Here is a 54,011-nt window from a genome sequence, read left to right as displayed (position 1 = left end):
GATCATGCGGGTGATCGACGACCAGGGCGGCGATCAGGAAGCCTGGGACGAGGATGAGGACGGCGAAGATGCGGATGGGTTCGAACTGACCCCGACCAGTGAACCGGTGTCGCGGCAGCGCGCGGCCTCGGGCAAGCGACGCGCCGCGCGCAGACCGGACGGGCCGGTGCAGGTGCTGTCCTACCGCCACGGCGAGACGCGGGTGAACAACCCCGAGGTGGGCATGGTCCATGCCGGCACCGATCCGGATGGCGACAAGACGCTCTGGGCCTATGACCCGCATCTGGACCCGGTGCTGAATTTCGACTCCGCGCGGGCGGGGATCGAACGGCTGATCGACGATGCGCTGGCCTCGGGCGATGCGGAGCAGATGAAGGATGCGCTGCAAGAGCTGAAGCGACTGCAGGCGCCCTATCTGAACTGGACGGGCAAGGCCGAGCGGACGACCGTCGAGGTCGATACCGTCTCGCTGCATGTCCATGAACGGGTGGACCCGGCGACGATCCTCGCCAATGCTGCGAAGCGGCTGAATGGCAAAGACGCCGCAACTCAGTGGCGGCAGCCGGACCTGTTCGCGGCGCCGTTCGAGAACCTGCCGCTGCGCCAGGCGCTGGATTTCTATCACCACGAAAAAGGCTGGTCGAACCGGCTGGTGGCGGGCGACAGCCTGCTGGTGATGAACTCGCTGCTGACCAAGGAGAGCATGGGCGGCAAGGTCCAGATGATCTACATCGACCCGCCCTACGGCATCAAATACGGGTCGAACTTCCAGCCCTTCACCAACAAGCGCGACGTGAAGGACCGGTCAGACGCCGACTTGACCCAGGAACCCGAGATGATCAAGGCGTTCCGGGACACTTGGGAACTCGGCATCCACTCCTACCTCACCTATCTGCGCGACCGGCTGATGCTGGCGCGGGAATTGCTAACCGAGAGCGGGTCGGTGTTCGTGCAGATTTCGGATGAGAATTTGCACCTTGTACGAGACATTCTTGATGAGATTTTCGGCAAGGCGAACTTTTGCGGGCTCATTTCCTACAGAACCACTGGCGGACAGTCTGCCGCCCTATTGTCAGGGTCTGTGGATTTCTTGCTTTGGTATGGGAGGGACAAAAAGAAGGTTCGCGAAAAATTCAAGCAGCCACGCGAACCCAAGCCCATTGGTTTCGACGGAAAGAGCCAGTATACCCTTGTTGAAGCCCGCAATGGAACTGAGCCTGTTCGCTCAATGACCACCGATGAGAGCAGCGATTTAGAGACCTTGAGCGTTTCGCATCGCGTACTGTCCCACGACACGCTTTACTCCCAGGGCGCCCCCTCTGATCCTGAGGAACGCAAGTTTTCGTGGCGGGGCATTCAATTCGAGTGCCCAGGAAACAACCATTGGAAGCCGGGCACTAAAGGACCCGGTATGGATCGTTTGTCGAAATCCAACCGGATGCTCCTGATCGGCAACACTTTGCGCTACCGGCGCTACTTTGAGGATTACCCAGTCAAGGAGTTGGACAACGTTTGGAATGATACGGCAATCAGCGGATTTGGCCGGAAGAAAGAATATGTCGTCGAAACTCTCGAACGAGTCATCGAACGCTGCCTCCAGATGACCACCGATCCCGGCGATCTGGTGCTCGATCCCACCTGCGGCTCCGGCACCACCGCCTTCGTTGCCGAGAAATGGGGGCGGCGCTGGATCACCTGCGACACGTCCCGCGTGGCGATCACGCTGGCCAAGCAGCGGCTGATGACCGCCGGTTTCGACTACTACGCGCTCCGCTATCCGCATGAGGGGCTGGGCGGCGGCTTCGACTATGAAACCGTCCCGCACATCACGCTGAAAAGCATCGCCAACAACCCCGACATCGACACGATTTACGACGAGGATCACCCAAAGATCACGGCGGCGCTGGCCGATCTGAATGCCGCGCTGGCCGCCAATCCGCCGAAACCGCTCAAGCCCACCCAGGGCGTGCGCAAGGGCAAGCCGGTGGATTTCGCCAAGGGCGACACGCTGCACGAATGGGAGGTTCCCCTCGACTGGCCGGACGACTGGCCCGAGGCCGCCCGCGCGTCGTTCGACGCCTTCCACGCCGCCCGGCAGGCGATGCAGCGCCGGATGGACCAGTCTATCGCCGACCATGCAGAACAGGAGACGCTCTACGACAAGCCGCGCGTCGACAAATCCAAGCTGCGCATCTGCGGGCCCTTCTCGGTCGAGGCGGTTCCGGCGCCGACCGTCCTGTCGCTGGACGACAGCATGCCCCCGCAAGAGGCCGACGAGACCGTCGCCCGCTCCGGCGAGACCTCTCGCCAGGCGCTGTGGCGCGACGAACTCTTGAAGACCGGCGTGCGCGGCAAGGGCGGCGCCGTGCTGCGCTTTGCCGAATTCGAGACGCTGCCGGGGCTGAAGCACATCCATGCCAGCGGATCGCTAGCCGAGACGGGCGAGCGCGTTGTCGTCAGCTTCGGCCCAGAGCACGCGGCGCTGGAGCAGCGGCAGGTGGAACTGGCCCTGACCGAGGCCGAGACCCTGCGCCCGTCGCCGAAATTCATCCTGTTCTGCGCCTTCACCTTCGACCCGGAGGCCGCGAAGGACATCGACGAGGTGAACTGGCCGGGCGTGACGTTGCTCAAGGCGCAGATGAACACCGACCTCTTGACCGAGGATCTGAAAAAGAAGCGCACCTCGAACCAGTCCTTCTGGCTGATGGGCCAGCCGGACGTGGAGCTGCGCAAGCGCAAGGACGGGCTTTGGGAGGTCGAGGTGAACGGCTTCGACTATTTCGACCCGAAGGCGGGCGACCTTGTCTCAGGTGGCAAGAAGCAGATCGCGATGTGGTCGCTGGACGTGGATTACGACAACCGCTCGCTGATGCCGCACCAGGTGTTCTTCCCGATGGCGGATGCGAAGGACGGCTGGAACCGCCTGCGCAAGACCGTCCGCGCGGAGCTGGACGAGGATCTGTTGGAACAGTTCCACGGCACCGTCTCGCTGCCCTTTGAGGCGGGCGAGAACCGCCGGATCGCGGTCAAGATCGTGGACGACCGCGGGATCGAGTCGCTCAAGATCATGTCGCTGGAGGGATAAGCCCATGTCCCTCATCATCAATTCGCCCTTCGTCTGCCCAGGCCAGCATTGGGTCGAGGCCAAGGGCGGCAAGCTGGAGATCAAGTCTGAACGGCGGCCGGCGAGCTACGAGGTCTTTGACGCGCGCAACAACACCAAGCGCACCGAGGTGCTGGATCTGGTGAACACGATCCGCACCCGAGTGGATCAGTGGCGCGAAGACGGCTGGCCCGGCGTGACCATCGTCACCCGCAAGCTGTTGGAGCACTGGCACGACCGCGAGGCGCGGCAGCATCCGTTCTACTTCTGCCAGCTCGAGGCCATCGAGACGCTGATCTGGTGGGTCGAGGGGGCCGAGGCCTACAAGCAGGGCATCGCGATCCCCGGCGATGGCGGGGTGTGGGAGCGTCTTTGCAACAAGATGGCGACGGGCGCAGGCAAGACCACGGTGATGGCGATGATCATCACCTGGCAGGTGCTGAACGCGCTGACCTATCCGAAGCGAAACAAGGATTTCAGCCGGGCCGTGTTCATCGTGGCCCCTGGCCTGACCGTGAAGGAACGGCTGCAGGTGCTGCTGCCCAGCGAGGGCAGCTATTACGACGAGTTCAACCTTTGCCCGTCCGAGGCGCTCCGCCAGAAGCTGAACCAGGCCGAGGTGCTGATCGAGAACTGGCACACGCTGATGCCGCTGAAGGAAGCGAAGCGATCCGTGATAAAGAAAGGGCGCGAGTCCGACGAGGCCTTCACGCGGCGGGTGCTGGGCAAGCTGGCGGCGCACAAGAACATCATCGTCATCAACGACGAGGCGCATCACGCCTATCGCAAGCCGCCCGAGGTGAAGATCAGCAAGAAGCATGCCGAGGAGCATGGCATCGACCTTGACGAGGCGACGCGCTGGATCGAAGGCCTGGACCGCATCCACAAGACCCGGCGCATCCAGCGCTGTTTCGACCTGTCAGCCACGCCTTTCGCGCCGACTGGCAAGAAGAGCACCGATACGGCGCTGTTCGACTGGATCATCTCGGATTTCGGCCTGAACGACGCGATCGAGGCGGGGCTAGTGAAGACGCCGCGCGTCGTTGTCCGCGACGATGCGGTTCCGGACGCCAAGACGCTGCGTTCGAAGCTCTACCACATCTACCGCGACCCGACTGTTTCCGAAGACCTGAACCGCAAGGCCGAACCGCATGAGGCGCTGCCGAAGCTGGTCCAAGACGCCTATACGCTGCTCGGCGCCGACTGGCGGGAAACCCGGGCGCAATGGCAGGAGGCCGGGCATCATTCGCCGCCGGTCATGCTGACGGTCTGCAATCGCACTGAAACCGCAGCCCGCATCGAGACCTATTTCAACAAGGGCGATGCGCATTGGCCCGAATTGCACGCACCGACCCGAACGCTCCGTGTCGACTCCAAGGTGCTGGAGAAGGCAGAGATCGGCGAGACCTCGACCTCCGACAAGGATTACGAGGCACGGCTGAAGGCAATCATCGACGCTGCGACCATCCCCGAGACCCGCCGCCAGCAATTCCGCTCGCTGAAGAAAGAAGAACTGCTGCGTGAGATCGTGGACAACGTCGGGAAGCGGGGAGCGGCCGGACAGGATCTACAGAACGTCATATCGGTTGCGATGCTGTCGGAGGGATGGGACGCCAAAAACGTCACGCATATCATGGGTCTCCGGGCGTTCACCTCCCAGCTGCTCTGCGAACAGGTCGTCGGGCGCGGATTGCGTCGGGTGTCCTATGACACGGACGAGAATGGTCTGTTCCTGCCCGAATACGTCAATGTCTTCGGTGTGCCGCTTTCCATTTCGGAAACAGGCGAAGGCGGGGAGGCTCCGCCGCCTCCGAAGCCGACCACCCAGATCGAAGTCGTGCCCGAGCGGGCTCATCTGGAACTTCGCTGGCCGAACGTGCTGCGGGTTGAAACGGTCGTGAGACCGCAGCTGGCCATGGACTGGGGCAAGGTAACGCCGCTCGCGCTCGATCCCGCCAGCACGCCAATCAGCGCGGAATTGGCTCCTGCGCTCGGCGGCGCGACGGATATGGGCAAGGTGACAGCCATCGACCTCGAGAAGCTGCCGGACGGCTTCCGTCTGCAACGTCTCGTCTTTCAGGCAGCACGGAAGGCCTTCGCCGAACTCAGCCACGGTTTTTCGGGTAGCCACGAGTATCTCGCGGCGCAGCTGGTCAGGATCGTCGAGGCGTTCCTCAGCTCCGACCGCCTCGACATCCCGTCGCTGTTCCACTCCGACCCACTTCGGCGGCGGATTCTGATCGCGCTCAACATCGACCTTGTCGTTCAGCATGTGCTGAGCAATGTGACCGAGCAGAACACGGAGCGCCTGACGCCGGTGTTCGACGAGGAAAACCCGATCGGCGCCACCGGCCAGATGCGGACCTGGTACACCACCAAGCCCTGCTTTCCGACCACCAAGTCGCATATCAGCCATCTCGTCGGGGATTCATCCTGGGAGGGACATGCCGCCAACATCTTCGAGAAGCGCGAAGACGTCATCGCCCATGCCAAGAACGATCATCTCGGCTTCCAGATCTATTACATGTGGGCCGGTTCACGACGCCGTTATGTTCCAGATTTCCTCGTTCGCCTTGCCTGCGGCACCATTCTGGCGCTTGAGATCAAGGGCAGCGACAGCCCCCAGAACAAGGCCAAGCGGGACGCGTTGAACGAGTGGGTGAAGGCGGTCAACGCGGCGGGCGGCTTCGGCCACTGGGCATGGGATGTCGCGTTCAACCCGGCGGAAATTCAGGACATAATCTCGAAACACGCAGCTGCGGACGAACTCGTGACTTAGCTCTGAGCGATGACCAAGTGCGAAAGCCTGCTGCCTGCCTTAGCCCACCGTTCGGAAAGCATTGCCGGAGGCATTGCGCGACGTCCGCCGGAAGTTTGGAATACGAAAACGTGAGCAAGCAGGAGCGTATGTCTGAGGAGATCAGAAGAATGCACGATAAAGGTTACGAGGCACTCAACGATGTGCCAGTCCAAATGGTGAATAGCTATACGCGCCTTTGGCAACTTGAGACTTGGCTGCGTACCATGGTTTATTTCGAGCTCGCGCCCTGCTCGGCGACGACGGGGCGCGAGACCTAAACGCAAACTCCTGCTCGTTCCAGGCGGATAAATCGCTGACACATATGCCAAGGCCCGAGATGAATGCGCTGAGCTATGCACAGCTGTCTAAGCTGCTCATGCGGATCGATAAACACTGGAACTGCTTCGCTAGCTATTTTCCGCCCAAGGCCCTCTGGAAGCAAAGCTGCACGAGATTTGCCAGATCCGACACCGGGCCGCCCATTTCCAGGTCGGCCATGCAAACGATCTGTCTCGCCTGACGCAGTTCCTGCGAGAAGTGGACAAGGGCTTCTGGCGCTTCTGCACCAGCTATAACGATAGTGCGCCGATCCTGCCCAATGTAGCGACCCGGTTACAAATCAGTTCCTCCCGCTTGATCCGCTCCCTTGGGTTGAAGTTGAGGCCAGAAAATGGGCGCTCATCGGCGCACCCGACAAATCGCTGCCGGTTGGCTTGACCGTTCGCGCTCAGCGTCGTCCGTGGATCGTTAACCCGTTCGAGGCCGGCAGGGTCGGCGGTCTCTATGATCTGCATGTCTTTGCGCAGAACTGGCGATCGTTCGACCTGTGGCGTTTTCTCGAAAGGACGCATTCTAGTCATCAGGGGCTGGGTTATCTGCGCCTAGACAGCGAAGGGGCTTCGGTGCGTCCTGACAGGCCCAGCAGTGCTCGGGGCAACAGCAGTGATCGAGCTGGTCCAGTATCTTTATGGCGCCGCGATCGACTCGCTTTGCCTCGATCGCGCCGGAGATATCGAAGCTATAAACGCACTTGCCAATGCTTGGCCCGAATATGTCATCGGATCGAAAAATCCGCTGACCTTCCTCGATCCTCTTTCAACGCCTGAGTGAAAAGCCGGAAATCGCTGCCACGACCGGACGCTATTTGGCCCGATCTGCGGGTCCCAGAAGCCCGACGTGTGTCGACCTCGAATGTCAGCTTGTTCAGGTTGCTGCGGCAGACGTGCCGCAGCGCCGCAAGTCAGCTTTCCGCCCGCTATGTAGGTCACGCCGGGTCCGGCGGCGTGATCCCCGCAGAATGTCCGCTTCCATGTCTTGGCAAGAGCGCGATCGCACGCGCAGTGAAGTTCGGCTAACCGCCCCATAGAGCCGCTCTCACCTTTGGGCCTCCGAATTTTATGCCTAACGCCGCGCAAATTGCCGCAAAGGCGGGAGGCGCTATGATAATTGAGGCCTCGGCCCCTCCTGCCTTTTCTTGTGATCTGGAAAACTGGATTAACAAGACACAGTTGCTCGTGAGCGCAAGTGTGCGTTGCACGATCGCTGTTTACGCAGAGCTAATAGGTGGTACACATGGGTACACTTGACATGAGATAAAATGATTTATAATTAATAACTTATGGATCAAATCAATAAATCCCTCCTCCGCTACCAGATTTCCTGAGATTTTGGTTAGATTCTGTTTGGACCTCGGTTCCTCAGTTTTGCTAGTCGCTTGCTAAATGCGCGACAAGGATTTTGACGTACTCATCTTTTTAATTAAGGTATCAAAAGGATGAGCACATATATTGTCGCTGGTCATTCTGTACTCAGCTACAGTAAAAATTTTGCCTGACTATTCATCGGTCACGCGCAAAGATATCAGGTGATACGCCCCTTTAACTTCGCCCCCTGCATCTGCGTATTCCATGTATCCGCTAGCTGCATTTGAGCGCCTTGAAGGTCCGCCCCCTGCATCTGCGCTTCCCAAAGTATCGTGCCTTGCAAACAAGTTTGTTGCAGTGCTGCACCTTTTAGAGAGGCCTGCCTGGCTACAGCCCCTTGCAACTGCGCATTTTGAAGAAGGGCCCCTTGCAACTGAGTGTTCCGTAGGAGAGCCCCTTGCATGCACGCCCCCCTAAAATCGCAACCACGTAGATCAAACTTTTCGAGTTGAGCTGCCTGAAGATTGGTTTCACGGAGGTCGATACGATAGCCAGTATACGCTCCGAAGCGATCAAGGTAGGGCTTAATTTTTTCACTGTAGTTATCTTCTTGCTGTGAAGATCTAATATCCCCCGGTTCGGGAAATTCCTCAGCGAAAGGCCAGTCAATATCTAGATTTTCCCTATGGAAGTTTGCTTCTATTGTCTGTTGCTCCTGCGTGCGGCGACCAATCACTTTTAGCGCGCCGTGAATATCTGCACGCGTTGGCGGAAGCGTTCCAATCCAATCTCGAAGCATATTGCGGTAGTTTTTTGATCGAGACTGATGGTTGGAGGTGTCATTTCTCGCTTCAAACGCGTTTAGCGCACGCGCTTCGCTTGCGGGCGCATTTTCGCGGACATATGCGCAGAGTATCTCCATGATTTGAATGTGAACGTCGAGATTCTTCTGAGCAAGTCGCTCAAGCGCGAGAATCGCTCCGATGCGCACCTCAAGATTAGGCCGGGTTTCGGTGTAAACTTTCGCTCTGCGCACATAGCTATATTCCTTTTGGCTCCCCAGCGCGGTGACGGCCTCGTTGATCCTTGTCGTTAGCAGGTCCTCCTCCTGCGCTGTCGTCTGACGGTGCATATCTCGAGCTCGCAGAAGCGAGAAAGGTAGTGCGATTACTGCCGCCAAAGTTGCCGTTATCGCGGCCACTGAAAGTAGACCGAAACGGGCTTTTACGAGGTTTTCGTCAGTAATCGGGAATGCGCTGAAGACCACCCGACCGATTGTCAGCATGAGGCCGCAAAGCAGGAACAGAGCGACACCCGCCCAAATGATCGCGACGCCATAGAACAGCCAAGGATGCATATTTTCTGCGCCTAAAATACCCTTTAACTCTGCCAATTGTTTTCGCGGATAGAGGATCAGCAGTGGAAGGATGATGCAAAACAGGGTCATCATCACGCCGAGGGTCAGCGCAGCTCCTATCTCTATGGAAATATTCTCTGGAAGAGTCGAAAGCATCACCAAGCACCGCTTTGATATTTAAAATATATCTATTCATAAGCCACATTCCCCTCAAATCTAAACCCCTTCTTCACCCGCCCTCTCCGCGCCCCCCAATCCCACCCATGCCCCTTCCCCCGCCGCGCGAGATCGTCTAACGCTGCGATATGCTTGAAGTCGCACCGGAAATTTTTGCCTTGCTCATCGCGGCCGCGTTTGCGGCGGGGGTGATTGACGCCATTGCGGGTGGGGGCGGGCTGATCACCGTGCCGGTGCTGCTCATCGCGGGCGCGCCGCCGGCGACCGCGCTCGCGACCAACAAACTGCAAGCGGTGTTTGGCTCGGGCGGCGCGGCCTATGCTTACGCGCGCGGCGGGCATGTGGATTTATGGGCGCAGCGTTATGACGCGCTGCTCGCGGCGTTCGGCGCGGCCATCGGGGCGGGGCTGGCGCTCACGCTCTCGCCGGATCTTTTGATGAAGGTGCTGCCCGTGCTGCTCATTGCCGTGGCGCTCTATTTCGGGCTCAAACCCAGCATTGGCGCAGTGGAGGCGGAGCCGCGGTTTCCGCCATGGCTCTTTACCGCGCTGATCCCGCCGGTGATTGGCTTTTACGATGGGATTTTGGGGCCGGGGACCGGGTCGTTCTTCATGCTCGCCTTTGTCGCGCTTGGCGGCTACGGGATTTTGCGCGCGACGGCGCATACCAAGCTTTTGAATTTCGCGTCGAATTTCGGGGCGCTGGTGATTTTCGTGATCTTCGGCACGCCGTGGTGGATCACGGGGCTCGCCATGGGCGCGGCGCAGTGGATCGGGGCGCAGGTGGGGGCGCGGCTCGCGATGCGGGTTGGCGGGCGGATCATTCGCCCGCTGCTGGTCGTCACCTCGCTGGCGCTGGCGCTGAAACTGCTTCTCTAAGCTGCGCGGCGATCAGGGCGGGGATTTGCGGGGCGAGGCCGATGGCGGGCAGGACCGGGCCGTTGAAGCCGCCCTGTTCGAGCAGTTCCGGCACATCTTCCAGCATATGCCCGCCTTCAAACGCAAAGAGCGGCAGGCAGAGGCGCGGGCGGCCCGCCGTTGCCCGGGCGGCGGCGTCGAGAAACGGCTCTTCCTCGATAAAGCCGAGCGACATCTCCGCAAAATGCGTGTGGGTGCGGATCTGTGCCATCGCGTCCTCCGCTGCTTTGCGGGCCGCATCGCCGGAGCCGGAGCCATGGGCGGCGAGCAGAAGATGCGTTTCGCGTTCCTTCAGGCCCGCGGCAATCGCGCCGTCCTTGGCAAAGCGGGCGGCATAGGCCAGCACATCGGGGCGCATCCCGAGGGGCGGCAGGATCTCTGCATCGGAGCCTGCCGCATCGCGCCGTTTGGGCAGAACGCGCTTGGTGAAATAGCCATCGGCCATGAAGCAGGGATAGATATGCGTGACGCCTTCAAGCCGCGCTTCAAAGACGCCTTCCGCCGCGAGGGTCGCGCCGCGCAGCTCCAGCTCCGGCGCTTCGGCGGCGACGGCGGCGCGGAGTGTTTCGAGGCGGGTTTCCCCCTCATCCGGGGCCGAAGGCTGGCCATGGGCAACGAGCAAAATTGTCATCTTGTTAAGCTAGTCTGCGCGAGGATCATTTCAACGGCGAAACGCTGCGGGCCGGATCGCCCGAAATTGGGAACGAAATTCCGGACGGGTTGCGCTACCATATATTGACAGCATTCGGTAAAGAGCGTCTAAATGATGTGGTCTTGGTGCCCGCGCGGAGCGTGGGTGAAAATGGGAAGCCGGTGGGAATCCGGCGCTGCCCCCGCAACTGTGAGCGATGAGCCGAGGCCCGATAAGCCACTGATGCGCAAGCATCGGGAAGGGGGGCCAGGGCGTTGAGGCGCGAGTCAGGAGACCTGCCAGGGCGTGTTGAAAACCGGACGGAGGGTCCAAGAGATGGCGTATCCCCGCAGCGTGACTGCGCCGATTCGTGTCTGCCCCGGACCGCCCAGAAGTGAGAGTGAAAAGGAGTGGCCATGACCATCACCGTGTATTCCAAGCCTGCCTGCGTGCAGTGCACCGCGACGACCCGCGCGCTGACCGCCAAGGGCGTGGCCTTTGATGTGGTCGATCTGACCGAAGATGCGGATGCGATGGAGCGGGTGACGGCGCTTGGCTATCGGCAGGCGCCGGTGGTGATGGCGGGCGACGATCACTGGGCGGGCTTCCGTCCCGACAAAATCTCCGCACTCGCGTCGTAAAATGTCCGGGCTCGTCTATTTCTCGTCCCGTTCGGGAAACACGGCGCGCTTCGTGGACCGGCTCGGCCTTCCGGCAAGCCGCATCCCGATCGCGCCAGACGCGCCCATGCCACAACCGCGCGCGCCCTTTATCCTCATCACGCCGAGCTATTCGGACGGGGCAGGGCGCGGCGCGGTCCATAAACAGGTGATCCGGTTTTTGAATGACCCGGACACCCGCCACCATCTCCGCGGCGTCATCGGCGCGGGCAATCGCAATTTTGGGGCAATGTTCGCTTTGGCGGCGGATGTGGTGGCGCGCAAATGCGGCGTCCCCGTTCTCTACCGCTTCGAGCTGGCTGGAACACAGACGGATATCGCCCGCGTCAGTGAAGGACTGGACAGATTTTGGAACAGAGAGTTCTCGACCGCGATCTGAATGATGCCGCGCCCGCCAAGGGTGTACCGACAGAATGGCAGGGCATGGATTATCACGCGCTCAACGCCATGCTGAACCTCTATGACGAGGCCGGCAATATTCGCTTCGATGCGGATAAGATGGCCGCGCGGCAATATTTCCTTCAGCATGTGAACCAGAACACCGTGTTCTTCCATTCGCTGGAGGAAAAGCTGCGTTATCTGGTGGAGGAGGGCTATTACGAGGAGCCGGTCCTCAAGCAGTATAGCGAGGCGTTCATCGCGCAGATCTGGGACGCGGCCTACAAGGTGAAATTCCGCTTCCCGACGTTCTTGGGCGCGTTCAAATATTACACCAGCTACACGCTGAAGACCCGCGACGGGCATCGCTATATCGAGCGGTTCGAGGACCGTGTGGTGATGGTTGCCCTCACGCTCGCGCGCGGCGACGAGACGCTGGCGATGCAGCTTATGCGCGAGATGCTGGCGGGCCGGTTCCAGCCCGCAACGCCGACCTTTCTCAACGCGGGCAAGGCGCAGCGCGGCGAGCTGATCTCCTGTTTCCTGCTGCGGCTGGAGGACAATATGGAGAGCATCGGGCGCGGGATAAACTCGGCTCTGCAACTCTCCAAACGGGGCGGGGGCGTGGCGCTGCTCCTCTCCAACATCCGCGAACATGGCGCGCCGATCAAAGGCATCGAGGGGCAATCCTCGGGCATTATCCCGGTGATGAAACTCCTGGAGGACAGCTTCTCCTACGCCAACCAGCTTGGCGCGCGGCAAGGGGCGGGGGCGGTTTATCTGAGCGCCCACCACCCCGACATCCTGCGCTTCCTCGACACCAAGCGCGAGAATGCCGACGAGAAAATCCGTATCAAGACCCTCAGCCTAGGCGTGGTGATCCCGGACATCACCTTCGATCTGGCGAAGAAAAACGAGGATATGTATCTCTTCTCCCCGCATGATGTGGAGAAGGTCTACGGCGTCGCTTTCTCGGAAATCTCCGTGACCGAAAAATATCACGAGATGGTGGACAACCCGAAGATCCGCAAAAAGAAGATCAATGCGCGGCAGTTCTTCCAGACCATCGCGGAAATCCAGTTCGAGAGCGGCTATCCCTACATCATGTTTGAGGACACGGTGAACCGGGCGAACCCCGTTGAGGGGCGGATCAACATGTCCAACCTCTGTTCTGAGATATTGCAGGTCAACGAGGCGTCGAGCTTCAATGACGATCTGAGCTACGCCACCATGGGCACAGATATTTCCTGCAATCTCGGCTCGCTCAACATCGCCAAATCCATGGATGGCGGCGATCTGGGTCAGACGGTGGAGACCGCGATCCGGGCGCTCAACGCGGTGTCGGAAATGTCGGCGATCGACTCAGTGCCCTCCATTCGGCGCGGCAATGATGAGAGCCATGCGATCGGCCTCGGCCAGATGAATTTGCATGGGTTCCTGGCCCGCGAGCGCATCCATTACGGCTCCCGCGAGGGCGTGGATTTCACGAATATCTATTTCGCCACGGTGCTGTATCACTGCCTGCGCGCCTCGAACGCGCTGGCCAAGGAGCGGGGCCGCAGCTTCAAGGGCTTCGAAAAATCCCGCTACGCCGATGGCGCGTTCTTCGACAAATATATCGAGAAGGACTGGCTCCCGGAGACAGACACGGTCCGCGACCTCTTCGCCCGCTTCAACATCCCCGTGCCGACCCGCGAAGAGTGGGGCGCGCTGAAAGAGGCGGTGATGAAAGACGGGCTCTACAACCGCAACCTTCAGGCCGTCCCGCCGACCGGCTCGATCAGCTATATCAACAATTCGACCAGCTCGATCCACCCGATCACCTCGAAGATCGAGATCCGCAAGGAAGGCAAGATCGGCCGCGTTTACTACCCGGCGGCCTATATGACCAACGACAATCTGGAGTACTACCGCGACGCGTACGAGATCGGCCCCGAGGCGATCATCGACACCTATGCCGCCGCGACCCAGCATGTCGATCAGGGCCTCTCGCTGACGCTGTTTTTCAAGGACACAGCGACCACGCGGGACATCAACCGCGCCCAGATCTATGCGTGGAAAAAGGGCATCAAAACAATCTATTACATCCGCCTGCGTCAGATGGCCCTTGAGGGGACCGAGGTGCAGGGCTGCGTTTCCTGCACGTTGTGAGGGCTCCCATGAAAGACGTTATCGACACACAGCGCCCGGTCCCGCGCGCGGTCAACTGGAACCGGTTGCAGGACGACAAGGATCTGGAAATCTGGAACCGGCTGACGGTGAATTTCTGGCTGCCGGAGAAGGTGCCGCTCTCCAATGACATCCAAAGCTGGTCGCAACTGACCGAGGAAGAGCAGCGCCTGACGATCCGGGTGTTCACCGGCCTGACCTTGCTCGACACGATCCAGAACACGGTCGGCGCGCCGGCGCTCATGCCCGACGCGGTCACGCCCCATGAGGAGGCGGTGCTGACCAATATCGCATTCATGGAAGCGGTCCACGCGCGCAGCTATTCCTCGATTTTCTCGACCCTCTGCTCGACCGCCGAGGTGGATGAGGCCTTCCGCTGGTCGGAGGAAAACGCGCAATTGCAGCAAAAGTCGCGCCTGATCCTCGATGAATATGACACGGCGGGCAATCCGCTGAAAAAGAAGATCGCCAGCGTGTTTCTGGAGAGTTTCCTTTTCTATTCCGGCTTCTACCTACCGATGCACTGGTCGAGCCGGGCACGGCTCACCAACACCGCCGACCTCATCCGCCTCATCATTCGCGACGAGGCGGTGCATGGGTATTATATCGGCTACAAATTCCAGCGCGCCTTCGAGCGCCTGCCTGCCGCCGAGCAGGACGACCTCAAAACCTTCGCCTTCTCGCTGATCTACGAGCTTTACGAGATCGAGAGCAAATATACCGAGACGCTTTACGATCCGCTGGGCCTCACCGAAGACGTGAAAGCGTTCCTGCATTACAACGCGAACAAAGCGCTGCAAAACCTGGGGTTCGAAGCGCTTTTCCCCGATGAGCTCTGCAAGGTGAACCCGGCGATCATGGCCGCGCTCTCGCCCAATGCGGATGAAAACCACGACTTTTTCTCCGGCTCGGGCTCGTCCTATGTCATCGGCAAAGCGGTCGCGACCGAGGATGAGGATTGGGATTTTTGAGGGGCCAGTAGATGCCACTCCGGCGCGCCCTTTATCGACGGAATCCGTGCTGCGCGGGAGAAGATCGTCGTGCGGTCGGCCGAGGACCTTCAGAATTTCCTCCGCAAACGCGGGTTGTCAAAGGCGGCGACTACGCGGATCTTCGACACAGTGCTGGCCGAGGAGGGCCACCCGCCAGAGAGCGTCTTCGATTTCGTGCACGGGATCACGGGGGTCGCGCGCTCGAAGCCCTATAAAGATGCGCGGTTGGTGATGGAGGGAACCGCGAATGTGTTGTCACATGCCTCAGCCTAGTGCAGACTGGTCATCGATACGATTGAAAGGGCTATTCAATGACCCGATGGCTATGCGTTATTCTTTGTAGTTTGCCGTCCCTCGCTTGGTGTCAGGCACTTCCGGAAAGCGCACAGACACTTCTGCGCACAATGGTAGCCAGCGACGACCAAGAGTTCTTGAGGATGTTTAACACTCCGGGTTCGGGATATATTCATTCAGCAATTTCTGGTGAATGCGACCTGCCCAACGACGATGCTGTCCTTTGTGGAATGTACGCCGAGCAGGCGGCGGCACAAATCCCGGCTGAGGTTCGTTCGGCAGTGCGACAGGGGGCGGACTACAAAGTATTCGCGTTAGAAGAGTGCGGGGTTAAGTTGCGTCCTTACGGCATTCCAAGCTACGCGAATTTAACAATGGAGAATTTCCGGCCATTAGACGAATCTCTTCTACGCGCAGAGATAGTTTATCTTCGGCTTGAATTTGCGCTTGCAGAAGAGGGATTGCGACTTTCTGGGAACTTTAATTCCGACCTATATGACGATAGGCAACTTTTGTCCCTTAATCAGTCGCTCTTTTCAACGCGCAGATCTCCGATCCTTATTGCTGTGAACTTCTATGAGGGGTGTGGTGCGGGAGCGAACTTTGTTCGTCTTCTTTCGGCGCAGACACTGGATAGCCTCAGCGCAATACCCGCCTTTTACTATGATCTATGCGTTATCGAAGGTGTTTTTCCATGGGACATGAGTTCTTGCCCCGGAGTTGTGCCCAATCCGCAAGTTCTGTCTTCCGGTGTCTGGCGATACCGTGCATCGCTTTCTGGATGTGCAATTGAAGGTTCGTTTGACACGGAGTTCTTGGATGTTAATCAAAGTACATCTGATGCAGAGTTTAATATTCCAACTCCAAGCTGCTGAGTGATGAAATGAAGTTCACGGAAGTCTTAGAAAATTACCGCCAAACTCTCGCTTGGGCTGTAGGTGGATCTGCAATTATTCCACTCCTCAGCCAGTTCTCCGGCCTAGCACCAAACTCTGGAATTGGCATCGTGCTGTTGAGTGGCCTCTATACTCTAGCGCTTGTGGCTTTGGCATTTCAGTTAAATTCAACGGTGAGCAAAAAGAAGCTTTCTCGCACCATGGTTATTTCGCTAATCGCCGCCACGCTCATCTTAATCATATACTTAATTATCAAGCCGACGTTTACCTATGAGATCCCCAATGATCCTGATAGAACGGTTGTAACCCTCGGATGCGGCTGGTCCGATGAAAGTTTGAAACTCATTGCAGCCAATCCCACAAGGTATCTTGCAAGCGCCGAAGATAGTTGCCCAGGGCAGTATCGTGAGCTGCTAAGGTCTGCAAACTACGAGGCCAAGGTAGTCTACCGTGGGTCGACCGTGTCAATCGTGCAAACGGGAATTATAGCTCTATGGATAGGATTCTTCTCCGCATATTCGTTTTTCCTTGGGTCATTCATCTCCCGTCAAACGGTTCTAAATCGAAACAACCATACTTGAATTGGCAAAATTCAAGAGAGTGAGAGGGCTGCCGGTTATCCCGTAACGGTTTTGAACGCTGGGAGCGAGGCTCTCGGCAGCACCGTCGCGGCGGTGCCAAAGGCGATGCGCTCGGTCGTGGCGGCCATCGCGCCGAGCATGGTGAACGGGTCCGGATGGCCGATGGTTTCGGGATACCACGGCCCGCTCAACGGCACATCGCGCACCCAGATCGCGTCGAAACCAAGCTGATCGGCCAGCGCCGCATGAGCCAGCTGCGTCCGAAAATCCACAGTCTCGTCAGCATGTTGCCGCATCGGCAGCACGATCCCGACGGACATCTGCCCGTCCTGATACAGCCGGTCTCGCAGGGGGAGAGGGGTCTCGGCCATGGCGGCCTCCTTTCATGGGTCAGAGGGAGATAAGCGCCGCGTCACGACGTTCAACCCGCCCTTGATCGCCCCGTCGCGCATCCCTACATGCGCCGTCCACTCAGAAGGAGTCAGACACATGACCCAATCCGATCTTTTCGAACCCTATTCGCTTGGCCCGATCACGCTCAAAAACCGCGTCGTGATGGCCCCGCTGACCCGCAACCGTGCGGCGGACGGCCTTGTTCCCGGCCCTCACGCGGCGGAATATTACGCGCAGCGCGCCTCTGCCGGGCTCATCATCGCCGAAGCCACGCAGGTCTCCGCGCAAGCGCAGGGCTATCAGGACACGCCGGGCATCTACACCGACGCGCAGATCGCAGGCTGGCGCGAAGTGACCGACGCGGTCCACGCCAAGGGCGGCAAGATGTTCGTGCAGATCTGGCATACGGGGCGGATCTCGCATGTTTCGGTCCAGCCGAATGGCGACGCGCCCGTTGCGCCGTCGGCCATCCGCGCCGAGGCAAAGACCTTTGTGAATGGCGGTTTCGAGGATACATCCACGCCGCGCGCACTGGAGCTGGACGAAATCCCCGGCATCATCGCGGATTTCCGCCACGCTGCCGCTTGCGCGATGAAAGCGGGCTTTGACGGGGTCGAGATCCACGGCGCGAATGGCTATCTGCTCGACCAGTTTTCCAAGGATGGGGCGAACCAGCGGGACGACGCTTATGGCGGCTCCATCGAGAACCGCGCGCGTCTGCTGATCGAAGTTGTCGAAGCGGTGGCCGAGGAAATCGGCGCGGAGCGCACAGGCGTCCGCATCTCGCCCGTCACCCCCGCCAATGGGATCAGCGACAGCAATCCGCAGCCGCTCTTCGAGCATATCGTGGCGGAGCTCGACAAGATCGGCCCGGTCTATCTGCATGTGATCGAAGGGGCGACCGGCGGGCCGCGCGATGTGGCGCCGTTTGATTATGACGCTCTCAAGGCCCTCTATAGCGGCACCTATATCGCCAATAACGGCTATGACCGCGAGCTGGCGGAAAAGATGCTGGCAGAGGGCGCGGATCTGATCGCCTTCGGTCACCACTTCATCGCGAACCCCGATTTGGTTGCGCGTCTGGAAACCGGCGCCGCGCTCGCCGAGCCGGATCGCGACACGATGTATGGCGGCGGCGCGGAGGGTTATATCGACTATCCGACCCTGCGCGAGACCGAGGACGCCTGAGCGCGCCCTTTTCGCCTTCGCGTAATCACGCTATAGCACCGGCGCGGGCCATTAGGTCCGCGCCGTTTTTGCAATTAACCCCAGCTTGCCACCGCAATGGATCACAAAGCCCCCGCCACACGCTTCAGCGTCGCCCCGATGATGGATTGGACCGACCGGCATTGCCGCGTCTTTCACCGCCAGTTCACCCGGCACGCGCTGCTCTATACCGAGATGGTCACTGCGCCCGCGCTGATCCATGGCGACCGGGACCGGCTGCTCGCGGGAGACCCGGTGGAGGCCTCTTGCGCGCTGCAATTGGGCGGCTCGGTTCCGGCGGAGCTTGCCGAGGCCGTGAAGATCGCCGCGCCGCGTGGGTATGATGAGATCAATCTCAATGTCGGCTGCCCGTCGGACCGGGTGCAGTCGGGCTGTTTCGGGGCGGTTTTGATGAAGTCGCCCGCGCTCGTGGCCGATTGCGTCAAGGCCATGCAGGACGCCGCGCCGGGCGGCCCCGAGATCACGGTGAAATGCCGTATCGGTGTCGATGAGCAGGACCCCGAGGAGGCGCTGCCGACCTTCCTTGACGCCATGCAGAATGCGGGCGTGCGCCGGGTCACGGTCCATGCGCGCAAGGCGTGGCTGGAGGGCCTCTCGCCCAAGGACAACCGCACCATTCCGCCACTCGATTATCCGCTGGTCCATGCGATGAAACGGCGGTTTGACTTGCAGATTTTCCTCAATGGCGGGCTGACCTCGCCAGAGCATGGGCTGGAGGAAATGGGCGATCTCGACGGTGTGATGCTGGGCCGCGCGGCCTATCACGAACCGGCCGGTCTTGGCCGGGTGGACCGGCTCTATTTCGGCGCCGCGCGCGATGTCACCGGCGAAGAGGCCGTGCGCGCGATGCTCCCCTATATCGAGGCGGAGCTGACCAAGGGCGAGCGCCTCAACCGCATCACCCGCCACATGCTCGGCGCGTTTCAGGGACGACCCGGCGCGCGCGGCTGGCGACGGATGCTCTCCGAAGGCGCGCATCAGGACGGGGCGGGGCCGGATCTGGTCGAGGCCGCGCTGGCACGGGTCACGGACCTCGCCGCCTGAGCCTTTTCTTGAAATACGGTTAAACATTCTTAACTTTCTCGAAACTGTTCGGAAGAAAGTGAAGACATGACCATGAATAGCACCGCCCTCATCACCGGCGCATCGAGCGGCATTGGCCGCGAGCTGGCGCGCATCCATGCGAAAAAAGGCGGTGATGTGGTCGCGATTGCGTCACGCCAACCGGGGTTGGATGCGCTCAAGGAGGAGCTTGAAGCGGCGCATGGCATTTCTGTTCATGTCATCGCGAAGGACCTGTCGAAACCCGGCGCGGGCGCGGAAATTTACGACGAGGTGAAAGCCGCTGGGATCGAGATTTCGACGCTTATCAACAATGCCGGTTTCGGCGGGCAGGGCGCATTTCACGAGCGGGAGTGGGAGCGCGACCGGGCGATGATCAATGTCAACATCATGGCACTGACCGAACTGACGCGGCTGTTTTTGCCGGATCTGATCGCGCGCGGGTCGGGGCGGATTTTGAACGTCTCCTCCACCGCGGGCGAAATGCCGGGGCCGCTTCAGGCGGTTTATTACGCGACCAAGGCCTATGTGACCTCCTTCAGCAACGCCATCGCGGAGGAGTTGAAAGACACCGGCGTGACCGTCACTGCGCTTTTGCCGGGCGCGACCGAAACCGGGTTCTCCAACGCTTCGGGGCTCGACAAAACCGATCTTTTCGCCAAGACCGCGTCCGCCGAAGATGTGGCCAAGGCGGGCTATGAGGCGATGGAGGCGGGCAAGCTCGACGTGGTCGCCGGTGTGAGCACGATGCAGCGCGCCATGATCGCGCTCGCGCCGCTGCTGCCCAAGCGGATGCTGATGCAGCAGGTCGCGAAATTGCAGGAGACCAAGGCGTAACGCCGGTCCTTGCATACTCGCGCGCGCCGTGATCTGACTGTCGGCGACTGAGGCCGGAGCGCATCCATGGATTTTCTGCTACTTACCCTGTTTCTCGCCGCCATCGGGGCCTTTGCGGGCGTGATTGCGGGGCTGCTCGGGGTGGGGGGCGGTATCGTGCTGGTGCCGGCCTTTTATTATGCGTTTCAGATCCTTGGCTATGAGAGCGCGCAGCTGATGCAGATCTGCGTGGCGACCTCGCTCGCAACCATCGTCGTGACCTCGCTGCGCTCGCTCGGCGCCCACAACAAAAAGGGCGCGGTGGAATGGCCGATCCTGAAGCTCTGGGCGCCGTTTATCGCGGTTGGTGCGCTGGTCGGCGTGGTGGTGGCTTCTGGGCTGAAATCCCGCGAATTGATGATCATTTTCGGGGTGATCGGCTTTGCGGTCGGCGTCTGGATGGCGATTGGCAAGCGGCCCGCGGCAGCGTCGGATGACATGCCGACGGGCGGCAAACGCGCGGTGATCGGCACCGGGATCGGGTTTTTCTCGACCTTGATGGGGATCGGGGGTGGCAGTTTCGGGGTGCCGCTGATGGTGCTCTATGGCCGCCCGATCCACCGCGCCGTGGCGACCGCTGCGGGCTTCGGCGCGCTGATCGCGGTGCCGTCCGTGGCCGGGTTTCTGCTGGCGGGTCAGGGCATTACGGGCAAGCCGCCTTATACGATTGGCTATGTGAACCTGCCCGCCTTTGCCATTGTGGTGTGCATGACCATGCTGACCGCGCCTTACGGTGCGGCGCTCGCGCATCGGCTCGATCCGGTGCGGCTCAAGCGTGTGTTCGCCTATTTCGTGATGCTGATGGCGCTGAACATGCTGCGAAAAGCGCTGTTCTAGACGGCGCGCGGCTCAAGGCCGAAGGGCCTCTCGCCGCCCGCAAGCGGCGTCGCCGCTCTTCTCAGCCGCGCCGTTTGTCCGCGAGCCGCGCCCGCCCGCTGCGACGCGGGGGTGTGTTGGTTTTGGCGCGCTCGGGCAGCAGGGCCATGACCTCTTTGCGCTCCTCCTCGCTCATCCGGCTCCACGCCCCGATCTCATTGATGGTGCGGTGACAGCCGAGGCAAAGCCGCGTCTCGCGGTTGATCTGGCAGATGCCGATGCAGGGGGAGGTGAGGGTCGGGATACTCATCGCAGGTTCCGCAGCCGGTCGAGAGCGCCCTGAAGGATGTAACTCGCCGCCACATGGTCGATCACCTGGGCGCGTTTGGCGCGGGACATGTCGGCCTCCAAGAGCGCGCGTTCAGCGGCGACGGTGGAGAGGCGCTCGTCCCAATAGGCGATCGGCAGGTCGGTCAGCCCGGTGAGATTGCGGGCAAAGGCGCGGGTGGACTGGCAGCGCGGCCCTTCGGAGCCGTCCATATTGCGCGGCAGGCCGAGGATGATTCCGGCAATTTCGCGGTCTGTGATGATCTCCAGCAGGCGCGTCGCATCGGCGGTGAATTTCTTACGCTTGATGGTCTCGACGCCGCTGGCGACACTCAGGAGCCGGTCCGACACCGCCACGCCGATGGTTTTGGTGCCCAGATCGAGCCCGGCGAGGGCGCGATGCGCGGGCAGGGCGGCGGCGAAGTCGGCGATATCCTCATGGATCATGGCAGGCTCTCCGCGGCGGCGCGAATGTCGGCGAGCGCATCGGGCGCGTCCGCAAAGCGGGTTTCGGCCTCTTCGGCAATTGCGCGGGCGCGGTCCGTCTCGCCAAGTACGCCGAGCGAGCGGATCAGCCGTGCCCAGTCCTCCGGGCTGCCGCCTTCGGTGGCGAGCCGCGATTCCAGACCCTCAACCATGGAGCGGATGAAGGCATCTCGATCCTCGGGGGCCATGTCTTCGGCGGCGTCAATATCGGCGGCGCTCGGCCCGCGCGCTTCATTGCGGAGCGGGGCAAGCTGCGCCATCTGCGCCTCGATTGCGCCAACCCAAGGGGCCTCGGCGGGGCTGTCCGCGAGCAAATCCTCCCACACCGCGATGCCGCCCTCTTGGTCGCCATCCTGCAAGAGCGCCTGCCCGAGATAATAGCGGGCGCGCGGCTCGGCCGGGTCGAGATCGAGCGCGATTTGCAACTCGTCGCGGGCCTCGGGCGAGAGATAGCCGCCCGCCGCGAAGAACATATATTCGACGAGATCCACCCGGTCGGCGAGGGCCGCATCCTCGGACGCCACGACATTTTGCTGCGCTTCACGAGCCCGGACAAAATCGCCCAGCCGGGCGCTGCTGCGAGCAAGGAGCCGCCATCCGGTGGGATCATCGCGGGTCTCCAGCGCGGTTTCGAGTTCCGCGACCAGCCCTTCGAGATCGGGGTTCTCCGGGAAATCGAGATCGGGCGCGTTGGCCTCGGCTTCCGCTTGGGTCGGCATGGCGGCGCGGGCCGCGTCGGCGGCGGCGCGGCGCTCGGCCATGGGGTGGTCGCGATAGCCGGGCGCGCCGATGGTCCAGTAAAGCGCGCCGCCACCTGCGAGCAGAGCCAGAAGCACCGCAAGACTGGCATAACGCGCAGCGCGTGACGGAGACGCGGCGGGCTCTTCCCTGTTCCGGCGGCGCGCCTCACGGGACAGATGCGCCGAGTCCTGCGCCACATCCACAAGCTCTGCCTGCGCTGCGGCGGCGCGCTGCGGCGCAGCATCGCGCAGAATTGCACGGCCCGCGAGCAGAAGCGCGACCAGCGTGACCGCGAGGGTCAGAAGGATCAGAAGAATGGTCATCAAAGCCTTTCGACACAGGGGGCAACGGGGCACATCCCTTTGCCGTGACATAGCCCTGCGCGCCTCGAATGTCCATGCGCGGGCGTCGCGTCACACGTGCTTTCAGCTTGACGGAGGGGACGCGCTTTCACATTCTTTCCCCAGTTCAATTAGGGAGAGTATCAATGAAAACGCTACTGACCACCGCTGCGCTTCTCGCCAGCACGGCCATCGCGGCACAGGCGCAGGACCTGCGGATCTGTGTGGAGGGCGCCTATCCTCCGTTTTCGGAAACCTCGGCAGATGGCTCGATCACGGGCTTTGATGTCGATATCGCCAATGCGCTTTGCGACGAGATGGGCACCGAGTGTTCCATGGTGAAAGTGGATTGGGACGGCATCATTCCGGCGCTTCTGGAGCGCAAATGTGACGCCATCGTTGCCTCCATGTCGATCACCGAAGAGCGCAAGCAGGTGATTGATTTCACGAATAAATATTACGAGACTCCGACCCAGTTCGCCGCCGCTGCGGACAGCGATGTGGACTTTGCGGGCGATCTTTCGGGCGTGACCGTGGGCGTGCAGCGCGGCACCATTGCGCATGACGCTATGGAAGGTCTGCACCCCAATGCCGAGCTGGCGCTTTACGCGACGCAAGACGAGGCGGTTCTGGACCTCGTGGCGGGCCGCGTCGATGCGGTTTATGCAGACGCGCTGACCCTCTCGCAAGGCTTCCTTGAGACCGACAATGGCGAAGGCTATGAGTTCAAGGGCGAGCCGGAAAGCACCGTGGAGATCCACGGCGAAGGCATCGGAATCGGCATCCGTCAGGGTGAAGATGACCTGAAAAGCAATCTGAATGACGCAATTGCGACCATTCGTGAAAGCGGGCGCTACAGCGAGATCGCCGGGAATTACTTCGAGGTCGATATTTACGGCGAAGATCCGAACCCGAATGCGGCCTCCCCGGAGACCGAGGGTGAAGTGGATACCACCGACAACGCCGAGATGGACGAAAGCGCTGCCGAGACGCTCGCTGAAGAAGCAGATGACGCAGCAGGCGGCGATGACGCGATGACCGACGATGCGGCCACCGAGGAGGGTGCGACCGATGACGCGGCGACGGATGAGGGCGCAACGGATGACGCGGCCTCGGACGACGCAGCTTCGGACGCCTCCAGCGACGACAGCGCTTCGGACGACAGCGCGTCGAGCGATGCGGGCTCGGATGCTGGCTCTGATGCCGGGTCCGATTCCTCCTCCGACTCCAGCGACAGCGGGTCCGACTCCGGCTCCGATGACAGCGGCTCGGACAGCGACTCCTCGGATGGCGGTTCGGACAGCTCGGACAGCGACAGCAGCGACTCGCCGAGCTGATCCCTTCTGACCCGTGCGGCAGGCGCATCGCTCGCGCCTGCCGACAACCAAAGGACGCCGCATGACTGTGCAGGTTCAGGGCCTTCATCACATCACCCTCAACGGTGCCGACCGGCAAACCTCCGTTGATTTCTGGGAAGGTTTGCTGGGGATGCGCCTTCTCTTCGAGCAGCCCAATCTTGACGATTTCAAAACCAATCACCTCTATTTCGACACGGGCGACGGTACGACGATTACCGTCTTTACCGAAGAGGGCCGGGCGGTGCCGAAAAACCAGCAGCGGCAGCCCGTTGGCGGCTTACATCACATCGCGCTGATGGTGAGCCAGGCGACGATCCGCGTCGCGGCGGAGCGGCTGACCGAGGCGGGCTATGAGAACACCGGCATCGTCGATCGCGGCTTTATGGATAGCCTCTATTTTCGCGACCCGCTTGGTCTTTTGTTGGAACTCGCGAGCTATAAATTCGACCCGCCACAAGGCACGACCCATGCGCAAGTGTTGGCGAAAGCCTATGAGATCCGCAAGGCGCGCGGCGCGGACGCAACCGAGACGCAGGATGTGGCCGACGCCCTCCGCGCCCTCGCGGCGGAGGCGCGTTAAGTGGACAGCCTCATTGCCTATTCCGAACTTCTGATGCGCGGCGCGGTCGTCACCGTGGCCCTTGCGCTCGCCTCCCTCGCGCTTGCGACCTTTCTCGGCGCGCTCTCGGCGGCGGCGGTGATTGGCGGCGGCCCGATCTTGCGCGGCCTCTCGCTGATCTACACCACCTTTATTCGCGGCATCCCGGACCTCGTGATGATGCTGCTCCTCTATTTCGGCGGCCAGCGCCTGTTGAACGACATCGGCACCCGGCTCGGCTGGGATTATGTGGACCTTTCGCCTTTCCTCGCCGGGATGCTCGCCATCGGGCTGATCTTCGGCGCATACCTCTCGGAAACCTTCCGGGGCGCTTATCAAACCGTCCCGCGCGGGCAGGGAGAGGCGGCGCGCGCGCTCGGCCTGCGCCCGCTCCCGACGCTCTGGAACGTCACCCTGCCGCAACTCCTGCGCTTCGCCCTGCCGGGCTATGCGAATGTCTGGCAGGTGCTGGTGAAATCAACCGCCGTCGTCTCCGTGATCGGCCTCAACGACCTCGTGAAACTCGCCGGGGACGCGGGCAAAACGACGCGCGAGCCCTTCACCTTCTACCTCTTCGTCTTCGTCTTTTATCTTTTCCTGACATGGGTGTCGCAGATCATCTTCGACCGTCTGGAACGCAAATATGCGAAGGGGATCGTCGATGCGCACTGAACTGATCTGGGAAAACTGGCAACTCTTCGCGGACGGGATGTGGATGACGGTCCAACTCGTCGCCCTCGCGCTCATGATCGGCTTTTGCATCGCGCTGCCCTTCGGCATCATCCGCGCCCGCCGGGTGCCGGTGCTCAGCCAGATCGTTAAAGCCTATGTCTATGTCTTCCGGGGCACGCCGCTGCTCGTGCAACTCTTCCTGATCTATTACGGCCTCGCGCAATTCGAGGTGATCCGGGACAGCTTCCTCTGGACCTTCCTGCGCTCGCCCTGGTGGTGCGCGCTGATCGCCTTTGCCCTCAATTCCGGCGCTTACGGGACCGAAATCATCCGCGGCGCGGTCGAGCAGATCCCGAAAGGCGAGGGCGAGGCGGCCAAGGCACTTGGCCTGTCGAATCTGCAAGCCCTGCGACTCGTCATCATCCCCTCGGCGCTCCGCCGGGCGCTCCCACAATATGGTAACGAGTTCGTGTTTATGCTGCATGGCTCTGTCGTCGCGTCCATCATCACCATTCAGGACATTCTCGGCGCGGGCCGCACCCTCAACGCCAAATTTTATACGGCTTATGAGGGGCTTATCGCGGCGGCGGCGCTTTATATGATCCTGACCTTCATCATCATCGGCGCGTTTCGCCTGCTGGAGCGGCGCTATCTGAAACATCTGGCCTTCCGGTGAGCCATAACGCCCGCGCATAGCGGGTTTTGCCTTTTTTGCGGTGCAAAAACTCGGTGAGGGCGCGTATCTATCTCCCCGAACACGAACTTGATCATTGCTAGAGGCAAACGAAATGACCCGTACTTACCTGACCAACCGCGAACGCGAAGACATCCTGAACCGCGCCCACGCCATGCGCAGCGCGTTCATCGCTGAACACATGAGCAACTTCCGTGCCCGCATCGCACGCCTGTTCCATGTTGGCGCACACGCCTGATCTTTCAAAAAGATCGTTTGAAAAAGGGTCGCCCCGAGGGCGGCCCTTTTCTCTTTTCCGCCGCCAAGCTATGAGAGCGCATGACAGATCACCCCATCATCCGCCTGCGCCCGAAGGCGCGTTTTCGCCGCTATGACAGCCCTTGGGCTTTTGTGGATCAGATCGTTCTCGACCGCCGCAGCAAGGCGCTCGCCCCCGGCACGGTGGTCAGCCTGCAAGACAGCGAGCGGCGCGATCTGGCGGTGGCGACCGTTAATCCCGCCTCGAAAATCGCGATCCGGGTGCTGGACTGGGATCCCGAAGCCGTCATTGATCGCGGCTGGCTTGAGGCGCGGCTTTTGCACGCGCTGGCGCTGCGCGAGCGGCTTTTCAAGGCTCCGTTTTACCGTCTCATCCACGCCGAGGGCGACGGGCTGCCCGGCGTGATCATCGACCGGTTTGGCGACGTCGCGGTGATCCAGCCCAATGCCGCTTGGGCCGAGGCGATGTGGCACGATCTCACGGCGGCGCTGACGGCCGTCACCGGCGTCACAACCATCGTGAAAAATGCCTCGGGCCGTGCCCGTGCGCTCGAAGGTCTGGACGAGGACAGCGCCGTCACCCATGGCGCGGTCAGCGAGCTGATCCCGGTTCCGATGAATGGCGCGACTTATATGGCGGACCTTCTGGGCGGGCAGAAAACCGGGCTTTTCTACGATCAGCGCCCCAATCACGCCTTCGCCGCGCGGCTCGCAAAGGGCGGCGATATGCTGGATGTGTTTTCCCATGTCGGCGGGTTTTCCCTCGCCGCGCTGGCGGGCGGCGCGGCCTCGGCGCTGGCGGTCGATGGCTCGGCGGCGGCGCTGGAACTGGCCGAAAAAGGCGCGGAGGCCAGCGGTGTTTCCGAGCGGTTCCACACCCGCCAAGGCGATGCGTTCGCCGTGATGGCGGCGCTTGAGGAGGAAGGCGCGCGTTTCGATGTGGTCGTCTGCGATCCGCCCGCTTTCGCCCCGCACAAGGGCGCGCTGGAGGCGGGGCTCAGGGCTTACGAAAAGGTCGCCAAAGCCGGGGCGGCGCTGACCAAGCCGGGCGGCTATCTCGTCCTTTGCTCCTGCTCCCACGCCGCCGATCTCGACAAATTCCGCACCGCAAGCTTGCGCGGTGTCGGGCGCGCCCGCCGCGCCGCGCAACTCATCGCGACCGGGGCCGCCGGGCCGGATCATCCGGTGCATAGCGCCCTCGCGGAAACCTCTTATCTCAAAGCCATTTTCCTGCGGCTCGACTGATGCGGCTCCTGCTCGACGCCTGCGTCCTCTACCCCAATATCATGCGCGAAACCTTGCTTGGCGCAGCGAAAGCGGGCGCGTTCACCCCGCTCTGGTCGGGCCGGATTTTGGAGGAATGGGCGCGGGCGGCGGCGCGGCTTGGCCCTGAAGGCGAGGTGATTGCGCGCGGCGAGATCGCGGCGCTGAAAGCGGCATGGCCAGCGGCGGAGGCCCCCGTGCCGCCCCATGACGATCTGGTCCTGCCCGACCCCAACGACGCCCATGTCCTCGCCGCCGCCATCGGTGCGCAGGCGGCGGGCATCGTGACCCTGAACCTCTCGGATTTCCCGACACGGGTTCTGGCGCGCCACGACGTACTGCGCTTCCATCCCGACGCGTTTCTGGCCGATTGGGCAGGCGAGTCGCCGGATGCCGCGTGCGCGCTCGCAGCGCGGATTCTGGCCGATGTGGAGCGGTTTTCCGGCGAGGCGTGGACGCAGCGCCGTCTTTTCAAAAAAGCGCGCCTGCCCCGTTTCGCCAAAGCGGTGGCCGGATAGCGCGCCTTTCGGGGCCAGACAGCCCCTCAAGACCCGCCGCCTGAAGGCGTGGCGCCGCTGCATTTTGAGGAAACATCGCACTGCGCCGGGAAGGTGCGCGTTCATCTTTCGGCCGCGCCCGACCCGGCGCTTGGTTACCGGAGCGCCGCCTCAAAGGCGGAGCGGATATCCTGCGGATCATGCTCCCGCGCCAGCGCCTGCAAGCCGAAACGGATATGCGCCATGTTCTTGTAATAATTGATGAAAGCGTAGTTGATTGTCGCCCCGGCCACACCGCCAAGGATCGGCACCGTCTGCGCGCCGAGTTTCTGGCCCATGGTCAGCGCGAAACGCGGCGCGACCTTCTGGATGATCTCACGCAGCGCCGTGCCGTGGATCGCGAAACGCGAGGTCAGGAAGGACGTGTCCACCCCGTCATCGCCGGTGCCGGGACCGCCCGCGCCGAGAACCTTGAGACATTCCTTGCGCACGGCCTCGTCATTCGGGTCAAACCCATGATCCGCCGCAACCCGCTGAATCGCCCGCAAAATCAGCGTGGTCGTGACCGGAAGTTCCGCCGCAACCGCCGAGAGGCCCGCCGCGCCGCCTACGCCGCCCGTCATCACAACGGCGGCCTCATGGGAGTATTTCCCGAGGTCCGGCGCCCGCCCGCCAACGCGGCTCGCGGCGTTATAGGCGGTCTCCAGCGCGGTGGCGGTGATCCCCTCCATCTGGCGCTGCACCGGGCCGGGCAGGGCGGTGAGAACATTCTCGAGCTGCCCGCCCATGGCGTTAATCGCCCGCATCATCAGCGTGTTGGCGTTTTTCGCACGTTTCGCCAGCGCGCGGATCTCGTCGCGATCGGCGCTGGTCAGCGGGCGGAACTCTGTCTTGGCCTTGCTCATGGGATAAAAGATAGCGCGGGCGCGGCGCATCGCAAGGTGAGACGCGCGGCTGCACGAGAATGCGCGCGAAATTGTGATGGGAAAGCAAAAGCCTAGAGCGCGCGGTTAAAGCGCCAATTTCTTACCGCGCCAGCGCTTTGGTCGCCTCTTCCAGCCCCTGAAGCGTCATCGGATACATCCGCTCTTCGAAAATCTGGCGGATCATGCCGATGCTCTCGGTATAGCCCCAATGTGCCTCCGGCACGGGGTTGATCCACACCGAATCCGGCCAGTGCTCGCGCAGGCGCTGGAGCCAGACCTGCCCGGCCTCAGCGTTCACATATTCATTCGCGCCGCCCGGCACCGCGATCTCCCACGGGCTCATCGACGCGTCGCCGACAAAGATCGCCTTATAGTCCCCGCCGAAGCGGTGCAGCACGTCCCATGTCATCGTCACCTCGTTGAAACGGCGGCGATTGTCCTTCCACAAACCCTCGTAAATGCAGTTGTGGAAATAGAAATATTCGAGATGCTTGAACTCGGCCTTGGCGGCGGAGAAGAGCTCCTCCACCATGCGGATATGCGGGTCCATCGAGCCGCCGACATCAAGGAAAAGCAACACTTTCACCGCATTGCGCCGCTCGGGACGGGTGACGACATCGAGATAGCCGTGATGGGCGGTGGAGTGGATCGTGCCGTCGAGGTCCAGCTCCTCCGCCGCGCCGTCCCGCGCCCATTTGCGCAGGCGTTTCAGCGCGACCTTGATGTTGCGGGTGCCGATCTCGATGGAATCGTCGAGATTGCGAAATTCTCGTTTATCCCACACTTTCGCGGCGCGCTGATGGCGGCTCTTGTCCTGCCCGATCCGCACGCCCGCAGGGTTGGAACCGTAAGCGCCAAAAGGCGAGGTGCCGCCCGTGCCGATCCATTTATTGCCGCCCTGATGGCGGTCCTTCTGCTCGGCCAGACGCTCGGCCAGCTTTTTCATCAGCTCGTCGAGACTGCCCGCGCCCTCCATCTCCGCCATTTCTTCGGGGGTCAGGTGCTTTTCGGCAAGCTTGCGCAGCCAGTCTTCGGGAATGTCCGTCGCGGCCACCACATCGGCGAGGCTCATCCCCTCCATGCCCTTGAAAACCTGACCGAAAACGCGGTCAAATTTGTCGAGGTTACGCTCATCCTTCACCAACGACGCGCGGGCGAGATAGTAGAATTCCGTCACATCCATATCCGCCAGCCCCGCGTCGAGCGCACCTAGCAGGGTCAGATATTCGCGGATGCTGACCGGGATTTTGGCGGCGCGGCAGGCTTCGAAGAGACGGACGAGCATCAGCGCCTCACAAGAGCCGGATGATGAGGGTCAGAACATAGAAAAGCAGCGCAAAAGCAATGGCATGGGCGGCGGCATATTGCGCCTTGTCCGCCTTGTCGCCGCCGCGTTTGCCCGCGCGATACCAGCCGAATGCTGCGGCGGCGAGGACCACAAGAAGGAAGATCATCGCTGCGCCTCCCGGCGGCGGGCCATGAAGGCGAGCCGTTCAAACAGATGCACATCCTGCTCGTTTTTCAGCAGCGCGCCATGGAGTTTCGGCAGCGCGTTTTTCCCGTCACCCTTGAGGTCTTCCGCGTCGAGATCCTCGGTAAGCAGCAGTTTCAGCCAGTCCAGCATTTCCGATGTGGAGGGTTTTTTCTTCAAACCCGGCGTCTCGCGCACGGCGAAAAACTGCTCCATCGCGGTGCTGAGCAGGCGTTTCTTGATGCCGGGATAATGCACCTCGACAATCTCGGCGAGGGTCTCGGTGTCCGGGAAGCTGATGTAATGAAAGAAACAACGGCGCAGAAACGCATCCGGCAGGTCTTTCTCGTTGTTCGAGGTGATGATGACGATGGGCCGCTGCTTGGCGCGGATCGTCTCGCCAGTCTCGTAAACGTGAAATTCCATCTTATCGAGTTCTTGAAGCAAATCATTGGGAAACTCGATATCCGCCTTGTCGATCTCGTCGATGAGCAGCACGACGCGCCCGTCCGACTCGAACGCCTGCCAGAGCTTGCCCTTGCGAATATAGTTGGAAATCTCATGCACGCGCTCATCGCCAAGCTGGCTGTCCCGCAACCGGCTCACCGCGTCATATTCATAAAGGCCCTGCTGCGCCTTAGTCGTTGATTTTATGTTCCATTCGATCATTGGCAGATCGAGCGCCGCGGCCACCTGACGCGCCAGTTCCGTCTTGCCGGTGCCGGGCTCGCCTTTGACCAGCAGCGGACGGCCCAAGGTGATCGCGGCATTGACGGCGACAGAGAGGTCGTCGCTCGCGACATAATCTTTCGTGCCAGTGAATTTCATGGATATCCTCACATGCAGGCAATGGAATTTGGCGTGACCCTAATTCACGGCGATTTTTAACGCAATCCAGCCGCCACGTCTCGACATTAGCGCGGAAAGGGCCTATTGGAGCGCCAGAATGTTGAACTCTATTTTGTTCAACACGCTGAGGAGGGGGCATGGGAGACGCACTTATGAAGTCCGAGCAGATTCTCGACAGCGATTATCGTCCGGCAGAAGACGAGCCGTTCATGAATGAGCGGCAGCTCGAATATTTCCGCCAGAAATTACTGGCGTGGAAAGCGGAAATTCTCAATGAGAGCCGCGAGACTATTGAAGACATGAAAAGCCAGACGCGGAATATTCCCGATCTCGCCGACCGCGCGAGCGAGGAGACCGACCGTGCGCTGGAACTTCGGACCCGCGACCGCGAGCGCAAGCTGGTCTCGAAGATCGACTCGGCGCTGCGCCGGATCGAGACGGGCGAATATGGCTATTGCGAAGTGACGGGCGATCCGATTTCGCTGAAACGCCTCGATGCGCGCCCGATTGCGACGATGAGCCTTGAGGCGCAGGAGCGTCACGAGCGCAAGGAACGGGTGCACCGCGACCGTTAATGGCGCGTCCGCCCGTGAAGATCATTGGTGCCGGTATTGGCGGCACCGCAGCCGCGCTGACGCTTGCCCGGCGCGGCTTTTCTGTTTCCGTGCATGAGCGCCGCCCGGCACTCGCGACCGAAGGGGCGGGGTTCCAGATCGGCCCGAACGGGGTGAAGGTTCTGCGCGCGCTTGGCGTCGATGCGGAGCCGCTCGGGCATTTGCCGCGCGAGGTGCAGCTTCGGCGGATGGCCAGCGGGCGCTTGCTCGCGACCGTTCCGATGGGGCAGACGGCGGAGGCCCGATGGCGCGCGCCGATGCAGCAAATCCGGCGGCAGGTTTTGCTGGAAGCGCTTTATCGCGCGGCGCAGGATGCGGGCGCGATGTTTGAGTTTGGCGCGCAGGATGCGCAGCCCGAAGGTCTCACCATCGCCGCCGACGGGATGCGCTCTGCGACCCGCGAACGGCTCTTCGATGCAGGCGCGCCCGACTATTCCGGCTATGCGGCATGGCGCGGCGTGGTGCGAGGCGTGGATGTCCCGCCTGCAGCGCAGATTTTCATGGGGCCGGAGCGTCATTTGGTCTGCTATCCGCTTGGCGGAGGCGAGGTGAATTTCGTCGCCATTGAGCGCCGCGCCAAGCCCGTTGCGGAAGATTGGGACCATAGCGGCGCGCAGGCCGACATGCTGGCCCGCTTCGCGCCGCTCGCGCCCGCCGCCCGCGCGGTTCTGGAAGCGTGCGATGCGCCGAAACTCTGGGGCCTCTATGTCCACCCGCCCATGAAAACATGGGTGTCTGGCGAAACCGCGCTTCTCGGCGATGCGGCGCATCCCATGCTGCCCTTCATGGCGCAGGGCGCGACCATGGCGCTGGAGGATGCGTGGGTGCTGGCCGCGTGCCTCGCCGCGTCGCCCGATGCGGCGGGTCTCAGCGCCTATGAGGCCGCTCGCAAACCGCGCTGCACCCGGATGCAAAACACCTCGGCGGGCAATAGCGGGATTTACCATCGCAGCGGGCTGATCGGGGCGGCACTTCATGCCGGGATGTGGGGTGTCGGGAAGCTGCTCCCGAGCGTTTATCTCAGCAAATTCGACTGGATTTACGGCGCGGATGTGACCGCCAGCTCCGCAATCTCCTCGACACGCTGACTCATCGCCAGCGCCTTGTCGCGGATCTCCGCCAGCGGCACCCAACGGGCATCGAGCGCATCATCGGCGGCGACGGGCGTGCCGTCCTCATAGCGGCACAGCACGGCGGTCAGCAGGTAATGATGGGTGAGCGCGCCGTTTGCATCCCACCCAATCTCGTCGATATTGTCGAGATATTTCAGTGCGGTGGCCCGCACGCCGGTTTCTTCGGCACATTCCCGCGCGGCGGCGTCCAGCGCCGTTTCCCCCGGCTCGACATGCCCGCCGGGAAAGCCCCAGAGCCCCGCATCGGGCGGGTTCTTGCGCCGCACGAGCAGCACATCCTGATCCCGCAAAACCACGGCGAGCGCGGCGAGACGGGGGGTCATTCCGAAAGCTCGATCCAGACCGGAACGTGATCGGACGGCTTGTCCCGCCCGCGCATCTCTTTCTCGATGGTGCAGGAGGCGAGACGGTCCGCGGCTTGGGGCGAGAGGAGGAAATGGTCGATCCGGATCCCGTCATTATTGCGCCACGCGCCGCCCTGAAAATCCCAGAAGGAATAGGCGACGGTGCCGGGATTCCACATGCGGAAGGCTTCGGTGAAGCCAAGGTTCACGATCCGCTGATAGGCCGCGCGGCTCTCGGGCCGAAACAGCGCATCCTCGCGCCAGTTCTCGGGATGCGCCGCGTCCATCGCCTGCGGGATAATGTTGTAATCCCCGGTCATTACGAGCGGTTCCTCAAGCGCCAGAAGCGCCTCTGCCCGCGCTTCCATCCGCTTCATCCACGCCAGTTTGTAGTCGTATTTCGGCCCCGGCACCGGGTTGCCATTGGGCAGATAAAGCCCGCAAATGCGCACGCCCTCGACCGTCGCTTCGATCCAGCGGGCCTGCTCGTCCTCGTCGTCACCCGGCAGGCCGCGCGTCACGTCCTCCATCGGCGCTTTCGACAGGATCGCGACCCCGTTGAAGCTTTTCTGACCGTGGGTGGCGACGTTATAGCCAAGCTCCTCGATCTCCATGACAGGGAAACCCTCATCGACGGTCTTGATCTCCTGCAAGACGGCCACATCGGGTTTGGCGGTGCGGAGCCAGTCCAGCACCAGCGGCAGACGGGCTTTGATCCCGTTGATATTCCAGGTCGCGATTTTCATGGGCGCGACGGTAGTGCGCCGCCCGCGCGCCCGCAAGTTCTAGATGCGGTTCACATCGAGAAGGAGGTGCCGCAGCCGCAGGAACTCGTGGCATTAGGGTTGTCGATAATGAAGCGCGCGCCGATCAGCTCTTCTGTGAAGTCGATCACCGCGCCGGTCAGGAAGGGCATCGACACATCGTCGATCAGCACTTTGCGGCCATCTTTCTCGAACACCGTGTCGCCATCTTCGGGCGCGTCGGTCAGCGAGATGTCATATTGAAAGCCCGAACAGCCGCCGCCCTCAACCGCGACACGCAAACACTGGTCCGTGCCGGCGCTGTCATTGATGCGGCCAAGCTGCGCATAGGCGCGGTCGGTGACTTTGGGAGGCAGGTTGAGGTCCATATTTCTTTACCCGGATTGATCCGTTAGGGTGCCTCTCAAATGTAGAGGGCAAAGCCCCACATTCCAAGAGGTAGAGATGTTAACAAACTACGCGAGCCACCCGGGTGAGAGCCGGGGACGGCTTTTTGAGGAGGAGGGGTCCGCGCATCGCTCCCCGTTTCAGCGCGACCGGGACCGGATCATCCATTCCTCGGCCTTTCGGCGGCTCAAGCATAAGACGCAGGTGTTTGTGGAGCATGAGGGCGATTATTTCCGCACCCGGCTCACCCATTCCATCGAGGTGGCGCAAGTGGCGCGGACCATGGCCGGGGCGCTTGGCTTCAACACCGAGCTGACCGAAGCGGTGGCGCTGGCGCATGATCTCGGCCACACGCCCTTCGGCCACACGGGCGAGGATGCGCTGGACGCGAAAATGGCGCCCTATGGCGGATTTGACCACAATGCGCAGGCACTCAAGATCGTGACTCAAATCGAGTGCCGCTATGCCGCGTTCGACGGGCTGAACCTGACATGGGAGACGCTGGAGGGGATCGCCAAGCATAACGGCCCGGTCACCGCCCCGCATTTCGCGCTGGCCGATTACTGCGCGCGGCATGATCTGGAGCTCGCCACCCATGCGAGCGGTGAGGCGCAGGTGGCGGCGCTGTCGGACGATATTGCTTATAACAATCATGACCTTGAGGACGGTCTGCGGGCCGGGCTCTTCACGGTGGAGGATCTTAAAGACCTGCCGCTGGTCGCCCGCGCCTTTGCCAAAGTGGATGAAAAATACCCCGGTCTCGACCGCAAGCGCCGCCGTCATGAGGCGCTGCGGCGGGTGTTTGGGGTGATGGTCGAGGATGTGCTGGAGGCGAGCCGCGCGGAGATCGCCGCGCTCGATCCGCAAAGCGTGGACGATATTCGCGCGGCGGATCGGCAGATCATCCGCTTCTCGCCCGAGATGTGGGAGGAGATGAAAGCGATCCGCGCCTTTCTTTACGAGCGCATGTATCGCCACTGGACCGTGCGACGGATGCGGCGGCGGGCGGCGGCGATTGTCGAGGATCTGTTTGATATCTTCCGCGAAGACCCGATGCTGCTCCCCGCCGAATGGTCGCGCGGGCTGCCCGAGGATGAGACCGGGCAGGCGCGGCTCATTTCAGACTATATCGCCGGGATGACGGACCGCTATGCGCTCTCGGAACATGCCAAGCTGACCGACGCCACCTTGCGGATTTGAGGGCCGCGCGGTAATCGGTTCGGCAACACGAAGGATATGACGATGAACCTGTTTTCCGACATACGCGCCGTGGTGATTTCGGCGCTGGACGCAATGACCGCCGAGGGCGCGCTGCCCGCGGGGCTCGATTTTGGCAATGTCACGGTTGAGCCGCCGCGCGATGCGGCGCATGGCGATATGGCGACCAATGCGGCGATGGTGCTGGCCAAACCCGCAGGCGCGAAGCCGCGCGATATTGCGGAAAATCTGGTTGGCAAGCTGACCGAGGATGCACGCATCGCCTCCGCCGAAGTGGCCGGGCCGGGCTTCATCAATCTGCGTCTGGCGGAAGGCGTTTGGCAAGGGCTGCTCCCGGCGATCCTGAAGGCAGGCGAGGATTTCGGCCATTCCAAAATGGGGCAGGGCGAGAAGGTGAATGTGGAATTCGTCTCCGCCAACCCGACCGGCCCGCTCCATGTCGGCCATCTGCGCGGCGCGGTCTTTGGCGATGCGCTGGCGAGCCTTCTGGGGGCTGCGGGCTATGACGTGACCCGCGAATATTACATCAATGATGGCGGCGGGCAGGTCGATGTCCTCGCCCGTTCGGTTTATCTGCGCTATCTCGAAGCGCATGGTCAGGAGGTCGCTTTCCCCGATGGCACCTATCCCGGCGATTATCTGATCCCGGTCGGCCGCGCGCTCAAGGACAAGGTCGGCGATGCCTATGTCGGCAAGCCGGAAGAGGACTGGCTGGCCGAGGTGCGGGTTTTTGCGACCGACGCGATGATGGATCTCATCCGGTCGGACCTCAAAGGTCTGGGCATCGAGATGGATGTGTTCTCGTCCGAAAAAGCGCTCTACGGCACCGGCAAGATCGAAGGCGCGTTGAAAAAGCTGGACGATGCCGGGCTGATCTATGAGGGCAAGCTGGACCCGCCCAAGGGCAAGCTGCCGGAGGATTGGGAAGCGCGGGAGCAGACGCTGTTCCGCTCCACCGAATATGGCGATGACAGCGACCGCCCGGTGAAGAAATCCGACGGAAGCTGGACCTATTTCGCCCCGGATATTGCCTATCACTACGACAAGATCGAGCGCGGCTTCGGCCAGCTCATCGACGTTCTCGGCGCGGATCACGGCGGCTATGTGAAGCGGATGAACGCGGCCGTCACGGCGCTCTCCGATGGCAAAGTCCCCTTCGACGCGCGCCTCTGCCAGATCGTGCGGCTCTTCAAAAACGGCGAAGAATTCAAAATGTCGAAGCGCGCGGGCAATTTCGTGCTGGTCAGCGATGTCATCGACGAGGTGGGCCGGGACATCGCCCGTTTCGTCATGCTGACCCGCAAGAACGATGCGCCGCTCGATTTCGATTTCGACAAGGTGCGCGAGCAGTCCAAGGACAATATGGTCTGGTATGTGCAATATACCTATGCGCGGATCATGTCGGTGCTGACCAAGGGCGGCCAGCCGAGCGATGCCGAGATGGCGGCGGCGGATCTCTCCAGCCTCAATCATCCGGCGCAGATCGCGCTTATCCGCAAGCTGGCGGAATGGCCGCGTCTCGTTGAAGCGGCGGCCCAGCATCACGAGCCGCACCGCATCGCGTTCTACCTCAATGAGCTCGCCGCGGAGTTCCATTCCTTCTACAATTTAGGCAATTCTGAGCCCGCTTTGCGCTTTGTCGATGAGGGTGACCAAAAGGCAACGCTGACAAAATTGGCACTCGCCCGTGCAGTTTCCGTTGTTATTTCTGCCGGATTGGGTATCTTGGGGATTGAGCCGATGGACGAGATGCGGTGAGGGGCCGTCCCCAAATCGACATCACCATATAAAAATCGCCGTCGGATCGAGCAGTAAATAAGCGTGGAGAACCGCGCGTTAGTAAGGCAGGCGTTATGACGGACATCTATTTCGAAGAGGGTCGTTCCCAGAACGATTCCGGTGAGGCTGGCGAGACTCTCGCGGTTGGTGCGGTGAAATGGCTTGGCGCTGTTTCGGCCATTGCGCTGGTCGTCGGGGTCGCGGTGTGGACCTATAAACTCGGTGCGCGGGACGGCTCTGAAGTGCCGATCATCCGCGCCATGGACGTGCCGGCGCGCGCCAAACCCGAGGATGTGCAAGGGACCGATTTCCCGAATCAGAACCTCGCCGTCAATGACGTGATGTCGGACGCGGAGACCTCGCAACTGCCCGAAACCATTGAGCTTGCCCCGAGTGTCGAGTCGCTGAGCGCCGAGGACCTGCCCCTTGGTGAACTCGCTGGCGCGGACAGTCTCGAAAGCCTGATCCCCGAGGAAAACGCGGCGGATGATCTTGTGTTGGCCGAAGCCGATCTCGCGGAAGAAGAGATGGTGGAGCGTGTGGATGATGCGGAGATTGCCTACCGTCCGCGTCCGCGCCCGGCCAATCTCAACCGTGCGGCGATCCTGGAAGCGCGCGGTGTGACCGAGACGGCGCCCGCTGCCGCGCCGGCGATTGCCTCGACCGATAGCAACCCGCAAGTGACGTCCGCCGAGCGCCCCGAAGAGGTGACGCTGGCCAGCGCCGAAGCGCCGCAGCCCCAACCGGAACCGGCCGTGGCGACCAAGACGAATACCGACTTCCTCGCCCCCGAGGATGCGACCGCCGGAAGCTGGCTCGTGCAGCTTGGCGCCTTCGACAGCCGCGAGATTGCCGAGTCCGAATGGGGCCGGATCGCGGGCAAGAATGGCGATCTTCTGGGCGGCAAATCGCCGATGATCCAGCGGATCGAAAGCGGCGGGCGCGTGTTCTACCGTCTGCGCGCGGTTGGCTTCCAGTCGGCGTCTGCGGCGAAACAGGATTGCTCGGCGCTGAGCGCCCGCGGTCAGGCCTGTATTCCCTATAACGTGAAATAATGGCCGAGCGCGCCTGTATATTCGGGCCCGCCGGTCTGGAACTGGGCGCGCGCGAGCGTGCCTTTTTCGACGAGGCGGACCCTTGGGGCTTCATCCTTTTCGCGCGCAATCTTGAAGATCCCGAGCAGATTCGCCGCCTGACCGGCGATCTGCGTGACGCCGTGGGCCGCGATGCGCCCATCCTGATCGACCAGGAGGGCGGACGGGTCCAGCGGCTCCGCGCGCCGCATTGGCGCGAATGGCTTCCGGCCCGCGATCAATGTGCGCTGTTTGCTGATCCGGCGATCCGGGCGGAATCCATGCGCCTGCGCTCGCAGCTCATCGGCGCGGAACTTCTCGACCTCGGCATTGACGTGAACTGCGCGCCCGTCCTCGACGTGGCGACGGATGTGACGCACTCGGTCCTCGCCAATCGCTGCTATGGCGAGACGGCGGAGGATGTGGCCCGCATTGGCCGCGCCGTCGCCGATGGTCTCTTGGACGTGGGCGTGCTGCCGGTGATGAAACATATGCCGGGGCAGGGCCGTGCGATTTCTGACAGTCACAAGGAACTGCCGCGCGTCTCCGCCGAGCGCGACCGGCTCGATGCCCGCGATTTTGCCCCCTTCCGCGAGCTGGCCGATCTGCCCATGGGGATGACCTCCCACATCGTTCTGACCGCCGTGGACGCCGAGCGCCCGGCCACCCAGTCGAGCGACGTGGTGGAGCTGATCCGCGACGAAATTGGCTTCGACGGGCTACTCATGACCGACGATCTCTCCATGCACGCCCTCTCCGGGGCCTTTGGTGAACGTGTGCGAAAGTCCCTCGCGGCGGGCTGTGATATGATCCTGCATTGCAATGGCGACCCGCAGGAGATGGCCGAGGTGGCCGCCGCCGCGCCGGAATTGCGTGGTCAGGCCGCCCGCCGGGCGAAAGACGCATTGGCGGCGAAAGCGCCGAAAGAGGTCGATCTGGGCTATGCGAACAGTCGCCTGAACGAGATTTTGCGCGTCTAACAGGACGGACCGCCAAAAGCCGTCGCATTCGCGCAGATATTGTGTTAGCACTGGAGGCGATCACAACATGCGCGGTAGCGAAACGAGATGAACATACAGACGGGCGATATCGAAGAGCGGATCAGCGCGGAGACGCTGGTGCTCGATATTGCGGGGTTCGAGGGGCCGCTCGACCTGCTGCTGGTGCTTGCGCGCGGGCAGAAGGTGGATCTGATGAAGGTCTCGATCCTAGAGCTGTCCGAAGCGTATCTGAGCTTCATCGAAACCGTCCGCCGCCTGCGCATCGAACTTGCCGCCGATTATCTGGTGATGGCCGCCTGGCTCGCCTTCCTCAAATCGCGCCTGCTGCTGCCCCCCGATCCCGAGGAAGAGGGGCCGAGCGCGGATGAACTTGCGGATCACCTCGCCTTCCAGCTTCAGCGCCTTGAAGGGATGCGCGATGCGGCGGCGCGGCTCATGGGCCGCGATCTTCTGGGCCGGGACGTGTTCGCGCGCGGTGAGGAGTTGGACGAGCGCCCCATCACCCGCACGATCTGGACCGCCAATATCATGGACCTAATGCAGGCCTATGCCCGCACCCGAACCCGCGACGATTTTACCCCGCTCCATTATGAGCGCCGCAATATCTTCACCATGGAGCAGGCGCTGGAGCGGATGCGCGGGCTGATTGGTGCGCGCGAAAGCTGGACCGAACTCTCCGCCTTCCTGCCCGAAGGATGGGCCACGCCGAAAGAACGCCGCTCCGCCGTCGCCGCGAGTTTCGCCGCCGCGTTGGAACTGGTGAAATCCGGCCGCGCGGACATCCAGCAAGCGGACACTTATGCGCCGCTCATGCTCCGGGCCGCGCAGTAATGGCCGTTCTCGAATTTTCCGATCAGATGCGCATGGTCGAGGCGATCCTCTTCGCCTCCGCCCAGCCTCTGACGGTGCGCGAAATTGAATCGCGGATGCCAGATGGGGCCGATGCCGCCGAAGCGGTGAAGCGTCTCTTTCCGGTCTATGAGGGCAGGGGCGTCCATCTCGTGCGCATCGGCGATCGCTACGCGTTCCGCACCGCCCCCGATCTTGGCCCGCTGATGAGCCCCGAGCGGGTGGAGGAGAAAAAACTCTCCCGCGCCGCCATCGAGACGCTCGCCATCATCGCCTATAACCACCCCGTCACCCGCGCCGATATCGAGGAAATTCGCGGCGTCTCCGTCTCGCGCGGCACGCTGGATTTGCTGATCGAAATGGGCTGGGTGCGCATCGGGCGGCGCAAAATGACACCGGGGCGGCCCGTCACCTATCTTGTCACCGACGCTTTCCTTGACCATTTTAGCCTAGAGAGCACCAAGGATTTGCCCGGTCTGGACGAGTTGAAGGCCGCCGGGCTTCTCGATAACCGTCCGATGCCGGGGGCGCTCCAGATGCGCGAAGCCGATGATGAGGATGACGCGCCGGAGATGCCGCCCGAGGATCAGGGCGATATGTTTGCGTAAGGACACGCCATGAGCATGATGCGGTATGTGACCCGGCTTTTGCTGAACAAGGGTATGAATTACGGGATCAACAAGGGGTCCGACTATCTCGCGCGGCGCGGGAAGGTGGCGGAAACGCCGGAAGAGCGGGCGGCGCAGAACCGTGCGGCCAAGACCAACCGGAAGATGGCGCAGCGTTTGCGCCGGGCGATCAACCTCGGGCGGCGGCTCTAGCCCATCCGGAACTGTTTGGCGAGCTTCAGCCCCTGCCCCTGATAATTTGATTTGAGATCCGCGCCATAGAGATGCTCCGGCGCGGCGGCCATGCGCTCATAAAGGAGCCGGCCGACGATCTGCCCATGGGTCAGCGCAAAGGGCGCTTCGTGGCAGCGGACTTCGAGAACGCCGCGCGCACCCGACCCGCCCGCCGCCGCATGGCCGAAACCGGGATCGAAGAACCCGGCGTAATGGACCCGAAACTCGCCCACCATGGCGAGATAGGGGGCCATTTCGGCGGCAAAGCCGGGCGGGACATGCACTGCCTCGCGGCTCGCCAGAATATAGAACGCGCCGGGATCGAGGATGATCTCGCCATCTTTCGCGCGGACCTCTTCCCAGAAATCGGCGGGGTCATAGCCGCCGATTTTATCGAGGTCGATGACGCCGGTATGGGGCTTCGCGCGGTAGCCGACCACATCGCCGAGGGTCAGATCGACGGAGAACCCCAGCCCGTCATCAATATGCGCATCGCCATTGACGAGGGTTTCCGCACTATGCAGATCGCGAAGCGCCGCGTCGTCGAGCCGCGCTTGCCCGCGCCGGAAACGGATCTGGTTCAGCCGCATGCCGGGCCGCAGCAGCACCGAGAAACTGCGCGGGCTGATCTCCGCATAAAGCGGGCCGGTATAGCCGGCGGGCACCGTGTCGAACTCGCCCGCGCGGTCGGCAATCAGGCGGGTGAAAAGATCGAGCCGCCCCGTGCTGGATTTGGCGTTGGCGAGCCCCTCCACATCGCCGGGCAGCGCCAGCGACTCCATGAGCGGGACGAGATAGACGCAGCCCTTTTCGAGAACCGCGCCCCCTTCGAGCGAAAATCGGTGCATCTCATAGCGGGGCAGGCGGCCTTCGACAGTGTCATCGCCGGGCAGGAACGAGGCCCGCAAACGATACGCCACCGTGCCAAGGCGCAGATCAAGGCTCGCGGGCTGGACCAGCGCCGGACCCTCCGTCGCCGCGCCGGTCGCAATCTCGCCGCGCTCCATCATCGCCGCGATCTCGTGATCGGGCAGCACGCCCTCGGCTTTGCTCATTCTCGTCCCCCCTCTATCGCGCCGATAAAACGCAAGTTTTCCGCGCAATACAAGGCAAACAAAAACGCCAGCCCAAAGGCCGGCGTTTTGATGGTCGGGCTAGCGAGATTCGAACTCACGACCTTTCGTCCCCCAGACGAACGCGCTACCAGGCTGCGCTATAGCCCGTGACGCCGCTTTATAGAGACATCCGCGCGCGCTGCAAGACCGGATTTCGCCGCTCAGCTTTTCGAAGCGGCGGCGGCCATACGGTCGCGCAGCGCCCCAAGGCGGCCGGCGAGGTTTTGCAACTCGCCCGCAGGCTTGGCTTTCTCCTCCGGCTCAAAGAGCGGCAGGTCCAGCGCTTTGGCCTCCGGCTTCGGCTTCGGCTTGACCGCGACCTCGGAGATATCCGTGCGGCGCGGACTGTCCGTCGTGTCGTAAAATTCCTCTTCCGGCGCGGTCTCGACGCGGGCAATCCCGGCGATTTCCTCCGGCAGATTGCCGAGGCCCGCCACGCGGCGCACACCCTCGCTGCGGATGCGGCGTTTCGCATCGGCGATGGTCAGCCCTTCCTCATGCAGAAGATGGCGGATGCCAGAGAGCAGCGCGATGTCATCGGGCCGGTAATAGCGGCGATTGCCGCCCCGTTTCACCGGCTTGATCTGCGTGAACTGCGATTCCCAGTAACGAAGCGTATGCGCGGGAATGCCCATCAGAGTCGACACTTCGCTGATGGTGCGAAAGGCTTCGGCAGATTTTCTCGACATATTAGCTGCGGTTTCCGGCGGCAACGCGGTCCTTCAGGAAAGAGGACGGGCGGAAACTCAGCACCCGGCGCGGCGAGATGGGTACTTCCTCACCGGTTTTCGGGTTGCGTCCCACACGCGCATTTTTATGGCGCACGGAAAAACTGCCAAAGGACGAAATTTTCACCTGCTCCCCACGAACCAGCGAGTCGGACAGATGCGTGAGCACATCCTCCACCAGATTCGCAGATTCGCTGCGGGAAAGCCCAATTTCGCGCACGATGGCATCGCTTAAATCATTTCGGGTCAGCGTCTTGTCACTCATTCTTCATCCCCCCCGGACAGCGGAAAGCTTAGGCGTTTCTGCTTTTCTGAGTCAACAATATTACAAAAAGGTTAAATCAAGCGCCAATTTGCAACCTTGTTTACTTCTACCAGCGTAGTGCAGCCGCCCCCCAAGCCAGTCCCCCGCCGATGGCTTCCATTAATAGTAAATCCCCCGCCTTCACGCGCCCTTCGCGACACGCGACAGACAGGGCCAACGGGATCGAGGCCGCTGAAGTGTTGCCGTGATCCTGAACGGTTAATACCACCTTTTCCATAGGAATACCAATTTTTTGGGCGGTACTCTTAATAATGCGGGAATTGGCCTGATGGGGGATCACGAGGTCCACATCTTCGGCCGTCAGATCGCAAGCCTCCAGCACCTTTTCCCCCGCTTCGGCAAGCTTGGAAACGGCATGGCGGAACACCTCTTTGCCCAGCATTTTGAGAACGCCGGTGCTTTGCGTCGAGGAGACGCCCCCATCGACGAACAAGATATTGTTATAGCTGCCATCCGAGTAGAGCGCGGTGCCGAGAACGCCGCGATCGGTGTTCTCGCCGGGCTGGTCCTCGGCTTCGAGAATCAGCGCGCCCGCGCCGTCGCCGAAGAGAACGCAGGTGGAGCGGTCGTTCCAGTCCATGATGCGGGAGAAGGTTTCCGCGCCGATCACCATCACGCGCTTCGCCTGGCCCGCGAAGATCATCGCGTTGGCGGTGGAGAGGGCGTAGATGAACCCGGCGCAAACCGCCTGCACATCGAAGGCGAACCCCTTCGCGCCAATCGCCGCCTGAACGCGGGTCGCGGTGGAGGGGAAGGTCTGGTCCGGGGTCGCGGTGGCGAGGATGATCGCGTCGATCTCGCTGCCGCTGATCCCGGCATTCGCAAGTGCATCATTGGCTGCAGCAATCGCGAGGTCTGACGTGAGCTGGCCCTCGGCGGCGAAATGGCGGCGCTCGATCCCGCTGCGCGAGCGGATCCACTCGTCGGAGGTCTCCAGCCAGCTTTCAAATTCGGAGTTTTCGACAACACGTTCAGGAAGATAATGGCCTGTGCCGATGGGGACTGAACGCAGCGTCATTTTATCACTCTTTTTGTTGCGTTCCGCTAATTTGGCCAATCTCAGCGCCAGATGCAACCCGCGCCGCGAGGCGTTCGTTGAACCCGCTTTTGGCGAGGTGGAATGCAAATTTGATGGCCGCGGACACGCCTGTCGCGTCGGCGCCGCCATGGGATTTCACCACCGCGCCATTCAGCCCGAGGAACACACCGCCGTTTTTGCGGCGCGGGTCGATCCGTTTGGCGAGGCGGCGGAGCGATGTCGCGGCAAACACCGCACCGATTTGGCTGAAGATCGTGTGTTTGAACGATTCGCGCAGCAATTCGCCAATCAGCGAGGCCGTGCCTTCGCCGGTCTTGAGGGCGATATTGCCGGAAAACCCGTCGGTGACGATCACATCGGCGCGGTCGCCGGGGATGTCGCCGCCTTCCACATAGCCGACGAAATCGAAATCATGCTCCGGCGCGGCGCGGGTGATGAGGTCATGCGCCTCATGCAGCTCGGCGCGGCCCTTATGCTCTTCGGTGCCGACATTGAGAAGGCCGATGCGGGGGCGGGTGATGTCGAGACCGTTGCGCGCATAGGACGCGCCCATCACCGCATATTGCAGCAGGTCCGGGCCGTCGGCGCGAATATCGGCGCCCACATCGAGCATCACATTGAAGCCCTGCTCCGAGCGGCTCGGCCAGAGAATCGCAATCGCCGGGCGGTTGATGCCGGGCAGGCGGCGCAGGCGCAGCGTGGCGGAGGCCATCAGCGCGCCGGTGTTGCCGAGCGACACCGCAATCGCCGCTTCGCCATGTTTCACCGAATCAAGCGCGCCCCACATGGAGGAGCCTTTCCCGGTCCGCATGGCGCGGCTCGGCTTGTCGGTCATGTCGATGGTTTTTTCGGCGTGGCGGATTTCCACGCGGTCCCGCAAATGCTTTTTCTTCGCCACCAGCGGGCCGAGAACCGCCTCATCCCCGTGGACGATGAAGGCCAGTTCCGGGTTCTTCTTGGCGGACATATCCATGCCCGACACGACCACGGCCGGCCCTTTGTCGCCGCCCATGGCATCAATAGAAATGACCACCCGCTCTGGGGCGCCCGGTTGGGAGTCCTTAGGGGTGGTCATCATTCTCGACCAATCATTTCAGCAGCTTACGCCGCGTCTTCGTCGATTTCGATCTCGTCTGCGACGGAAACGACTTCACGATCCGCATAGTGGCCGCAGGCGCCGCAAACGTGGTGCGGGCGCTTCAGCTCACCGCAGTTCGGGCATTCATTCGGGTTCGCCGCGACCAGCGAATCATGCGACCGGCGCATACCGCGCTTGGAGCGCGTGATTTTGCTCTTGGGGACAGCCATGTCTCAACCTCAGTTCTGGATGGCCACAATCAAGGGCCGGTTCACCATTACCAAAACACGCGGGCCTTCCCGCAACACATCTCGGAAACAGTCTTGAAAACGAAGTGCGGAAAATAGCAGCATCGCCTGAATGTTCAAGTGAAAAGACGGCGGTTTCGCGCCCTTTTTTCACCCCTTCTGCATCTTGTCGCGCAAGGCTTTCAGCCCCGCAAAGGGTTTCACATCCTCATCGGTCATCGGCTCTGTGCCTTCTGCGGCAAATTGCTGCGCCGTCTCGGGGGCATCGTCCTTGCGCGGATAGGCGGGCAGGGCGAGGGCGAGTTCCTCCTGAACGGCCAGCCCCACATCAATCACCGCGCCAAGCGCCTCGACCTCCTCGCCATGCGTGTCCTCCAGCGCCTCCATCTCCGCATCCTCGTCGAGATCGGCGACGTAAAGCCGGTGCAGATCCGTATCGATCCGGGTTTTCACCGGCTCCAGCGTCACGACGCAGCGTTGCGTGACCGTCGCGCCGAGCTTGCCCGTCAGCCGCCAGTCGCGCTTGCCGACCGGCGCAAGCTTGCCCTCGAAGCGCAGCTTCTCGACCTTCAGAATATCAAGCAGCCGGGCCAAAACCTCCAATTGCCCCTTCTCGGGGGCGAGCGAAACCGGATAGCTTTGCGACGGGCTCAGATCCGCGGTGCGCATCGGATGGGACAGGTCGGGAAGGGCAGCGTCTGACATGGTGACTCCATCGGATTCTTGAACTTGCGCGCGTCTCGGTATAGCTGACACCCTGAGTTTGGATTTTCAAGCGAGGTCGAACAATGGCGTCTTATGGCAAAAAAGCGGGGCTTGGCCTGCTCGTGGCTGGAATGATTGCCTGTTCGCCGACCTATGATGTCCACGGATATGTGCCCTCCGAAGAGGATCTGGCGCAGATTTCCTACGGCCAGACAGACCGGATGAGCGCCGAGGCGATTCTCGGCGTGCCTGCCGCGCAGGGCCTTCTTGACGGCAATGAGTGGATCTATCTGCGCAAGCGCGTCCGCAATTTCACCTGGAACGCGCCCGAAGAGGTGGACCGCGAAGTGATGGTCGTGACCTTCAATGAAAACAACACGGTGGCGGACATCACCCGCTATGGCCTCCGCGATGGCCGCGTGATCGACCTGACCCGTGATGTCACCGTCACCAGTGGCCGCTCGCTCAATGTGCTGACGCAGCTTCTGGGCAGCATCGGCAATCTCAATGCGGGCGATTTCCTCGGCGGCGACGACTAACCGCCGCCGCGCGCGGCGTGGTTAGCCCTCGTTTTTCGCGTCGAAATTCAGCGCAACCCCATTCATGCAATAGCGCAGCCCCGTGGGCTGCGGGCCGTCGGGAAAGACATGGCCCAGATGCGCATCGCAGCGCGCGCAGGTGATTTCCGTGCGCCGCATGAAAAGCTTGCGGTCCTCATGCTCTTCCACCGCGTCTTTCGAAATCGGCGCGTAAAAACTCGGCCAGCCGGTCCCGCTGTCGAATTTCGTGTCCGCATCGAAAAGCGGCGCACCGCAGCAGACGCATTCAAACACCCCGGCGGATTTGGGGAAATTGTCATGGGTGAAGGCGCGCTCCGTGCCGCCCTTGCGGGTCACCTTATAGGCCAGATCGCTCAACTCCTGCCGCCATTCAGCATCGGATTTGGTGATTTTGTCGCTCATATCGTCCTCCGGGTTTGCGCCCGCTCCGGTGACATCTTCCGCAAAGGAATATGAAACTGTCACAGGCGCGTCATGGTTTCTTGAAATTTATGCGCTTATCTTGGTCATGCAAGGGACTTGGCCGCGGCGAGGAGAGCGAGCGATGCAAAAGCTGGCAGAGAGTTTCGGGCGGTATCACCTGCGCCAGGCGCAGCGCGCGGAGGATCTTATCGCCTGTCAGGCCCTGCGCGGGCGGGCCTTTCGGGGCGGCGCGCTCGACGCCGATGATTTCGATTCCCTTTGCGATCACATCATGGTGGAGACGGGGGAGGGCCAGCTTGTCGCCTGTTTCCGGATGCTCCCCTTCAGCAGCGGCGCGGAGATCGGCAAAAGCTATTCGGCCCGCTATTATGAGCTGTCCGCGCTCCATGGCTACACCCAGCCGATGGTCGAGATGGGCCGCTTCTGCGTCGATCCCGACTGGCGCGACCCGGACATTCTGCGCGCCGCATGGGCCGGAATGACCCGCTATGTCGATCAAAATGGCGTGCGTATGCTCTTTGGCTGCGCGTCCTTTCACGGCACCGATGAGCAGGATTATCTCGACGCCTTTGCTCTGTTGCGCGCCCGCCATCTTGGCCCGAAACGCTGGCTCCCGCGCGTGAAAGCACCGCGCGTCTTTCGCTTCGCCAAGGTGCTGGCCCGGATGCGCCCAGACCTCAAACGCGCGCAAAAACACATGCCGCCCTTGCTCCGCAGCTATCTGGTGATGGGCGGATGGGTCTCGGATCACGCGGTGATCGACCATGATCTCGGCACGCTCCATGTCTTCACCGGCCTTGAGATCGACCGCATCCCGCCCGCCCGCGCGCGGCTCATGCGGCAAAGCGCGGTCTGACGCCGGACGTCGCCGCCACCCGCGCACGCACCCTTGGCAAGCGCCGCCCGATTGGTCATGGTGCGAGGCTGAATTCACTGCCAGACCCCGGAGTGCGGATGCGCCTGATTATTGCCTTTGTCCCGATTGCTTTTCTGACCGCCTGCGCGGCGAGCGGGCCGGTGACGCCGACCGACGATCCCTTGCGCATGAGCGGCACGCAGCTCATGGCCGCGCATAATCGCGGGCAGGGCGGCGCGGTCTATGGCGGGGGCATCGGCGGCGAGGCGGGCGAGTCGAGTGATCCTTATGGCGGCCTCGCGCCGAGCTATGGCGGCAGCCCGATTGACTTTGGCACGGCGCAGGCGACCCCGATGCCGCTCGATGCCGCCGCTGGCGCGCCCGCAGGCGACAAGGCGGCGCAGAAACAGGCGGGCGGCGGCGCGGCATCCTCCGGCGGCAGCGCTGGGCAGGCGGGCAAAACCACCGCCAGCCTCGGCTCGCTCTCTCAGCCGCAAATGAGTCTGGAAACCGGCCTCGTCAGCCGCCAGACTCAAGGCACCGTCACCAATCTCGGCAACAACCGCAGCGCGACGCTGACCCTGATCCCAAGCGGAAAAGGCGCGTCCAGCGGCTCGCAACTCTCCATGGATGCGATGACGGCGCTTGGCGCGGACATCACGGAAATTCTCGACCTCGACGTGAAGCCGAATTAAGAAGAGATTAAGCTAACTCGGCGCAATGCAACGCCTTTTCGCCATGGCAGGAGTTACAGATGGAACCGGCACTTCTTTTCGCAATCATCGGCGTGCTCGGCGTCGGCTCGCAATGGCTGGCGTGGCGGTTGCAGCTTCCGGCCATCGTGCTGATGCTCGCCGCCGGTCTCATCGCGGGGCCGATCACCGGGCTCATCAACCCGGCGGAAGATTTTGGCGAATTGTTCCGGCCCATCGTCTCCGTCGCCGTGGCGGTGATCCTCTTTGAGGGCGGGCTGACGCTCCATTTCCACGAGCTTCGCGAAAGCTCCAAGGCGGTGCGGCGGCTCGTCTATATCGGCGCGCCGCTCGGCTGGGCACTCTCGACGCTGGCCTGCCACTACGCGGCGGGCCTGTCGTGGGAAAGCTCGCTGGTCCTCGGCGGCATCCTCATCGTGACAGGCCCGACCGTGATCACCCCGATGCTCCGTCAGGCGCGGCTGGCGCAAAAACCCGCCTCGGTGCTGAAATGGGAAGCCATCATCAACGATCCCATCGGCGCGCTCGCCGCCGTGCTGGCGTTTGAACTCTTCTCCGCCTTCTACGGCGCAGGCACGCTTGGCGGCGCGCTTGGCCATCTCGCTTACGGCATCTCTTGGGCGGTGATCCTAGGCTATGCGGCGGGCTGGTTCCTCGCCCGCGTGTTCATCCGCGGCTATGTGCCGGAATATATGAAAGTGCCGGTTCTCTTTGCCGTGCTGCTCGCCGTCTATGCCGTGACCGATGTGGTCCTCCACGAATCCGGCCTGCTCGCCGTGACCGTGATGGGCGTCTATATGGCCAACGCCAATATGCCGTCGCTGGAGGAACTGAAACGCTTCAAGGAGCATGTGACGATCCTGCTGGTCTCCGGCGTCTTCATCCTGCTCGCCTCCGATATCAGCTTCGACATGATCGCCTCACTCGACATGCGGGCGCTTCTGTTCGTCCTCGCCATCGTGTTCGTGGCCCGCCCGATCACCGTGCTGGTCTCGCTTATGGGCACGTCGCTGACATGGCAGGAACGCGCCATGGTCGCCTGGATCGGCCCGCGCGGTGTGGTCGCCGTGGCGGTCTCCGGCCTCTTCGGCGCGCGGCTGGTGGAACTTGGGGTCGAGGACGGGGCTATGTTGCCCGCGCTCGCCTTTGTCCTCGTCGCCGCCACCGTCGTCCTGCACGGCTTCTCCATGGGCCCGCTCGCCCGCATCCTCGGGCTGACGTCGCGCGAAGTGCCGGGGGTGATGTTCGTCGGCGGCTCCCGCTGGGTCACGGCGCTGGCGCAAACGCTGATGGCGGCCAAAGTCCCGGTCCTCATCGCGGACCGTAACTATTTCCGCTTGCGCAGCGCGCGGCAGGAAGGTGTCGCCAATTTCCACGGCGAGATCCTGTCCGAACGGGCCGAGCATCATATCGAGTTCAACCGCTATGGCACGCTCATCACCGCCACCGACAATGACGCCTATAACGCCCTGATCTGCACCGATTTCGCGCCGGAATTTGGCCGCAATGAAGTGTTCCAGATCGGCCGTCACGAGCGCCGGGAAGGGGGCCGCGATCTGCCCATCACCCTTGGCGGACGCACCCTTGGCGAAGGCGGGCTGACCTATGAGGATTATTCGAGCCGTCTCTCCGATGGCTGGGTCTTCGTGACCACCCGCGTCTCCGAGGAATATCCTATCGAGCGCTACCGCGAGCAGCGCCCCGAGGCGGTCGTCATCGGGGTGTTGCACGAGAATGGCGAGGTGGAGTTTGCGATGGACAAATACACGCCGAAGCTTAATCCGGGCGATTCCGTGATCGCCTTCGCGCCGCCGCAGCCGGAAAAAGACGCTGAGGCCGAGGCCCGCCGCGAAGCGCGCCGCGCCAAGAAACAGGCCGGGGCGGAGAAGAAAGCGGAGAAGGAATCGAAGGATGAGGAGCCGGGCGGCGCGGCGTAATCAGCCGCGTTTGACGCTGTCCATCAGCGCGGCGATCTCCGCGCCGGGCATCGCGTCCTCCGCATAGGTGAAACTGCCCGCCCGGACCTCCTCCGCCGCCCGCTTGAGCGCGCCGAAGGCCGCGCGGGCGAAAGAGCCGCCGACGCTGATCCGCTTGACGCCTGCGCCCGACAGCTCCTCCACCGTATAAAGCGGCGCGCGCAGGCCCATCACCACATTCACGGGCTTGTCCACCTCGGCGCAGAGGGTGCGGATCGCCTCCAGATCCGGCAGGCCGGGCGCATAGAGCACATCCGCACCGGCCTCTGAGAACGCCTGAAGCCGGGCGATGGTGTCCGCAAGATCCGGGCGGCCGCACAGGAAATTCTCAGCCCGCGCGGTCAGCAGAAACCCGCGCCGCTGCGCGACCTCCGCAGCCGCCGCAATCCGCGCAACCGCCTGATCCATCGGGAAAATCGGCGCGTTCTGATCGCCGGTCGCATCCTCGATCGACCCGCCGACAAGGCCGACCGCAATCGCCGCCTCGATCGTCTCTGCGCAGGCCTGCGGGGTCCGCCCGAACCCTTCTTCGAGGTCGGCGGAGACCGGCAGATCCGTCGCCTCCACAATCGCCTGCGCATTGGCCAAAATCTCACCACGTGTCAGTGCCGCAAAGGAATCGCGCTTGCCGACGGAGAAGGCATAGCCCGCGCTCGTCGTCGCCAGCGCGTCAAATCCGACCGAAGCGAGCAGCCGCGCCGAGCCCGCATCCCAAGGATTCGGAATGACAAAAGCGCGGTCCTGCTCATGAAGCGCCTTGAAACGCGCGAATTTGCTGAGGCGGTCATCCATGGCCCGAGCCTAACAGCCCTTGGCCAAAAAGCGAGGGCGGCGTTATTCGTCCACCGCCAGCCGCCGCCCGAAGACAATCGGCGCTTCTTCCTGAAGCCCAAGCGCGGGATAAGCCTGCGCCGAAGGGTTCGTCGGATGGGCCAGCCCCATCATCTTGACGCAGCCGATCTCCCGCAGCCATTTCTCCGCCGCCTTGATCATCGCGCGGGCGATCCCGTCGCCGCGTGCCTCCGGCTCGACGGCAAGAAAGTAGAGCCAGCCGCGATGCCCGTCATAACCCACCATGACCGAGCCCTTGATCGGCGAGCCGTAAACGATGATCCGGCAAGCCGGGGCGGCCAGCGCCCGCGTGATATCCTGCCTAGGGTCATGCATGGGGCGCACCAGCCCGCAGCTATGCCAAAGGGCGATCAGGTCATCGCTCTCCGATTCCCTGAACACCCGGATATGTCTGTTCATTCCACCGTCACCGACTTCGCCAGATTGCGCGGCTGGTCCACATCGGTCCCCTTCGCAATCGCTGTGTAATAGGCGAGCAACTGTGCCGGGATCGCGTAAAGAATCGGTGAAATAAACGGATCGACCTGGGGCAGGGTGAGGCTCGACCACACATCCTCGCCCGCCTCGCCAAGCCCGGTGGCATCGCTGACCAGCAGCACCCGCCCGCCGCGCGCCATGACCTCCTGCATATTCGAGACGGTTTTCTCGAAAAGCGGGTCCGTCGGGGCGAAGGTGATGACCGGCACGGATTCGTCAATGAGCGCAATCGGCCCGTGTTTCAACTCGCCCGAGGCGTAGCCTTCCGCGTGGATGTAGCTGATTTCCTTAAGTTTCAGCGCCCCCTCCAGCGCCAGCGGATAGAGCGCGCCGCGACCCAAGAAGAGAATGTCGGAGGCTTTGGCGAGTTCATAACTGATCTCTTCATAGGGCGTCAGATCGTTGAGCGCGCCATTGATGAGCCCCGGCACCGCCGCGAGCGCCGCCGTCAATTCGCCCTGCCGCGCGCCGTCCAGCGTGCCGCGCGCCGCGCCGATCTCGATGGTCAGCGCCGCGAGCAGCGCGAGTTGGCAGGTAAACGCCTTGGTCGAGGCCACACCAATCTCCGGCCCCGCATGGATCGGCAGCGCCACATCGCTTTCGCGAGCGATGGAGCTTTCCTCCACATTCACGATCGCCATGATGGTTTTCGCCTTGCCCTTGCAGTAACGCAGCGCCGCGAGCGTGTCGGCGGTCTCGCCGGACTGGCTCACGAAAATCGCCAACGTGTTCTGGCCAAGGGGCGGCTCGCGGTAGCGAAATTCGCTCGCCACGTCGATCTCCACCGGCACCCGCGCGAGATCCTCCAGCCAGTATTTCGCCACATGACAGGCGTAAAACGCCGTGCCGCAGGCGACCATGACGATGCGGTCATAGGCCGTGAAATCGAGATCGAGACCAAGCGCGATCCCGTCCCGCGCCGGGTTGAGATAATGGGCCAGCGCGTCGGAAAGCACCGCAGGCTGGTCATGGATCTCCTTGATCATGAAATGGCGATAATTGCCCTTTTCCGAATGGCTGGCCTTGAGATCGAGGCTCCGCACCTCGCGGGTCACTTCCGCACCGCTCTCATCATAGACGGTCGCGCCCGCGCGGGTGATCTCCGCCCGGTCACCCTCTTCGAGAAAGGCCACGCGGTTGGTCATCGGGGCAAGGGCCAGCGCGTCCGAGCCGATATACATCTCACCCTCGCCATAGCCAATCGCGAGCGGCGAGCCCTTGCGGGCGGCGATCATCAGATCCTCCTCACCCTCAAAAAGAAACGCGACCGCAAAGGCCCCATGAAGCTGCGCCAGCGTGGCGGCGACTGCGGCACGCGGGTCTTTGCCGCGGGCCAATTCGCGCGCGCAGAGCATCACGATGGTTTCCGTGTCCGTCTGGGTCTGCGCCTCATAGCCGTCCGCTTTAAGATCGGCGCGCAACTCCTTGAAATTCTCGAT

The 54,011-nt window shown here is 62.2% G+C and carries 59 protein-coding genes, 1 tRNA gene and 1 riboswitch (2 of these 61 only partly in view); of the genes, 35 read left to right on the top strand and 25 right to left on the bottom strand.

Annotation, left to right across the window (positions count from 1 at the left end; translation table 11 throughout):
- The 3 genes from ACMA5I_RS10860 to ACMA5I_RS10850 form a co-directional block, all read left to right on the top strand.
- Window positions 1-3,085: the 3' portion of a site-specific DNA-methyltransferase gene (locus tag ACMA5I_RS10860; protein ID WP_525886286.1), read on the top strand. 188 nt of this gene lie to the left of the window's left edge; the window shows 3,085 of its 3,273 coding nt (coding positions 189-3,273); its start codon lies off the left edge, out of view; the stop codon is at window positions 3,083-3,085.
- 4 nt (window positions 3,086-3,089) lie between these two features.
- Window positions 3,090-5,882, top strand: coding sequence for a BPTD_3080 family restriction endonuclease (locus tag ACMA5I_RS10855; protein ID WP_525886285.1), 2,793 nt, complete (start codon window positions 3,090-3,092; stop codon window positions 5,880-5,882).
- Window positions 5,883-6,845: 963 nt separating this feature from the next.
- Entirely contained in the window at window positions 6,846-7,013 is a 168-nt protein-coding gene (locus ACMA5I_RS10850; RefSeq protein WP_525886284.1) for a hypothetical protein, read from the top strand.
- Between the two features lie 750 nt (window positions 7,014-7,763).
- On the opposite strand, the gene ACMA5I_RS10845 is transcribed toward ACMA5I_RS10850, so the two are convergent.
- Entirely contained in the window at window positions 7,764-9,059 is a 1,296-nt protein-coding gene (locus tag ACMA5I_RS10845; RefSeq protein ID WP_525886283.1) for a pentapeptide repeat-containing protein, read from the bottom strand.
- Between the two features lie 149 nt (window positions 9,060-9,208).
- Here ACMA5I_RS10845 and ACMA5I_RS10840 point away from each other — a divergent pair, with 149 nt between their 5' ends.
- Window positions 9,209-9,958: a sulfite exporter TauE/SafE family protein gene (locus ACMA5I_RS10840; protein ID WP_525886282.1), complete on the top strand. Its 750-nt coding sequence runs from the start codon at window positions 9,209-9,211 to the stop codon at window positions 9,956-9,958.
- Here ACMA5I_RS10840 and ACMA5I_RS10835 read toward each other — a convergent pair.
- Entirely contained in the window at window positions 9,921-10,628 is a 708-nt protein-coding gene (locus ACMA5I_RS10835) for a sirohydrochlorin chelatase (protein ID WP_525886281.1), read from the bottom strand. The genes ACMA5I_RS10840 and ACMA5I_RS10835 overlap by 38 nt on opposite strands.
- A 127-nt stretch (window positions 10,629-10,755) precedes the next feature.
- A riboswitch (cobalamin riboswitch) is annotated at window positions 10,756-10,946 on the top strand.
- A gap of 98 nt (window positions 10,947-11,044) precedes the next feature.
- Between ACMA5I_RS10835 and nrdH the strand changes: the two genes are divergently transcribed.
- The 7 genes from nrdH (at window position 11,045) to ACMA5I_RS10800 (ending at window position 16,618) form a co-directional block, all read left to right on the top strand.
- On the top strand, window positions 11,045-11,269 hold the full coding sequence (gene nrdH, locus ACMA5I_RS10830; RefSeq protein WP_525886280.1) for a glutaredoxin-like protein NrdH: 225 nt from the start codon (window positions 11,045-11,047) through the stop codon (window positions 11,267-11,269).
- Between the two features lies 1 nt (window position 11,270).
- Entirely contained in the window at window positions 11,271-11,687 is a 417-nt protein-coding gene (gene nrdI / locus ACMA5I_RS10825; protein WP_525886279.1) for a class Ib ribonucleoside-diphosphate reductase assembly flavoprotein NrdI, read from the top strand.
- A gap of 44 nt (window positions 11,688-11,731) precedes the next feature.
- Complete coding sequence (gene nrdE, locus ACMA5I_RS10820) at window positions 11,732-13,837, top strand: class 1b ribonucleoside-diphosphate reductase subunit alpha (RefSeq protein WP_525886299.1); 2,106 nt, start codon at window positions 11,732-11,734, stop codon at window positions 13,835-13,837.
- Between the two features lie 8 nt (window positions 13,838-13,845).
- The gene (gene nrdF, locus ACMA5I_RS10815) at window positions 13,846-14,826 is read left to right on the top strand and encodes a class 1b ribonucleoside-diphosphate reductase subunit beta (protein WP_525886278.1); all 981 of its coding nucleotides are present in this window, start codon (window positions 13,846-13,848) and stop codon (window positions 14,824-14,826) included.
- Window positions 14,827-14,895: 69 nt separating this feature from the next.
- A complete protein-coding gene (locus tag ACMA5I_RS10810; RefSeq protein WP_525886277.1) occupies window positions 14,896-15,120 on the top strand; it encodes a hypothetical protein in 225 nt (74 codons plus the stop codon).
- Between the two features lie 131 nt (window positions 15,121-15,251).
- Complete coding sequence (locus ACMA5I_RS10805) at window positions 15,252-16,016, top strand: hypothetical protein (RefSeq protein ID WP_525886276.1); 765 nt, start codon at window positions 15,252-15,254, stop codon at window positions 16,014-16,016.
- An 8-nt stretch (window positions 16,017-16,024) separates the two neighbouring features.
- Window positions 16,025-16,618 carry a hypothetical protein gene (locus ACMA5I_RS10800; RefSeq protein WP_525886275.1) on the top strand — a complete coding sequence of 198 codons (594 nt, stop codon included), beginning with the start codon at window positions 16,025-16,027 and terminating at the stop codon, window positions 16,616-16,618.
- Window positions 16,619-16,653: 35 nt separating this feature from the next.
- Here ACMA5I_RS10800 and ACMA5I_RS10795 read toward each other — a convergent pair whose 3' ends face one another.
- Complete coding sequence (locus ACMA5I_RS10795) at window positions 16,654-16,989, bottom strand: LLM class flavin-dependent oxidoreductase (RefSeq protein WP_525886274.1); 336 nt, start codon at window positions 16,987-16,989, stop codon at window positions 16,654-16,656.
- A 118-nt stretch (window positions 16,990-17,107) separates the two neighbouring features.
- Between ACMA5I_RS10795 and ACMA5I_RS10790 the strand changes: the two genes are divergently transcribed.
- The 4 genes from ACMA5I_RS10790 (at window position 17,108) to ACMA5I_RS10775 (ending at window position 21,013) form a co-directional block, all read left to right on the top strand.
- On the top strand, window positions 17,108-18,199 hold the full coding sequence (locus ACMA5I_RS10790) for an alkene reductase (RefSeq protein WP_525886273.1): 1,092 nt from the start codon (window positions 17,108-17,110) through the stop codon (window positions 18,197-18,199).
- A gap of 96 nt (window positions 18,200-18,295) precedes the next feature.
- Complete coding sequence (dusA, locus tag ACMA5I_RS10785) at window positions 18,296-19,282, top strand: tRNA dihydrouridine(20/20a) synthase DusA (protein WP_525886272.1); 987 nt, start codon at window positions 18,296-18,298, stop codon at window positions 19,280-19,282.
- A gap of 72 nt (window positions 19,283-19,354) precedes the next feature.
- Window positions 19,355-20,137: an SDR family NAD(P)-dependent oxidoreductase gene (locus tag ACMA5I_RS10780; protein ID WP_525886271.1), complete on the top strand. Its 783-nt coding sequence runs from the start codon at window positions 19,355-19,357 to the stop codon at window positions 20,135-20,137.
- A 66-nt stretch (window positions 20,138-20,203) separates the two neighbouring features.
- Window positions 20,204-21,013, top strand: coding sequence for a sulfite exporter TauE/SafE family protein (locus tag ACMA5I_RS10775; RefSeq protein WP_525886270.1), 810 nt, complete (start codon window positions 20,204-20,206; stop codon window positions 21,011-21,013).
- Between the two features lie 61 nt (window positions 21,014-21,074).
- Here the strand turns inward: ACMA5I_RS10775 and ACMA5I_RS10770 are convergent, their stop codons facing one another.
- The 3 genes from ACMA5I_RS10770 to ACMA5I_RS10760 are packed head-to-tail and all read right to left on the bottom strand — an operon-like array spanning window position 21,075 to window position 22,869.
- Window positions 21,075-21,302, bottom strand: coding sequence for a DUF1289 domain-containing protein (locus ACMA5I_RS10770; RefSeq protein ID WP_525886269.1), 228 nt, complete (start codon window positions 21,300-21,302; stop codon window positions 21,075-21,077).
- Window positions 21,299-21,766: a Holliday junction resolvase RuvX gene (ruvX, locus tag ACMA5I_RS10765; RefSeq protein ID WP_525886268.1), complete on the bottom strand. Its 468-nt coding sequence runs from the start codon at window positions 21,764-21,766 to the stop codon at window positions 21,299-21,301. Before ruvX ends, ACMA5I_RS10770 begins: the two co-directional genes overlap by 4 nt.
- A complete protein-coding gene (locus tag ACMA5I_RS10760; protein ID WP_525886267.1) occupies window positions 21,763-22,869 on the bottom strand; it encodes a tetratricopeptide repeat protein in 1,107 nt (368 codons plus the stop codon). The genes ruvX and ACMA5I_RS10760 overlap by 4 nt, the downstream gene beginning before the upstream one ends.
- A gap of 164 nt (window positions 22,870-23,033) precedes the next feature.
- Here ACMA5I_RS10760 and ACMA5I_RS10755 point away from each other — a divergent pair, with 164 nt between their 5' ends.
- The 7 genes from ACMA5I_RS10755 (at window position 23,034) to ACMA5I_RS10725 (ending at window position 28,248) form a co-directional block, all read left to right on the top strand.
- Window positions 23,034-24,224: a transporter substrate-binding domain-containing protein gene (locus ACMA5I_RS10755; RefSeq protein WP_525886266.1), complete on the top strand. Its 1,191-nt coding sequence runs from the start codon at window positions 23,034-23,036 to the stop codon at window positions 24,222-24,224.
- Window positions 24,225-24,285: 61 nt separating this feature from the next.
- Window positions 24,286-24,825: a VOC family protein gene (locus tag ACMA5I_RS10750; protein ID WP_525886265.1), complete on the top strand. Its 540-nt coding sequence runs from the start codon at window positions 24,286-24,288 to the stop codon at window positions 24,823-24,825.
- Window positions 24,826-25,515 (top strand): ABC transporter permease, encoded by a 690-nt coding sequence (locus ACMA5I_RS10745; protein ID WP_525886264.1) that lies wholly within the window; start codon window positions 24,826-24,828, stop codon window positions 25,513-25,515.
- Complete coding sequence (locus ACMA5I_RS10740; protein WP_525886263.1) at window positions 25,505-26,191, top strand: ABC transporter permease; 687 nt, start codon at window positions 25,505-25,507, stop codon at window positions 26,189-26,191. The genes ACMA5I_RS10745 and ACMA5I_RS10740 overlap by 11 nt, the downstream gene beginning before the upstream one ends.
- 112 nt (window positions 26,192-26,303) lie before the next feature.
- Window positions 26,304-26,447, top strand: a complete 144-nt coding sequence (locus tag ACMA5I_RS10735) for an RSP_7527 family protein (protein WP_525886262.1) — start codon at window positions 26,304-26,306, stop codon at window positions 26,445-26,447.
- An 80-nt stretch (window positions 26,448-26,527) separates the two neighbouring features.
- Complete coding sequence (locus ACMA5I_RS10730) at window positions 26,528-27,712, top strand: RSP_2647 family RNA methyltransferase (RefSeq protein ID WP_525886261.1); 1,185 nt, start codon at window positions 26,528-26,530, stop codon at window positions 27,710-27,712.
- Window positions 27,712-28,248 (top strand): RSP_2648 family PIN domain-containing protein, encoded by a 537-nt coding sequence (locus ACMA5I_RS10725; protein ID WP_525886260.1) that lies wholly within the window; start codon window positions 27,712-27,714, stop codon window positions 28,246-28,248. The genes ACMA5I_RS10730 and ACMA5I_RS10725 overlap by 1 nt, the downstream gene beginning before the upstream one ends.
- Before the next feature lie 134 nt (window positions 28,249-28,382).
- Here the strand turns inward: ACMA5I_RS10725 and ACMA5I_RS10720 are convergent, their stop codons facing one another.
- The 4 genes from ACMA5I_RS10720 to ACMA5I_RS10705 all read right to left on the bottom strand — a co-directional run bounded on the left by ACMA5I_RS10720 (window position 28,383) and on the right by ACMA5I_RS10705 (window position 31,452).
- Window positions 28,383-29,132, bottom strand: a complete 750-nt coding sequence (locus ACMA5I_RS10720; RefSeq protein ID WP_525886259.1) for an EcsC family protein — start codon at window positions 29,130-29,132, stop codon at window positions 28,383-28,385.
- Between the two features lie 121 nt (window positions 29,133-29,253).
- On the bottom strand, window positions 29,254-30,438 hold the full coding sequence (locus tag ACMA5I_RS10715; RefSeq protein ID WP_525886258.1) for a vWA domain-containing protein: 1,185 nt from the start codon (window positions 30,436-30,438) through the stop codon (window positions 29,254-29,256).
- Between the two features lie 7 nt (window positions 30,439-30,445).
- Window positions 30,446-30,607: a hypothetical protein gene (locus tag ACMA5I_RS10710; RefSeq protein WP_525886257.1), complete on the bottom strand. Its 162-nt coding sequence runs from the start codon at window positions 30,605-30,607 to the stop codon at window positions 30,446-30,448.
- Window positions 30,604-31,452, bottom strand: coding sequence for an AAA family ATPase (locus ACMA5I_RS10705; RefSeq protein ID WP_525886256.1), 849 nt, complete (start codon window positions 31,450-31,452; stop codon window positions 30,604-30,606). Before ACMA5I_RS10705 ends, ACMA5I_RS10710 begins: the two co-directional genes overlap by 4 nt.
- A gap of 173 nt (window positions 31,453-31,625) precedes the next feature.
- On the opposite strand from ACMA5I_RS10705, the gene dksA reads away from it, so the two are divergent.
- On the top strand, window positions 31,626-32,048 hold the full coding sequence (gene dksA / locus ACMA5I_RS10700) for an RNA polymerase-binding protein DksA (protein ID WP_525886298.1): 423 nt from the start codon (window positions 31,626-31,628) through the stop codon (window positions 32,046-32,048).
- Window positions 32,048-33,175 (top strand): FAD-dependent oxidoreductase, encoded by a 1,128-nt coding sequence (locus ACMA5I_RS10695; RefSeq protein WP_525886255.1) that lies wholly within the window; start codon window positions 32,048-32,050, stop codon window positions 33,173-33,175. The genes dksA and ACMA5I_RS10695 overlap by 1 nt, the downstream gene beginning before the upstream one ends.
- On the opposite strand, the gene ACMA5I_RS10690 is transcribed toward ACMA5I_RS10695, so the two are convergent.
- The 3 genes from ACMA5I_RS10690 to ACMA5I_RS10680 are packed head-to-tail and all read right to left on the bottom strand — an operon-like array spanning window position 33,127 to window position 34,696.
- Entirely contained in the window at window positions 33,127-33,543 is a 417-nt protein-coding gene (locus tag ACMA5I_RS10690; protein WP_525886254.1) for an NUDIX hydrolase, read from the bottom strand. The two genes, ACMA5I_RS10695 and ACMA5I_RS10690, sit on opposite strands and share 49 nt — an antisense overlap.
- Window positions 33,540-34,310: an exodeoxyribonuclease III gene (gene xth, locus ACMA5I_RS10685; protein WP_525886253.1), complete on the bottom strand. Its 771-nt coding sequence runs from the start codon at window positions 34,308-34,310 to the stop codon at window positions 33,540-33,542. Before xth ends, ACMA5I_RS10690 begins: the two co-directional genes overlap by 4 nt.
- Before the next feature lie 50 nt (window positions 34,311-34,360).
- On the bottom strand, window positions 34,361-34,696 hold the full coding sequence (locus ACMA5I_RS10680; RefSeq protein WP_525886252.1) for a HesB/IscA family protein: 336 nt from the start codon (window positions 34,694-34,696) through the stop codon (window positions 34,361-34,363).
- Window positions 34,697-34,772: 76 nt separating this feature from the next.
- Here ACMA5I_RS10680 and ACMA5I_RS10675 point away from each other — a divergent pair, with 76 nt between their 5' ends.
- From ACMA5I_RS10675 to ACMA5I_RS10645, 7 genes are all read left to right on the top strand, one after another.
- Window positions 34,773-35,915: a deoxyguanosinetriphosphate triphosphohydrolase gene (locus ACMA5I_RS10675; RefSeq protein ID WP_525886251.1), complete on the top strand. Its 1,143-nt coding sequence runs from the start codon at window positions 34,773-34,775 to the stop codon at window positions 35,913-35,915.
- Between the two features lie 42 nt (window positions 35,916-35,957).
- Entirely contained in the window at window positions 35,958-37,691 is a 1,734-nt protein-coding gene (gene argS / locus ACMA5I_RS10670; RefSeq protein WP_525886250.1) for an arginine--tRNA ligase, read from the top strand.
- Between the two features lie 95 nt (window positions 37,692-37,786).
- The gene (locus ACMA5I_RS10665) at window positions 37,787-38,767 is read left to right on the top strand and encodes an SPOR domain-containing protein (protein WP_525886249.1); all 981 of its coding nucleotides are present in this window, start codon (window positions 37,787-37,789) and stop codon (window positions 38,765-38,767) included.
- A complete protein-coding gene (locus ACMA5I_RS10660) occupies window positions 38,767-39,765 on the top strand; it encodes a glycoside hydrolase family 3 N-terminal domain-containing protein (RefSeq protein WP_525886248.1) in 999 nt (332 codons plus the stop codon). Before ACMA5I_RS10665 ends, ACMA5I_RS10660 begins: the two co-directional genes overlap by 1 nt.
- Before the next feature lie 87 nt (window positions 39,766-39,852).
- Window positions 39,853-40,617 (top strand): segregation and condensation protein A, encoded by a 765-nt coding sequence (locus ACMA5I_RS10655; protein WP_525886247.1) that lies wholly within the window; start codon window positions 39,853-39,855, stop codon window positions 40,615-40,617.
- Window positions 40,617-41,243 carry an SMC-Scp complex subunit ScpB gene (gene scpB / locus ACMA5I_RS10650; RefSeq protein ID WP_525886246.1) on the top strand — a complete coding sequence of 209 codons (627 nt, stop codon included), beginning with the start codon at window positions 40,617-40,619 and terminating at the stop codon, window positions 41,241-41,243. Before ACMA5I_RS10655 ends, scpB begins: the two co-directional genes overlap by 1 nt.
- 9 nt (window positions 41,244-41,252) lie before the next feature.
- Window positions 41,253-41,456, top strand: coding sequence for a hypothetical protein (locus ACMA5I_RS10645; protein WP_525886245.1), 204 nt, complete (start codon window positions 41,253-41,255; stop codon window positions 41,454-41,456).
- Here the strand turns inward: ACMA5I_RS10645 and ACMA5I_RS10640 are convergent.
- From ACMA5I_RS10640 to ACMA5I_RS10605, 8 genes are all read right to left on the bottom strand, one after another.
- Window positions 41,453-42,532, bottom strand: coding sequence for a 2'-deoxycytidine 5'-triphosphate deaminase (locus ACMA5I_RS10640; RefSeq protein WP_525886244.1), 1,080 nt, complete (start codon window positions 42,530-42,532; stop codon window positions 41,453-41,455). The two genes, ACMA5I_RS10645 and ACMA5I_RS10640, sit on opposite strands and share 4 nt — an antisense overlap.
- Before the next feature lie 91 nt (window positions 42,533-42,623).
- Window positions 42,624-42,700, bottom strand: a tRNA-Pro gene (locus ACMA5I_RS10635).
- Between the two features lie 53 nt (window positions 42,701-42,753).
- Complete coding sequence (locus ACMA5I_RS10630) at window positions 42,754-43,281, bottom strand: MerR family transcriptional regulator (RefSeq protein ID WP_525886243.1); 528 nt, start codon at window positions 43,279-43,281, stop codon at window positions 42,754-42,756.
- 1 nt (window position 43,282) lies between these two features.
- Window positions 43,283-43,585, bottom strand: a complete 303-nt coding sequence (gene ihfA / locus ACMA5I_RS10625) for an integration host factor subunit alpha (RefSeq protein ID WP_525886242.1) — start codon at window positions 43,583-43,585, stop codon at window positions 43,283-43,285.
- Between the two features lie 106 nt (window positions 43,586-43,691).
- A complete protein-coding gene (locus ACMA5I_RS10620; protein ID WP_525886241.1) occupies window positions 43,692-44,663 on the bottom strand; it encodes a 3-oxoacyl-ACP synthase III family protein in 972 nt (323 codons plus the stop codon).
- A gap of 4 nt (window positions 44,664-44,667) precedes the next feature.
- Window positions 44,668-45,759 (bottom strand): phosphate acyltransferase PlsX, encoded by a 1,092-nt coding sequence (gene plsX / locus ACMA5I_RS10615; protein WP_525886297.1) that lies wholly within the window; start codon window positions 45,757-45,759, stop codon window positions 44,668-44,670.
- Between the two features lie 26 nt (window positions 45,760-45,785).
- Window positions 45,786-45,992, bottom strand: a complete 207-nt coding sequence (gene rpmF, locus ACMA5I_RS10610; protein ID WP_525886240.1) for a 50S ribosomal protein L32 — start codon at window positions 45,990-45,992, stop codon at window positions 45,786-45,788.
- Window positions 45,993-46,160: 168 nt separating this feature from the next.
- The gene (locus ACMA5I_RS10605) at window positions 46,161-46,715 is read right to left on the bottom strand and encodes a YceD family protein (protein WP_525886239.1); all 555 of its coding nucleotides are present in this window, start codon (window positions 46,713-46,715) and stop codon (window positions 46,161-46,163) included.
- Between the two features lie 83 nt (window positions 46,716-46,798).
- Here ACMA5I_RS10605 and ACMA5I_RS10600 point away from each other — a divergent pair, with 83 nt between their 5' ends.
- Window positions 46,799-47,254: an outer membrane protein assembly factor BamE gene (locus ACMA5I_RS10600; protein WP_525886238.1), complete on the top strand. Its 456-nt coding sequence runs from the start codon at window positions 46,799-46,801 to the stop codon at window positions 47,252-47,254.
- A 21-nt stretch (window positions 47,255-47,275) separates the two neighbouring features.
- Here the strand turns inward: ACMA5I_RS10600 and msrB are convergent, their stop codons facing one another.
- On the bottom strand, window positions 47,276-47,677 hold the full coding sequence (gene msrB / locus ACMA5I_RS10595) for a peptide-methionine (R)-S-oxide reductase MsrB (RefSeq protein ID WP_525886237.1): 402 nt from the start codon (window positions 47,675-47,677) through the stop codon (window positions 47,276-47,278).
- 142 nt (window positions 47,678-47,819) lie between these two features.
- Here msrB and ACMA5I_RS10590 point away from each other — a divergent pair, with 142 nt between their 5' ends.
- The 3 genes from ACMA5I_RS10590 to ACMA5I_RS10580 all read left to right on the top strand — a co-directional run bounded on the left by ACMA5I_RS10590 (window position 47,820) and on the right by ACMA5I_RS10580 (window position 51,204).
- Complete coding sequence (locus tag ACMA5I_RS10590; protein WP_525886236.1) at window positions 47,820-48,554, top strand: GNAT family N-acyltransferase; 735 nt, start codon at window positions 47,820-47,822, stop codon at window positions 48,552-48,554.
- Between the two features lie 98 nt (window positions 48,555-48,652).
- A complete protein-coding gene (locus ACMA5I_RS10585) occupies window positions 48,653-49,249 on the top strand; it encodes a hypothetical protein (RefSeq protein ID WP_525886235.1) in 597 nt (198 codons plus the stop codon).
- A 59-nt stretch (window positions 49,250-49,308) separates the two neighbouring features.
- Window positions 49,309-51,204, top strand: coding sequence for a cation:proton antiporter (locus tag ACMA5I_RS10580; RefSeq protein WP_525886234.1), 1,896 nt, complete (start codon window positions 49,309-49,311; stop codon window positions 51,202-51,204).
- On the opposite strand, the gene ACMA5I_RS10575 is transcribed toward ACMA5I_RS10580, so the two are convergent.
- The 3 genes in view from ACMA5I_RS10575 to glmS are tightly spaced (at most 42 nt apart) and all read right to left on the bottom strand, a layout consistent with a single transcriptional unit that may run on beyond the window.
- Window positions 51,205-52,035 (bottom strand): isocitrate lyase/PEP mutase family protein, encoded by an 831-nt coding sequence (locus tag ACMA5I_RS10575; protein ID WP_525886233.1) that lies wholly within the window; start codon window positions 52,033-52,035, stop codon window positions 51,205-51,207.
- 42 nt (window positions 52,036-52,077) lie between these two features.
- Entirely contained in the window at window positions 52,078-52,494 is a 417-nt protein-coding gene (locus ACMA5I_RS10570; protein WP_525886232.1) for a GNAT family acetyltransferase, read from the bottom strand.
- On the bottom strand, window positions 52,491-54,011 hold the 3' portion of the coding sequence (glmS, locus tag ACMA5I_RS10565; protein WP_525886231.1) for a glutamine--fructose-6-phosphate transaminase (isomerizing). 300 nt of this gene lie beyond the right edge of the window; 1,521 of the gene's 1,821 nt are visible here — the last part of the coding sequence; the start codon falls outside the window, past its right edge; it ends in the stop codon at window positions 52,491-52,493. Before glmS ends, ACMA5I_RS10570 begins: the two co-directional genes overlap by 4 nt.

Origin of the sequence: Jujubicoccus corallicola, assembly GCF_047345645.1 — a bacterium.
Lineage (GTDB): Bacteria > Pseudomonadota > Alphaproteobacteria > Rhodobacterales > Rhodobacteraceae > JBLEFH01.
Note: the sequence above shows the minus strand (reverse complement) of the source record. Positions and strands in the feature narration are given on the sequence as shown.

Excerpts from the sequence above, each read along its gene's own strand:
- ACMA5I_RS10855 (WP_525886285.1), top strand. The coding sequence starts at position 3,090 with ATGTCCCTCATCATCAATTCGCCCTTCGTCTGCCCAGGCCAGCATTGG.
- ACMA5I_RS10845 (WP_525886283.1), bottom strand. The coding sequence starts at position 9,059 with ATGCTTTCGACTCTTCCAGAGAATATTTCCATAGAGATAGGAGCTGCG.
- ACMA5I_RS10840 (WP_525886282.1), top strand. The coding sequence starts at position 9,209 with ATGCTTGAAGTCGCACCGGAAATTTTTGCCTTGCTCATCGCGGCCGCG.
- ACMA5I_RS10835 (WP_525886281.1), bottom strand. The coding sequence starts at position 10,628 with ATGACAATTTTGCTCGTTGCCCATGGCCAGCCTTCGGCCCCGGATGAG.
- nrdH (WP_525886280.1), top strand. The coding sequence starts at position 11,045 with ATGACCATCACCGTGTATTCCAAGCCTGCCTGCGTGCAGTGCACCGCG.
- nrdI (WP_525886279.1), top strand. The coding sequence starts at position 11,271 with ATGTCCGGGCTCGTCTATTTCTCGTCCCGTTCGGGAAACACGGCGCGC.
- nrdE (WP_525886299.1), top strand. The coding sequence starts at position 11,732 with ATGGATTATCACGCGCTCAACGCCATGCTGAACCTCTATGACGAGGCC.
- nrdF (WP_525886278.1), top strand. The coding sequence starts at position 13,846 with ATGAAAGACGTTATCGACACACAGCGCCCGGTCCCGCGCGCGGTCAAC.
- ACMA5I_RS10805 (WP_525886276.1), top strand. The coding sequence starts at position 15,252 with ATGGTAGCCAGCGACGACCAAGAGTTCTTGAGGATGTTTAACACTCCG.
- ACMA5I_RS10800 (WP_525886275.1), top strand. The coding sequence starts at position 16,025 with ATGAAGTTCACGGAAGTCTTAGAAAATTACCGCCAAACTCTCGCTTGG.
- ACMA5I_RS10795 (WP_525886274.1), bottom strand. The coding sequence starts at position 16,989 with ATGGCCGAGACCCCTCTCCCCCTGCGAGACCGGCTGTATCAGGACGGG.
- ACMA5I_RS10790 (WP_525886273.1), top strand. The coding sequence starts at position 17,108 with ATGACCCAATCCGATCTTTTCGAACCCTATTCGCTTGGCCCGATCACG.
- dusA (WP_525886272.1), top strand. The coding sequence starts at position 18,296 with ATGGATCACAAAGCCCCCGCCACACGCTTCAGCGTCGCCCCGATGATG.
- ACMA5I_RS10780 (WP_525886271.1), top strand. The coding sequence starts at position 19,355 with ATGAATAGCACCGCCCTCATCACCGGCGCATCGAGCGGCATTGGCCGC.
- ACMA5I_RS10775 (WP_525886270.1), top strand. The coding sequence starts at position 20,204 with ATGGATTTTCTGCTACTTACCCTGTTTCTCGCCGCCATCGGGGCCTTT.
- ACMA5I_RS10770 (WP_525886269.1), bottom strand. The coding sequence starts at position 21,302 with ATGAGTATCCCGACCCTCACCTCCCCCTGCATCGGCATCTGCCAGATC.
- ruvX (WP_525886268.1), bottom strand. The coding sequence starts at position 21,766 with ATGATCCATGAGGATATCGCCGACTTCGCCGCCGCCCTGCCCGCGCAT.
- ACMA5I_RS10760 (WP_525886267.1), bottom strand. The coding sequence starts at position 22,869 with ATGACCATTCTTCTGATCCTTCTGACCCTCGCGGTCACGCTGGTCGCG.
- ACMA5I_RS10755 (WP_525886266.1), top strand. The coding sequence starts at position 23,034 with ATGAAAACGCTACTGACCACCGCTGCGCTTCTCGCCAGCACGGCCATC.
- ACMA5I_RS10750 (WP_525886265.1), top strand. The coding sequence starts at position 24,286 with ATGACTGTGCAGGTTCAGGGCCTTCATCACATCACCCTCAACGGTGCC.
- ACMA5I_RS10740 (WP_525886263.1), top strand. The coding sequence starts at position 25,505 with ATGCGCACTGAACTGATCTGGGAAAACTGGCAACTCTTCGCGGACGGG.
- ACMA5I_RS10735 (WP_525886262.1), top strand. The coding sequence starts at position 26,304 with ATGACCCGTACTTACCTGACCAACCGCGAACGCGAAGACATCCTGAAC.
- ACMA5I_RS10730 (WP_525886261.1), top strand. The coding sequence starts at position 26,528 with ATGACAGATCACCCCATCATCCGCCTGCGCCCGAAGGCGCGTTTTCGC.
- ACMA5I_RS10725 (WP_525886260.1), top strand. The coding sequence starts at position 27,712 with ATGCGGCTCCTGCTCGACGCCTGCGTCCTCTACCCCAATATCATGCGC.
- ACMA5I_RS10720 (WP_525886259.1), bottom strand. The coding sequence starts at position 29,132 with ATGAGCAAGGCCAAGACAGAGTTCCGCCCGCTGACCAGCGCCGATCGC.
- ACMA5I_RS10715 (WP_525886258.1), bottom strand. The coding sequence starts at position 30,438 with ATGCTCGTCCGTCTCTTCGAAGCCTGCCGCGCCGCCAAAATCCCGGTC.
- ACMA5I_RS10710 (WP_525886257.1), bottom strand. The coding sequence starts at position 30,607 with ATGATCTTCCTTCTTGTGGTCCTCGCCGCCGCAGCATTCGGCTGGTAT.
- ACMA5I_RS10705 (WP_525886256.1), bottom strand. The coding sequence starts at position 31,452 with ATGAAATTCACTGGCACGAAAGATTATGTCGCGAGCGACGACCTCTCT.
- dksA (WP_525886298.1), top strand. The coding sequence starts at position 31,626 with ATGAAGTCCGAGCAGATTCTCGACAGCGATTATCGTCCGGCAGAAGAC.
- ACMA5I_RS10695 (WP_525886255.1), top strand. The coding sequence starts at position 32,048 with ATGGCGCGTCCGCCCGTGAAGATCATTGGTGCCGGTATTGGCGGCACC.
- ACMA5I_RS10690 (WP_525886254.1), bottom strand. The coding sequence starts at position 33,543 with ATGACCCCCCGTCTCGCCGCGCTCGCCGTGGTTTTGCGGGATCAGGAT.
- xth (WP_525886253.1), bottom strand. The coding sequence starts at position 34,310 with ATGAAAATCGCGACCTGGAATATCAACGGGATCAAAGCCCGTCTGCCG.
- ACMA5I_RS10680 (WP_525886252.1), bottom strand. The coding sequence starts at position 34,696 with ATGGACCTCAACCTGCCTCCCAAAGTCACCGACCGCGCCTATGCGCAG.
- ACMA5I_RS10675 (WP_525886251.1), top strand. The coding sequence starts at position 34,773 with ATGTTAACAAACTACGCGAGCCACCCGGGTGAGAGCCGGGGACGGCTT.
- argS (WP_525886250.1), top strand. The coding sequence starts at position 35,958 with ATGAACCTGTTTTCCGACATACGCGCCGTGGTGATTTCGGCGCTGGAC.
- ACMA5I_RS10665 (WP_525886249.1), top strand. The coding sequence starts at position 37,787 with ATGACGGACATCTATTTCGAAGAGGGTCGTTCCCAGAACGATTCCGGT.
- ACMA5I_RS10660 (WP_525886248.1), top strand. The coding sequence starts at position 38,767 with ATGGCCGAGCGCGCCTGTATATTCGGGCCCGCCGGTCTGGAACTGGGC.
- ACMA5I_RS10655 (WP_525886247.1), top strand. The coding sequence starts at position 39,853 with ATGAACATACAGACGGGCGATATCGAAGAGCGGATCAGCGCGGAGACG.
- scpB (WP_525886246.1), top strand. The coding sequence starts at position 40,617 with ATGGCCGTTCTCGAATTTTCCGATCAGATGCGCATGGTCGAGGCGATC.
- ACMA5I_RS10645 (WP_525886245.1), top strand. The coding sequence starts at position 41,253 with ATGAGCATGATGCGGTATGTGACCCGGCTTTTGCTGAACAAGGGTATG.
- ACMA5I_RS10640 (WP_525886244.1), bottom strand. The coding sequence starts at position 42,532 with ATGAGCAAAGCCGAGGGCGTGCTGCCCGATCACGAGATCGCGGCGATG.
- ACMA5I_RS10630 (WP_525886243.1), bottom strand. The coding sequence starts at position 43,281 with ATGTCGAGAAAATCTGCCGAAGCCTTTCGCACCATCAGCGAAGTGTCG.
- ihfA (WP_525886242.1), bottom strand. The coding sequence starts at position 43,585 with ATGAGTGACAAGACGCTGACCCGAAATGATTTAAGCGATGCCATCGTG.
- ACMA5I_RS10620 (WP_525886241.1), bottom strand. The coding sequence starts at position 44,663 with ATGACGCTGCGTTCAGTCCCCATCGGCACAGGCCATTATCTTCCTGAA.
- plsX (WP_525886297.1), bottom strand. The coding sequence starts at position 45,759 with ATGACCACCCCTAAGGACTCCCAACCGGGCGCCCCAGAGCGGGTGGTC.
- rpmF (WP_525886240.1), bottom strand. The coding sequence starts at position 45,992 with ATGGCTGTCCCCAAGAGCAAAATCACGCGCTCCAAGCGCGGTATGCGC.
- ACMA5I_RS10605 (WP_525886239.1), bottom strand. The coding sequence starts at position 46,715 with ATGTCAGACGCTGCCCTTCCCGACCTGTCCCATCCGATGCGCACCGCG.
- ACMA5I_RS10600 (WP_525886238.1), top strand. The coding sequence starts at position 46,799 with ATGGCGTCTTATGGCAAAAAAGCGGGGCTTGGCCTGCTCGTGGCTGGA.
- msrB (WP_525886237.1), bottom strand. The coding sequence starts at position 47,677 with ATGAGCGACAAAATCACCAAATCCGATGCTGAATGGCGGCAGGAGTTG.
- ACMA5I_RS10590 (WP_525886236.1), top strand. The coding sequence starts at position 47,820 with ATGCAAAAGCTGGCAGAGAGTTTCGGGCGGTATCACCTGCGCCAGGCG.
- ACMA5I_RS10585 (WP_525886235.1), top strand. The coding sequence starts at position 48,653 with ATGCGCCTGATTATTGCCTTTGTCCCGATTGCTTTTCTGACCGCCTGC.
- ACMA5I_RS10580 (WP_525886234.1), top strand. The coding sequence starts at position 49,309 with ATGGAACCGGCACTTCTTTTCGCAATCATCGGCGTGCTCGGCGTCGGC.
- ACMA5I_RS10575 (WP_525886233.1), bottom strand. The coding sequence starts at position 52,035 with ATGGATGACCGCCTCAGCAAATTCGCGCGTTTCAAGGCGCTTCATGAG.
- ACMA5I_RS10570 (WP_525886232.1), bottom strand. The coding sequence starts at position 52,494 with ATGAACAGACATATCCGGGTGTTCAGGGAATCGGAGAGCGATGACCTG.